Annotated in this window: 48 protein-coding genes and 5 pseudogenes (1 of these 53 running past the window's edge); 28 read left to right on the top strand and 25 right to left on the bottom strand. The window is 70.6% G+C overall.

Features of this window, described 5'->3' with window-relative positions; all coding sequences use genetic code 11:
- Positions 1-223 precede the first annotated feature (223 nt).
- The 3 genes from mqnE to I8N67_RS17240 all read right to left on the bottom strand — a co-directional run bounded on the left by mqnE (position 224) and on the right by I8N67_RS17240 (position 2661).
- The gene (mqnE, locus tag I8N67_RS17250) at positions 224-1387 is read right to left on the bottom strand and encodes an aminofutalosine synthase MqnE (protein WP_200304003.1); all 1164 of its coding nucleotides are present in this window, start codon (positions 1385-1387) and stop codon (positions 224-226) included.
- 57 nt (positions 1388-1444) lie between these two features.
- Positions 1445-1900: an Lrp/AsnC family transcriptional regulator gene (locus tag I8N67_RS17245; protein WP_200303977.1), complete on the bottom strand. Its 456-nt coding sequence runs from the start codon at positions 1898-1900 to the stop codon at positions 1445-1447.
- A gap of 68 nt (positions 1901-1968) precedes the next feature.
- Complete coding sequence (locus tag I8N67_RS17240) at positions 1969-2661, bottom strand: UbiX family flavin prenyltransferase (protein WP_200303976.1); 693 nt, start codon at positions 2659-2661, stop codon at positions 1969-1971.
- A gap of 91 nt (positions 2662-2752) precedes the next feature.
- Here I8N67_RS17240 and I8N67_RS17235 point away from each other — a divergent pair, with 91 nt between their 5' ends.
- On the top strand, positions 2753-3358 hold the full coding sequence (locus I8N67_RS17235; RefSeq protein WP_200303975.1) for a rhomboid family intramembrane serine protease: 606 nt from the start codon (positions 2753-2755) through the stop codon (positions 3356-3358).
- A 358-nt stretch (positions 3359-3716) separates the two neighbouring features.
- Here I8N67_RS17235 and mqnP read toward each other — a convergent pair whose 3' ends face one another.
- Together mqnP and I8N67_RS17225 are read right to left on the bottom strand one after the other, a co-directional pair.
- Positions 3717-4619 carry a menaquinone biosynthesis prenyltransferase MqnP gene (gene mqnP, locus I8N67_RS17230; protein WP_200303974.1) on the bottom strand — a complete coding sequence of 301 codons (903 nt, stop codon included), beginning with the start codon at positions 4617-4619 and terminating at the stop codon, positions 3717-3719.
- Positions 4616-6073 (bottom strand): menaquinone biosynthesis decarboxylase, encoded by a 1458-nt coding sequence (locus tag I8N67_RS17225; protein WP_200303973.1) that lies wholly within the window; start codon positions 6071-6073, stop codon positions 4616-4618. The genes mqnP and I8N67_RS17225 overlap by 4 nt, the downstream gene beginning before the upstream one ends.
- 117 nt (positions 6074-6190) lie before the next feature.
- Between I8N67_RS17225 and I8N67_RS17220 the strand changes: the two genes are divergently transcribed.
- Complete coding sequence (locus I8N67_RS17220; RefSeq protein ID WP_200303972.1) at positions 6191-6637, top strand: PLD nuclease N-terminal domain-containing protein; 447 nt, start codon at positions 6191-6193, stop codon at positions 6635-6637.
- 59 nt (positions 6638-6696) lie between these two features.
- Here the strand turns inward: I8N67_RS17220 and I8N67_RS17215 are convergent.
- Positions 6697-6864 (bottom strand): annotated as a pseudogene (locus I8N67_RS17215) (ArsR/SmtB family transcription factor); the annotation flags it as partial.
- Here I8N67_RS17215 and I8N67_RS17210 point away from each other — a divergent pair.
- Positions 6790-7416, top strand: a pseudogene (locus I8N67_RS17210) (zinc-binding dehydrogenase); the annotation flags it as partial. The pseudogenes I8N67_RS17215 and I8N67_RS17210 sit on opposite strands and share 75 nt — an antisense overlap.
- A 3-nt stretch (positions 7417-7419) precedes the next feature.
- Here the strand turns inward: I8N67_RS17210 and I8N67_RS17205 are convergent.
- A complete protein-coding gene (locus I8N67_RS17205) occupies positions 7420-9297 on the bottom strand; it encodes a hypothetical protein (RefSeq protein WP_200303971.1) in 1878 nt (625 codons plus the stop codon).
- Positions 9298-9461: 164 nt separating this feature from the next.
- Between I8N67_RS17205 and I8N67_RS17200 the strand changes: the two genes are divergently transcribed.
- Both I8N67_RS17200 and I8N67_RS17195 read left to right on the top strand, forming a co-directional pair.
- The gene (locus I8N67_RS17200) at positions 9462-9635 is read left to right on the top strand and encodes a hypothetical protein (protein ID WP_200303970.1); all 174 of its coding nucleotides are present in this window, start codon (positions 9462-9464) and stop codon (positions 9633-9635) included.
- A 212-nt stretch (positions 9636-9847) separates the two neighbouring features.
- Entirely contained in the window at positions 9848-10591 is a 744-nt protein-coding gene (locus I8N67_RS17195) for a MerR family transcriptional regulator (RefSeq protein WP_200303969.1), read from the top strand.
- 7 nt (positions 10592-10598) lie between these two features.
- Here I8N67_RS17195 and I8N67_RS17190 read toward each other — a convergent pair whose 3' ends face one another.
- Positions 10599-11354 carry a hypothetical protein gene (locus I8N67_RS17190; protein WP_200303968.1) on the bottom strand — a complete coding sequence of 252 codons (756 nt, stop codon included), beginning with the start codon at positions 11352-11354 and terminating at the stop codon, positions 10599-10601.
- Between the two features lie 137 nt (positions 11355-11491).
- Between I8N67_RS17190 and I8N67_RS17185 the strand changes: the two genes are divergently transcribed.
- The 15 genes from I8N67_RS17185 (at position 11492) to I8N67_RS17115 (ending at position 22871) form a co-directional block, all read left to right on the top strand.
- The gene (locus I8N67_RS17185; RefSeq protein WP_200304001.1) at positions 11492-11821 is read left to right on the top strand and encodes a gas vesicle protein GvpO; all 330 of its coding nucleotides are present in this window, start codon (positions 11492-11494) and stop codon (positions 11819-11821) included.
- A gap of 45 nt (positions 11822-11866) precedes the next feature.
- Positions 11867-12337, top strand: a complete 471-nt coding sequence (locus I8N67_RS17180; RefSeq protein ID WP_200304000.1) for a gas vesicle structural protein GvpA — start codon at positions 11867-11869, stop codon at positions 12335-12337.
- A complete protein-coding gene (locus I8N67_RS17175; protein WP_307835259.1) occupies positions 12334-13059 on the top strand; it encodes a GvpL/GvpF family gas vesicle protein in 726 nt (241 codons plus the stop codon). Before I8N67_RS17180 ends, I8N67_RS17175 begins: the two co-directional genes overlap by 4 nt.
- A gap of 68 nt (positions 13060-13127) precedes the next feature.
- Positions 13128-13391, top strand: coding sequence for a gas vesicle protein GvpG (locus tag I8N67_RS17170; RefSeq protein WP_200303967.1), 264 nt, complete (start codon positions 13128-13130; stop codon positions 13389-13391).
- 67 nt (positions 13392-13458) lie between these two features.
- Positions 13459-14019, top strand: a complete 561-nt coding sequence (locus I8N67_RS17165) for an ABC transporter substrate-binding protein (protein WP_200303966.1) — start codon at positions 13459-13461, stop codon at positions 14017-14019.
- Entirely contained in the window at positions 14012-15163 is a 1152-nt protein-coding gene (locus tag I8N67_RS17160) for an SRPBCC family protein (protein ID WP_200303965.1), read from the top strand. The genes I8N67_RS17165 and I8N67_RS17160 overlap by 8 nt, the downstream gene beginning before the upstream one ends.
- Positions 15160-15711, top strand: a complete 552-nt coding sequence (locus I8N67_RS17155) for a gas vesicle protein (protein WP_200303964.1) — start codon at positions 15160-15162, stop codon at positions 15709-15711. The genes I8N67_RS17160 and I8N67_RS17155 overlap by 4 nt, the downstream gene beginning before the upstream one ends.
- A complete protein-coding gene (locus tag I8N67_RS42655) occupies positions 15708-16043 on the top strand; it encodes a gas vesicle protein (RefSeq protein WP_234045832.1) in 336 nt (111 codons plus the stop codon). The genes I8N67_RS17155 and I8N67_RS42655 overlap by 4 nt, the downstream gene beginning before the upstream one ends.
- On the top strand, positions 16024-16431 hold the full coding sequence (locus I8N67_RS17145; protein WP_200303963.1) for a gas vesicle protein K: 408 nt from the start codon (positions 16024-16026) through the stop codon (positions 16429-16431). Before I8N67_RS42655 ends, I8N67_RS17145 begins: the two co-directional genes overlap by 20 nt.
- A 159-nt stretch (positions 16432-16590) precedes the next feature.
- Entirely contained in the window at positions 16591-17034 is a 444-nt protein-coding gene (locus I8N67_RS17140) for a nucleoside deaminase (protein WP_200303998.1), read from the top strand.
- Between the two features lie 70 nt (positions 17035-17104).
- Positions 17105-18055: an isopenicillin N synthase family dioxygenase gene (locus I8N67_RS17135; RefSeq protein ID WP_200303997.1), complete on the top strand. Its 951-nt coding sequence runs from the start codon at positions 17105-17107 to the stop codon at positions 18053-18055.
- 108 nt (positions 18056-18163) lie between these two features.
- Entirely contained in the window at positions 18164-18946 is a 783-nt protein-coding gene (locus I8N67_RS17130) for a hypothetical protein (protein WP_200303962.1), read from the top strand.
- Positions 18939-19328, top strand: coding sequence for a GntR family transcriptional regulator (locus I8N67_RS17125; RefSeq protein WP_200303961.1), 390 nt, complete (start codon positions 18939-18941; stop codon positions 19326-19328). The genes I8N67_RS17130 and I8N67_RS17125 overlap by 8 nt, the downstream gene beginning before the upstream one ends.
- 214 nt (positions 19329-19542) lie before the next feature.
- Entirely contained in the window at positions 19543-20673 is a 1131-nt protein-coding gene (locus tag I8N67_RS17120) for an alpha/beta hydrolase (RefSeq protein WP_200303960.1), read from the top strand.
- The gene (locus I8N67_RS17115) at positions 20670-22871 is read left to right on the top strand and encodes a hypothetical protein (RefSeq protein WP_200303959.1); all 2202 of its coding nucleotides are present in this window, start codon (positions 20670-20672) and stop codon (positions 22869-22871) included. The genes I8N67_RS17120 and I8N67_RS17115 overlap by 4 nt, the downstream gene beginning before the upstream one ends.
- Here the strand turns inward: I8N67_RS17115 and I8N67_RS17110 are convergent.
- On the bottom strand, positions 22841-23260 hold the full coding sequence (locus I8N67_RS17110; protein WP_200303958.1) for a DUF7848 domain-containing protein: 420 nt from the start codon (positions 23258-23260) through the stop codon (positions 22841-22843). The two genes, I8N67_RS17115 and I8N67_RS17110, sit on opposite strands and share 31 nt — an antisense overlap.
- Positions 23260-23469, bottom strand: coding sequence for a hypothetical protein (locus I8N67_RS17105; protein ID WP_200303957.1), 210 nt, complete (start codon positions 23467-23469; stop codon positions 23260-23262). The genes I8N67_RS17110 and I8N67_RS17105 overlap by 1 nt, the downstream gene beginning before the upstream one ends.
- Positions 23470-23591: 122 nt before the next feature.
- Here I8N67_RS17105 and I8N67_RS17100 point away from each other — a divergent pair, with 122 nt between their 5' ends.
- The 3 genes from I8N67_RS17100 (at position 23592) to I8N67_RS17095 (ending at position 26641) form a co-directional block, all read left to right on the top strand.
- Positions 23592-24554, top strand: coding sequence for a helix-turn-helix domain-containing protein (locus tag I8N67_RS17100; RefSeq protein WP_200303996.1), 963 nt, complete (start codon positions 23592-23594; stop codon positions 24552-24554).
- The gene (locus tag I8N67_RS42650) at positions 24496-24624 is read left to right on the top strand and encodes a DUF397 domain-containing protein (protein ID WP_307835260.1); all 129 of its coding nucleotides are present in this window, start codon (positions 24496-24498) and stop codon (positions 24622-24624) included. The genes I8N67_RS17100 and I8N67_RS42650 overlap by 59 nt, the downstream gene beginning before the upstream one ends.
- Positions 24625-24697: 73 nt before the next feature.
- Positions 24698-26641, top strand: coding sequence for a hypothetical protein (locus I8N67_RS17095; protein ID WP_234045831.1), 1944 nt, complete (start codon positions 24698-24700; stop codon positions 26639-26641).
- 149 nt (positions 26642-26790) lie between these two features.
- On the opposite strand, the pseudogene I8N67_RS17090 reads toward I8N67_RS17095, so the two are convergent.
- Positions 26791-26991, bottom strand: a pseudogene (locus I8N67_RS17090) (alpha/beta hydrolase); the annotation flags it as partial.
- Between the two features lie 26 nt (positions 26992-27017).
- Positions 27018-27776 carry a TetR/AcrR family transcriptional regulator gene (locus I8N67_RS17085; protein ID WP_307835258.1) on the bottom strand — a complete coding sequence of 253 codons (759 nt, stop codon included), beginning with the start codon at positions 27774-27776 and terminating at the stop codon, positions 27018-27020.
- A gap of 158 nt (positions 27777-27934) precedes the next feature.
- On the opposite strand from I8N67_RS17085, the gene I8N67_RS17080 reads away from it, so the two are divergent.
- A complete protein-coding gene (locus tag I8N67_RS17080; RefSeq protein ID WP_200303956.1) occupies positions 27935-28912 on the top strand; it encodes an ATP-binding cassette domain-containing protein in 978 nt (325 codons plus the stop codon).
- A complete protein-coding gene (locus I8N67_RS17075; RefSeq protein WP_234045830.1) occupies positions 28905-29648 on the top strand; it encodes an ABC transporter permease in 744 nt (247 codons plus the stop codon). The genes I8N67_RS17080 and I8N67_RS17075 overlap by 8 nt, the downstream gene beginning before the upstream one ends.
- Positions 29649-29735: 87 nt before the next feature.
- On the opposite strand, the gene I8N67_RS17070 is transcribed toward I8N67_RS17075, so the two are convergent.
- Positions 29736-30128 carry a hypothetical protein gene (locus tag I8N67_RS17070; RefSeq protein ID WP_200303955.1) on the bottom strand — a complete coding sequence of 131 codons (393 nt, stop codon included), beginning with the start codon at positions 30126-30128 and terminating at the stop codon, positions 29736-29738.
- Between the two features lie 210 nt (positions 30129-30338).
- Between I8N67_RS17070 and I8N67_RS17065 the strand changes: the two genes are divergently transcribed.
- Both I8N67_RS17065 and I8N67_RS17060 read left to right on the top strand, forming a co-directional pair.
- Positions 30339-30848 carry a SigE family RNA polymerase sigma factor gene (locus I8N67_RS17065; RefSeq protein WP_200303954.1) on the top strand — a complete coding sequence of 170 codons (510 nt, stop codon included), beginning with the start codon at positions 30339-30341 and terminating at the stop codon, positions 30846-30848.
- Positions 30849-30856: 8 nt separating this feature from the next.
- Positions 30857-31258, top strand: coding sequence for a hypothetical protein (locus tag I8N67_RS17060; RefSeq protein ID WP_200303953.1), 402 nt, complete (start codon positions 30857-30859; stop codon positions 31256-31258).
- Positions 31259-31298: 40 nt separating this feature from the next.
- On the opposite strand, the gene ccsB is transcribed toward I8N67_RS17060, so the two are convergent.
- The 8 genes from ccsB to I8N67_RS44225 form a co-directional block, all read right to left on the bottom strand.
- A complete protein-coding gene (gene ccsB, locus I8N67_RS17055; protein ID WP_200303952.1) occupies positions 31299-32420 on the bottom strand; it encodes a c-type cytochrome biogenesis protein CcsB in 1122 nt (373 codons plus the stop codon).
- Positions 32417-34318, bottom strand: a complete 1902-nt coding sequence (resB, locus tag I8N67_RS17050; RefSeq protein WP_234045829.1) for a cytochrome c biogenesis protein ResB — start codon at positions 34316-34318, stop codon at positions 32417-32419. Before resB ends, ccsB begins: the two co-directional genes overlap by 4 nt.
- A 3-nt stretch (positions 34319-34321) precedes the next feature.
- The gene (locus tag I8N67_RS17045) at positions 34322-35089 is read right to left on the bottom strand and encodes a cytochrome c biogenesis CcdA family protein (RefSeq protein ID WP_200303991.1); all 768 of its coding nucleotides are present in this window, start codon (positions 35087-35089) and stop codon (positions 34322-34324) included.
- A gap of 25 nt (positions 35090-35114) precedes the next feature.
- Positions 35115-35717, bottom strand: a complete 603-nt coding sequence (locus I8N67_RS17040; RefSeq protein ID WP_234045828.1) for a TlpA family protein disulfide reductase — start codon at positions 35715-35717, stop codon at positions 35115-35117.
- 65 nt (positions 35718-35782) lie between these two features.
- A complete protein-coding gene (locus I8N67_RS17035; protein ID WP_200303951.1) occupies positions 35783-37066 on the bottom strand; it encodes a polysaccharide deacetylase family protein in 1284 nt (427 codons plus the stop codon).
- A 362-nt stretch (positions 37067-37428) separates the two neighbouring features.
- Positions 37429-38103 carry a histidine phosphatase family protein gene (locus tag I8N67_RS17030; protein WP_200303950.1) on the bottom strand — a complete coding sequence of 225 codons (675 nt, stop codon included), beginning with the start codon at positions 38101-38103 and terminating at the stop codon, positions 37429-37431.
- Complete coding sequence (hemL, locus tag I8N67_RS17025; RefSeq protein ID WP_200303949.1) at positions 38100-39419, bottom strand: glutamate-1-semialdehyde 2,1-aminomutase; 1320 nt, start codon at positions 39417-39419, stop codon at positions 38100-38102. The genes I8N67_RS17030 and hemL overlap by 4 nt, the downstream gene beginning before the upstream one ends.
- A 741-nt stretch (positions 39420-40160) precedes the next feature.
- Positions 40161-40559, bottom strand: coding sequence for a hypothetical protein (locus I8N67_RS44225; RefSeq protein ID WP_200304004.1), 399 nt, complete (start codon positions 40557-40559; stop codon positions 40161-40163).
- Between the two features lie 42 nt (positions 40560-40601).
- Between I8N67_RS44225 and I8N67_RS17015 the strand changes: the two genes are divergently transcribed.
- Positions 40602-41039: a hypothetical protein gene (locus I8N67_RS17015; protein ID WP_003974483.1), complete on the top strand. Its 438-nt coding sequence runs from the start codon at positions 40602-40604 to the stop codon at positions 41037-41039.
- A gap of 147 nt (positions 41040-41186) precedes the next feature.
- On the opposite strand, the gene I8N67_RS17010 is transcribed toward I8N67_RS17015, so the two are convergent.
- The 4 genes and pseudogenes from I8N67_RS17010 to I8N67_RS16995 all read right to left on the bottom strand — a co-directional run.
- Positions 41187-42311: a hypothetical protein gene (locus I8N67_RS17010; RefSeq protein WP_200303948.1), complete on the bottom strand. Its 1125-nt coding sequence runs from the start codon at positions 42309-42311 to the stop codon at positions 41187-41189.
- An 87-nt stretch (positions 42312-42398) separates the two neighbouring features.
- Positions 42399-43760, bottom strand: a pseudogene (gene fxlM, locus I8N67_RS17005) (methyltransferase, FxLD system); the annotation flags it as partial.
- Positions 43738-44295, bottom strand: a pseudogene (locus I8N67_RS17000) (lanthionine synthetase LanC family protein); the annotation flags it as partial. The pseudogenes I8N67_RS17000 and fxlM, both read right to left, overlap by 23 nt.
- On the bottom strand, positions 44292-44968 hold the 3' portion of the coding sequence (locus tag I8N67_RS16995) for a lantibiotic dehydratase (RefSeq protein WP_200303947.1). Its footprint extends 2290 nt past the window's final position; only the last 677 of its 2967 coding nucleotides appear in the window; its start codon lies beyond the right edge, outside the window; its stop codon occupies positions 44292-44294. The pseudogene I8N67_RS17000 and the gene I8N67_RS16995, both read right to left, overlap by 4 nt.

The raw sequence follows: 44968 nt of genomic DNA, 5'->3' as shown, positions 1-44968 counted from the left end.
CCCCCGGGGGGGGGGGGGGGGGGGGGGGGGGGGGGGGGGGGGGGGGGGGGGGGGGGGGGGGGGGGTGGGTGGGGGCTGGTCGCGCAGTTCCCCGCGCCCCTTAAGGGCATGGGGCGCGCCCGGGGGTATTTAGGGGCGCGGGGAACTGCGCGAGCAACCACGAACCACCCGCACCCGCCGACGCACCCCCGCCCTCCGAGCTGTCAGGCGCCCGGCCGCGGAGTCAGACTCGCATCGGCTGCGGCGACTCCCGACGCCCCGCGTCCGGACCCTCGTACTCCCGGATCACCTCGTACCGCGTGTTCCGCTCCACCGGGCGGAAGCCCGCGTCGCGGATCAGGTCGAGCAGGTCCTCGCGGGTCAGCTTGTTCGGCGTGCCGTAGTTGTCCGCGTCGTGGGTGATCTTGTACTCGACCACCGAGCCGTCCATGTCGTCGGCGCCGTGCTGGAGGGCCAGCTGCGCGGTCTGGACGCCGTGCATGACCCAGAAGACCTTGACGTGGGGGACGTTGTCGAACAACAGCCGCGACACCGCGAAGGTCTTCAGCGCCTCGGCGCCGGTCGCCATCTGGGTGCGGGCCTGCAGCCGGTTACGGACCTTGCCGTCCTTCACGTCGACGAAGTCGTGCTGGTAGCGCAGGGGGATGAAGACCTGGAAGCCGTTCGTCTCGTCCTGGAGCTCACGCAGGCGCAGGACGTGGTCGACGCGGTGCCGGGGCTCCTCGATGTGGCCGTAGAGCATGGTGCAGGGGGTCTTGAGACCCTTCTCGTGCGCCAGACGGTGGATCCGCGACCAGTCCTCCCAGTGGGTGCGGTGGTCGACGATGTGCTGCCGGACCTCCCAGTCGAAGATCTCCGCCCCGCCGCCCGTCAGCGACTCCAGACCCGCGTCGATGAGCTCGTCGAGGATCTCGGACGCCGACAGGCCGCTGATCGTCTCGAAGTGGTGGATCTCCGTGGCCGTGAAGGCCTTCAACGACACGTCCGGAAGGGCGGCCTTCAACTCCTTGAGGGAGCGCGGGTAGTACCGCCACGGCAGGTTCGGGTGCAGGCCGTTGACGATGTGCAGCTCGGTGAGGCTGTCGCCCTCCATCGCCTTGGCGAGCCGGACGGCCTCCTCGATGCGCATCGTGTACGCGTCCTTCTCCCCCGGCTTGCGCTGGAAGGAGCAGTACGCGCAGGAGGCCGTGCACACGTTGGTCATGTTGAGGTGGCGGTTGACGTTGAAGTGGACGACGTCGCCGTTCTTCCGCGTCCGCACCTCGTGCGCCAACCCGCCCAGCCAGGCCAGGTCGTCCGACTCGTACAGCGCGATGCCGTCCTCCCGGGTCAGCCGCTCACCGGACCTGACCTTCTCCTCCAGCTCGCGCTTGAGCCCGACATCCATGCTGCTCATCCTTTTCTCCGACTCCCGGTGGACCTTCCCAACCGTACGCCCAGCGCTCTACTCCTCCTCCGGCAGCTCACCCACCCGGTTCTCCCACTTCGTGGAGAGCACGATGGTCGTACGGGTCCGGGAGACGCCCTTCGTGCCGGAGAGCCGGCGGATGGTCTTCTCCAGACCGTCGACGTCGGGGGCGCGCACCTTGAGCATGAACGAGTCGTCGCCCGCGATGAACCAGCAGTCCTCGATCTCGCCCAGGTCCCGCAGCCGGGTCGCCACGTCGTCATGGTCGGCGGCGTCGGAGAGGGAGATGCCGATGAGCGCGGTCACGCCGAGGCCGAGGGAGGTCGCGTCGACGGTGGCCCGATAGCCGATGATGACTCCGGCCGCCTCCAGCCGGTTGATGCGGTCGGTGACACTGGGTCCCGACAGGCCGACGAGGCGTCCCAGCTCCGCGTAGGAGGCCCGGCCGTTCTCCCTCAGGGCCTGGATGAGCTGCCTGTCCACCGCGTCCATGCGATCGGTTGCCTTCCGCTGAAGAGTTGCGTTGTGGGTGAGATGAAGGTGGTACGGAGTGGTGGGAGTCACCGGTGGGAGGAGCGCGCCCCGCCGACGTCACCCTCCCAGCGCCGGTACAGGGTGTGCGGGACGCCCGCCGCGTCCAGCACTCGTCCGGCGACGAAGTCCACCAGGTCCTGGATGTGCGTGGCCCCCGCGTAGAAGGCCGGGGAGGCGGGCAGTACGGTCGCGCCCGCGTCGTCCAGGGTCACCAGATGGCGCAGGGTCTGCCCGTTCAACGGCGTCTCGCGTACGGCGACGACGAGGCGCCGCCGCTCCTTGAGGGTCACGCTCGCCGCCCGCTGGAGCAGGTCCTTCGACAGCCCGAGCGCGACACCGGCCACGCACGCCGTCGACGCGGGGACGATCAGCATCCCCTTGACGGGGTACGAGCCCGAGGACGGTCCGGCGGCCAGGTCGCCGGCGCTCCAGTGCCGTACGCGGTCGCTCTCGATGTCCACCGGGAAGGTGTGCGGCTTGCCGTCGGCGCCGCGGGACAGCCATTCCCGCAGGTCGTCACGCCAGTGCGCGTCCCGGAAGGAGATTCCCGTCTCGTCGAGCAGGGTGAGCCGTGCGGCCCGGGACACCACGAGGTCGACGCTCTCGCCGGCGGCGAGGAGCGCGCGCAGCACAGCCGCGGCGTATGGGGTGCCGGATGCGCCGGACACCCCTACGATCCAAGGCGTACGCGGCGTCTCTCCTGGCTTGACTGGGTTCACGACCCCGAGCCTATCCGGCGCCGCGGGACGGGAACCGGCCAAGGGGGCACGGCCGTTTCCTTGAGGGGACGAGTTGAGTCGGGGGTTCGACATGCCAGGTGGAGTGCGTGGGACGCTGAGTCCGCAGCGGGAGTGGTCGCGCGGGGACCGCGCGAAGGCCGCCGCCAAGCTGATGGTGGGCTGGGTGGCCCTGCTGTGGCTGCTCGAAGTGATCGACGTGGCGAGCGGCCACGCGCTGGACGACTTCGGCATCATGCCGCGTTCGGTTCCCGAGCTGCTCGACATCGTGCCCGCCGCCTTCCTGCACTTCGGCTTCGCCCATGTCGCCGCGAACAGCGTGCCGTTGCTCGTCCTCGGCTTCCTCTCCGCCCTCGGCGGGCTGCGCCGCTTCGCCGCCGTCTGCGCGCTGATCATCGTCGCGGACGGGCTGGGGGTGTGGCTGATATCCCCGGACAACAGCAATACGGCGGGCGCCTCCGGCCTGATCTTCGGCCTCTTCGGCTTCCTCGTCGTCAGCGGCTTCGTGGAGCGCCGCCTCGCCGGTGTCGCGGTGGGCGTCCTGATCGCGGCGGTGTGGGGCGGCTCGATCCTCGGGGGCCTCGCCCCCACCCAGACGGGGATCAGCTGGCAGGGGCACCTGATCGGCTTGGTGACGGGCGTGGTGGCGGCCTTCTTGTTCCGACGCCGCGACGTCTGACGCCGCCGGTTCGGGGGACGTCGGTACGTCGGCGAGCGCGGGCCGTTCATGGTTGCTCGCGCAGTTCCCCGCGCCCCTCAAAAACCCCGGGGCACGCCCCACGCCCTCAAGGGGCGCGGGGAACTGCGCGACCATCCCCCACCGAACCCGCACCCGGCAACGAAACTCGTCAGCCTCCGCCCGGACGCCGCCGGTTCGGGGGACGTCGGTACGTCGGCGAGCGCGGGCCGTTCATGGCTGCTCGCGCAGTTCCCCGCGCCCCTCAAAAACCCCGGGGCACGCCCCACGCCCTCAAGGGGCGCGGGGAACTGCGCGACCATCCCCCACCGAACCCGCACCCGGCAACGAACCGGACGTACTAGACGCTCAACCCCCGCACCAGCAGATCCAGCAGCGCGCACACGAACAACGCGATGCCGATGAAGCCGTTGACGCTGAAGAACGCCCTGTTCAGGCGGGAGAGGTCGTGCGGGCGGACGATCGTGTGTTCGTACACGAACGCGCCCGCGACGATCAGCAGGCCCAGCCAGAGGAAGGCGCCCGCGTCCGTCGCCAGGGCGTACCAGACGAAGAGCGCGGTGGTGAGGAAGTGGCAGACGCGCGCCGACCGGACCGCCGCCGGGATGCCGAAGCGGGCGGGGACGGAGAGGACGCCGGATTCGCGGTCGGAGTCGACGTCCTGGCAGGCGTAGATGAGGTCGAAGCCGCCGATCCAGATGCCGACGGCGAGGCCGAGGATCACCGCGTCCCAGGACCACTCCCCCGTGATCGCGAGCCAGCCGCCGACCGGGCCCATGGCCTGGGCGAGGCCCAGGATGGACTGGGGGTAGTTCGTGAAGCGTTTGCCGTAGGGGTAGACGACCATCGGGATCACGGCGATGGGGGCCAGGGCCAGGCAGAGGGGGTTCAGCAGGGCCGCCGCGCCCAGGAAGACGACGAGCGCGATCAGGGCGCCCGTCCAGGCGTGCTTCACCGACATCGCGCCCGTCACCAGCTCGCGTTGCGCGGTGCGCGGGTTACGGGCGTCGATCTCGCGGTCGATGATCCTGTTGACCGCCATCGCGAAGGTGCGCAGGCCGACCATGCAGATGGTGACCAGGAGGAGGCGGGCCCAGTGGATGTTCCCGTCCAGCTGGAACATGGCGGTCAGCGCGGCGATGTACGCGAAGGGCAGCGCGAAGACCGAGTGCTCGATCATCACCAGACGGAGGAAGGCTTTCGTGCGGCCCGGCTGAGGGAGGGCCGCGGAAGCGCTGCTCACAGGCCGTACTCCTTCCAGCGGCTGTCCACCAGGGCCGCCGTGTCCGGGTCCGACTCGACCATGTCCGGCCAGCCCCCGTCCCGTGTGTAGCCCTCCTCGATCCACTTCTTCGTGGCGTCGATGCCGGCCTTGCCGCCCCAGAACTGCTGGTAGGAGGCATGGTCGAGGTGGTCGACCGGGCCCTCGACCAACGAGAGGTCGCGGGCGTAGTCCGTGTTGCCGAGGGCGCGCCAGGCGACCTCGTGGAGGTCGTGGACGTCGCAGTCGGCGTCGACGACGACGATCAGCTTGGTCAGGGACATCATGTGGGCGCCCCAGATCGCGTGCATGACCTTCTGCGCGTGCTTCGGGTACTTCTTTTCGATCGAGATGATCGCGCAGTTGTGGAAGCCGCCCGCCTCGGGGAGGTGGTAGTCCACGATGTCCGGGACGATGATCTTGAGGAGCGGGAGGAAGAAGCGTTCCGTCGCTCGGCCGAGCGGGCCGTCCTCCGTCGGGGGCCTGCCCACCACGATCGACTGGAGCAGCGGCCGCTTCCGCATCGTCACGCAGTCGATCTTCAGCGCGGGGAAGGGTTCCTGCGGGGTGTAGAAGCCGGTGTGGTCGCCGAAGGGGCCCTCGGGGAGCATCTCGCCGGGCTCCAGCCAGCCCTCGATCACGACCTCGGCGTTCGCCGGCACCTGCAGCGGCACCGTCTTGCAGTCGACCATCTCGATCCGCTTGCCCGCGACGAACCCGGCGAACAGGTACTCGTCGATGTCACCGGGGAGCGGAGCGGTGGAGGCGTAGGTCACGGCGGGCGGGCAGCCGAAGGCGATGGCGACCGGGAGTCGCTCGCCGCGCTTGGCGGCCACCTGGTAGTGGTTGCGGCTGTCCTTGTGGATCTGCCAGTGCATGCCGATGGTGCGCTGGTCGTGGCGCTGGAGGCGGTAGAGGCCGAGGTTGCGTACGCCGGTCTCGGGGTGCCTGGTGTGGGTCAGGCCGAGGTTGAAGAAGGAGCCGCCGTCCTTGGGCCAGGTGAACAACGCCGGCAGCTGGTCCAGGTCCACGTCGTCGCCCTGGAGGACCACCTCCTGTACGGGGGCGTTGTCCGCCTTCACCTTCTTCGGCGGGACGTGCGCCATCGCGCCCAGCTTGCCGAAGGCCTCGCGCACGCCCACGAAGCCGTGCGGCAGCTCGGGCTTGAGCAGGCCGCCGATCTTCTCGCTGATCTCGGCGTACGACTTGAGGCCGAGGGCTTTGAGGAGGCGGCGGTCGGTGCCGAAGACGTTCATCGCGAGGGGCATCGCGGTGCCCTTCACGTTCTCGAAGAGCAGGGCGGGGCCGCCGGCCTTGTTGACCCGGTCGACGATCTCCCCGACCTCCAGATACGGGTCGACTTCGGCCTTGATGCGCTTGAGATCGCCCTCGCGCTCCAGTGCGCGGAGCAGGGAGCGAAGATCGTCGTAAGCCATGGGGTCAAGTATCCCCGAGGGGCTACCCTGACCCCGTCACGGGGCCCGGCGCACGGCCCCGCCGTCGTTCCGGGGGCCGGTCGCCCGGCCCCGCCACCGCTTCCAGGGGGCTGTTCCATGCTCAGGGTGTTGATGTTCCTCGTGCCGCTGGCGCTGACGATCTACGCGTTCATCGACTGCCTCAACACCCCCGAGGACGAGGCGAAGCACCTGCCGAAGATCGCCTGGGTCTTCATCATCCTGCTCTTCTGGATCGTCGGCCCGGTCGCCTGGCTCGCCGCCGGCAAGGTGCGCAACGCCCCCACGGGCGGCCGCACCCCCTCCGAGTGGCACCGCAACCAGCGCACGGAGTACATCGCCCCGGACGACAACCCCGAGTTCCTGAAGTCCCTCAACGAGGACAACAAGAAGGACGAGTCCCTGCTCAAGAGCTGGGAGGCCGACCTTCGCCGCCGCGAGGAGGAGCTGAAGCGGCAGGAGGAGGAGAAGGGGAACAAGGGGAATATGGGCAATAAGGGGGACAGGAAGAACGAAGGGGACGGGAAGAAGGACGGCAAGGAGTAACAGGAGGACGAGGACTCGTCCGCCTCAGCCGTCACGCAGGACCGAGGGCTCCGTCCGCCTCAGCCGTCGCGCAGGACAAGGGCGAGCAGCCCCGGGAAGCGTGCCTCGAACTCCTCGCGCCGCAGCCGGTTGACGCGCTTGGCGCCCTCGTCGCGCTGCTCGACGAGCCCGGCGCCCCGCAGGACGGAGAAGTGGTGGCTGAGGGCGGCCTTGCCGACCGGCACGTCGTGGGGCAGCTGGCGAAGGCGGCGGGCGCGGCGGCGGTGTACGGGGTGGTGTCGGACGCGGCCAAGGCGAAGCACGCGCTGGAGCACGGCTACGACGAGGTCTTCGTCGGCGGCTCCGCCACCGGGTTCTTCACGGACGAGGTGCGCGCCGCGACCGGCGGCCGTGGCGCCGACCTGGTCCTCGACCCCGTCGGCGGCGACACCCTCCGCGCCGGCCTCGCCTCCCTCGCCCCCTTCGGCCGCCTCGTCTCCTTCGGCAACGCGGGCGGGGAGCGGCCGTGGACCGTCGGCCGGCCCGACCTGTACGCCCTCGGCCTCACCGTCTCCGGCTTCTCGATCCTCGCCCTCGCCCAGTCGGCCCCCACCGAGCTGCGGGCCCTCGCCGAGCGCGCCTTCGCCACGGTGGCCGACGGCGTGGTGTCGCTCCCGGTGACCGCGGAGTTCCCCCTCGCCCAGGCGGCGGAGGCACACCGGCTGATGGGGACCCGGAAGAGCGTGGGCAAGCTGCTGCTGCGGGTGGGCGGCGACGGGATTCGGCACGCCGAGGCGTAGGAATCACGCGCCCCGAGCCGGGCCGTCGTTCTCGGCGGGGGGCAGCGGCGTGCGCAACACCATGGGTGGTTGGGGCCGGGAGCCCGGGATGTTGATGCGAACACGGGTGGTGAGTACGGGAGTCGTACGAGGGGGCTCGGGCTCGTACGGCGGTGGGGTCCGTGGGCTCGGCGCGCTGCCGAACCAGGAGGCGCGTCCCGAGCCGCGGAGGATTCCGGCGACGGTGACGCTCAGGAAGTGCGCCTCCCGCTGCTGTCCGGTCCACTCCAGCTCCTGCATGACGGCTTCGACCTGCTCCTTCGGCCTGAGGCCCACGCCCCTGAGCATCAGGACGGAGTCCGCGGAGCCCGTCGGCAGCGGCGCCAGCAGAGACGGCAGCAGATCGACGCCGCGCAGCCGGCCCGCCTCCATCAGCGCCATGGCGGCCATCGCCGACAGACCGGCCGCGCGCAGCCGCCCCACCAGCCTGCGGAAGGGCTCGATCCAGCGCTCGGCCCCGATGCCCGCGACGACCACGTGTACGTCGTCCATCCAGAGGCGGCGCAGAAGTCGGACGATGAACTCCTCGGAACCGTCCGCACCGGCCCGGAACAGAAGATGGCTGGCTCTGACGGAATCTCCCGCTTGGCGCAGCGAGTGGATCGCCTGGAGGAAGTCGGTCGTCTCGGCCTCCGGGTCGTACCAGGGGGTGCCCGGAAGGAGGAATGCGGAGCCGTCGTCCGGGCTGTTGTCCGGGCCGTCGTCCAGACACTCGTCCGGGCTGTTGTCCGGGCTGTTGTCCGCTTCGGCGGCCGAGTTGTCCGCCGAGTCGTCCGAACCGGCCTCGCTGGTCATCGGGTTGTCCGGCCCGGACAAGCCGTCCGGCTCGTCCCGCAGTTCCTCCTGGAGCTGTTCCAGGCGCTCGGCGCGGTTGTCCAGGAATCGCGCGGCCTTCATCAGGGCGAGGTCGATGTCGTCCGCCTCGATGTCCGGTGCGGCCGTCGACACCTCGGCCACGGCCGTCTCCGGCGCGTCGTCCTCGGCGGCGGGATGCGCGTGGACGCGACGCAGCAGCGCGAGTTCCTCGGTGAGTCTGTGCACCTGTTCGGCCGATTGTTCCGCCAGCCGGTCCGTCTTCTCCCGTTCGGCGCGGGCACGCGCCAGTTCGGTCTCGGCCTGGGTGCGTTGCGCCTCGCTGTGCCGCAGTTTGTCGCGCAGGTTGTCGTGCAGCATCCTGTGCGCCTCGTCGAGGGCGTCCCGTCCAGGGGTACGGACGGCCCCCTCTCGGGCCCGTTGCGCGGTCAGGGTGTTGATGTCCCGTTGCAGTTTGTCGACGAGCGTGAGGAGGATCAGCACCATGTGGTTCGCGTCGTTGCGCGCCTTCTCCAACTCGGCGTTGCGCTGCACCGCCCTGAGCAGTTCGTTGGACAGTTCCAGTGACTGCCGCTGGGTACCGATCAGTTGGGCCGCCATCGCGGCGTCGGTGGCGGCCCGGGAGGAGGCCGTGGTTCTCGTACGGGTCCGGGGCGCGGTCCCGGTCCGCTTGACCCGGTCGGCCGCCTCGAACAGCGGACGCGCCCCCTTCGTGAGCCGCTCCCGGTGGGCCCGGTCCCTGGAGCAGACGTCGGCGACCGCCTCGACGAAGTCCCAGCCCAGGTTCACCCCGGCCAGGCGGTCGGCGACCGTGGTCCGCGCCGGGACGGTCTTGCCCTTGAAGTGCTCGGGCGTCAACTTGCCCCGCAAATCGTCCAGTCGCAGCCCGGCGTCGTCCAGCCATGTTCGCAGCAGTACCGCGAGCTCGTCGGCCTCGGCGGAAGGGCCCCGCAGCTCTGCCCAGGGGCGGGTCTTGCGGCCCTTGCCCGCTCCACCGCCCGTTCCCTCGTCACTGGTTTGTCGGTTCAACGCGCTGACAGCCCCGTACTTGTCCGGACTTGTACGCGGGATCTCCTGGACAAATTGAGCCGAGAGCGGTCCGGCCGCGACGCTGATCTCGTCAGCTCGACAGACCGCCCGCCTCCGCCCCGGCTCGCCCGACGGCGGTACCGGCGACACCTTGGAGTCCCCCCTTGAAGGACCAACTCAATCACGTACTGTCGCACCTCGCACACGGCCTGCTCACAGAGCTGCCGGCGGAAATCGCGGCCGCGGCGATCGTCGCCGGGGCGGTCGGCGTCTGGCGGTACGTCAAGCGGCGGCGCGCCGCGCGGAGCGGGGACGGCAAGGACATCGGAAGCGCCTGACGGGCAGCCGGGGACGGACCGGGGGCCGACGGCGGAGGGGACGAGGGGCCGACGAGACGAGGGGCCGACGGGACGAGGGCCGCCCCGACGCGGGCGGGGAGCAGCCGTGGACCGTCGTCCGGCCCTGCCGGACGGGAGACGTCGGCCGACCGGCATCCGCACCGCCCGCCCGCCCGCCGAACCACCCGCGAACCGCCCTACCCTTCACCCCGATGCCCCGACTCGAACCAACCTCCGCCGACCTCCGCCTCCGCCTCCGCCCCGTCGACCTCGCCCGGCTCGCCGGGGTCTCCACCCAGCAGATCCGCAACTACGAGGAGGCCGGTGTCCTGCCGCCCGTCCCGCGCAGCGCCTCCGGGTACCGGGTCTTCGGGGACGCGCACCGGCGGGCGCTGCTGACGTACCGGGTGCTGTCGCGGGGGTACGGGGCGGTGGTGGCGACGCGGGTCATGCGGACCGTGCACGACGGCGACGTGCCCGGCGCGCTGGCTCTCGTGGACGAGGCGCACGCGGCGCTGCACGCGGAACGGGTCTCGCTGCGGGCGGCGAGCGAGGCGCTGGAGACGCTGGCCGGGGAGCGGCCCGAGGACGACGTACCCGGCACCGACCTGCTGATCGGCGAGGTCGCGGCGCTGCTCGGCGTGCGCACGTCCACGCTGCGTGTCTGGGAGGCCGCCGGGCTGCTCTCCCCCCGCCGCGAGCGCGGCACCGGCTACCGCCACTACGCCCCCGACGAGGTACGCGACGCCCGCTTCATCCTCTCCCTGCGCCGCAACCACTACCTCCTCGACCAGATCCGCCCGGTCCTCGACGACCTCCGCCTCGAAGGCGGCACGAGCGCGCTCCGCTCGGCCATCGGGACCCGCCACGCCGCCCTGACCACCCTTACGACGGCGATGCTGGAGGGGGCGGGTCACTTGCACACCTACCTGGCGGCCGGTTCCACGGGAAGCTGAGGGCCGGTCAAGCCCGCAGCGCTTCGTCCCAGGCGAGGGGAGTGCGGTAGTGGTTGGTGTGGCCCGCGTCGAATAGGGACCGGAGTGCCGCGAGAGGCCGGGGGTCCGCGTCCGCCGGGAGCCGCAGGCGCGCGAGGAGAGGGAGCGCGGCCGCCGGGTCCAGGTCGCCGTAGACGTCGTGGTAGCCGGCCAGCAGGCCCTTGAGGAGCGGCTCGTGCAGGGCGGGGAGGCGGGCGGCGGTGTCGTACGCCCGGTGCTTCACGGACCAGGGGACGGGGCCCGAGCATGCCAGCACCCGGCCGGCCCGGCGGACCTGGGCGGGCGATCCTGCGGCCACGATGTGGTCGATGTCGTCGCCGAGCACTGCGGCGAAGGCCGTCGCGGCCGTGGCCGGGTCCTCGAACCAGTCGACCCAGAGCGAGTAGGTGACGGGCTCGGCGTCCCGTTCCGCCTCCAGTCGCCGGCGATAGCCGTCCCACAGCTCGTCGGCGGGCAGCGGCCCCTGAGAACCCCGGTCCGCGAGGCCGAGCTCGGACGTCACCCAGTACTCGTCGAGGAGGTCCAGCAGCCCGAAGGCCAGCCGCACCCGCTCGGCCGGGCCCAGGTCCTCGTCGGTGAACACCTCCCCCGCCCAGGAGTGCGCGATCTCATTGGCGGTGAGCACCCCCTCCGGCGCTCCCGCGTCGGCCCACCCGCCCCCGGCCTCGACAACACCCCGCTCGGCGAGCCATCGCCGCGCTTCCTCCATGGCCTGTGTGTCCATACGGAAAGTATGGGGAAAGCGCCGGCGCGGGCGTACGGCCGCCGGGCCGCGCGCTGAGGGAAAGCGGGTGGAGCACAGCCACGAGTGGCACGTGTGGTGGGGGACGTCGATGATGGAAGCGTAGTGAGAGGGTGATGATGACTGACGGCCGCGAGTCCGAGAAGCGCCGTTCCTCGTCGCGGCAGTCGGCCGCCGAGGAGCGGGTCTCCGCGCCCGAGGCCATGCGGAGCGCGATCGCGCAGCTCACCGAGTTGCTGGGACGCGCTCCCGAGTCCGTTTCCGCGCTGAAGCCGACCGATGAGGGCTGGGAGGCCCAGGTCGAGGTCCTGGAGCTGGAGCGCGTCCCGCAGACGACCAGTGTGATGGCCGCCTACCGGGTCGTTCTGGATCCCGCGGGCAAGCTGCTGGCGTACGAGCGCGGTCGCCGGTACACGCGCGCGCAGGTCGACCGGGGCAACATTCGATAGGCCCCTGACATACGGCTTCCCCACCGGAGGGAAGAGATCGTGACTGTGGTGCCGCAGGGCGAGGGCGGCGCCGTAGCCGCCCGTGGCGGCGGCTCGGGGAACCTCTACGACGTGCTGGAACTCGTCCTCGACCGGGGCCTGGTCATCGACGCGTTCGTGCGGGTCTCCCTGGTCGGCATCGAGATCTTGAAGATCGATGCCCGGGTGGTCGTGGCCAGCGTCGACACGTATCTGCGCTTCGCGGAGGCGTGCAACCGGCTGGACCTGGAATCGGGGCGCAAGGCCCCCTCCCAGCTGACGGACATCGTGGGGGACACCACCGAGGCGGGCGCCCGGGGCAAGAGCAAGGGCGCGCTCACGGGCGCGGTCCAGGCCGTCACCGACTCGCTTCAGAAGGGGAAGGGGCGCGGGGACGACGACGACCGCGAAGCCGACCGTGAGTCCGGGCGCGAGAAGCAGCGCGTGCACTCCGAGCGGGGCGCGAGCCGCCGTTCCGCCAGGGACCGTGAGGAGTGAGCGAGCCGATGTCGGTGTACGTCTACGCGATCACCAAGGCGGCGCATCCGCTGGGCCTCGACGACGTCAAGGGCGTCGGGGAGGAGCCCGCCGAACTGCACGCGGTCAGCAGCGGCGACCTGAGCGCCGTCGTCAGCGAGAGCCCCGAGGACCTGTCGGTCAGCCGCCGGGACGTGGAGGCGCACCACGAGGTCCAGGAACATCTGTGGGCCGACGGTGCCATCCTGCCGCTGAGCTTCGGGTTCGTCGCCCAGGACGAGGCCGCCGTGGAAGCCCTGCTCCAGGAGCGGGCCGCCGCGTTCGCCGCGCGGCTCGACGAGCTGACGGGGCGCGCGGAGTTCAACGTCAAGGGCGTACAGGACGAGGAGACGCTCCTGCGCGCCATCCTGACGGACTCCCCGCAGGCCCGCGACCTCAACGAGGCGATCCGCGAGGGCGGCGGGACGTACGAGGACCGGCTCGCCCTCGGTGAGCTGGTGGCCCAGGAGGTGCAGAGCCGGCAGGCGGTGCTGGGCGAGGAGGTCCTCGCCGCGCTGCGGCCGTACGCGCTGGCCGAGCAGGTCTCCGCGCCGTCCCAGCAGTACTTCGTGAACGCCTCCTTCCTGGTGGACGGCGAGCGGACCGAGGAGTTCACCAGCGTCGGCGGGGAGCTGGCCGAGGCACTGGGAGACGGGGTGGAGCTGCGGCTGCGCGGCCCGCTGCCGCCGTACAGCTTCGTATGACCGTACGACTGTGTGAGGCGTTGTGAGGCGTGAGGCGTGAGGCGTGAGGTGTGAGGAGGCGGTGCGGGATGGGACTGGTCGGGACCATTCTGACGTTGCCGATCGCTCCCGTGCGGGGCGTCGGGTGGGTGGTCGACAAGGTGCGGCAGGCCGCGGAGGACCAGTACTACGACCCGGGCCCCGTCCAGGAGGAGTTGGTGAACCTGGAGCGGGCGCGGACCGAGGGACGCGTCGACGAGGAGGAGTTCGCGCGGCGCGAGGAGGAGTTGCTGCACCGGCTGGAGGAGATCAGCGCCTACCGGCTCCAGCAGGGCGCGCGGCCCGGCCCTTGACGCTCGTGGGCACGGAAACCGTGACGCCCGTGGGCCCGGAAACGTGGACACGGAAAGAGACAGGATCATGAACAACGCCACGATCGGCGCGGCCGTCCTGGGCGGTTATCTGCTGGGACGGACGAAGAAGGCCAAGCTCGCCATCGGCCTCGGCGCGGCACTGGCCGGATCCCGGGTCCGGCCCGGACAGCTCGGCAAGGCGCTCGACTCCCCGTTCCTCAGCGATGTCACCCGGCAGGTGCGCACCGAGCTGACGGACGCGAGCAAGGCGGCGGCGACCTCCGTACTGACGGCGAAGGCCGACAGCCTGGCCGGGGCCCTGCACGAGCGCACCGCCGGACTGCGGGAGCGGGCCGAGGGGAACGGCGACGACGCCAGCGCCAGCGCCAGTGACCGCGACCGCGACCGCGACCGCGACCGCGAGCAGGAGGAACCCGACGAGGACGAAGGCCGGGCCGAGGACGAGAAGGGTTCGGGTCGGAAGAGCGCGCCTCGCGCGAGGACCACGAGGACTTCGAGGACTTCGAGGACTTCGAGGACTTCGAAGAAGAAGACCGCCGCCGCGAGCCGTTCCAAGAGCGGCAGCGGCAGCGGCACCGCACGGTCGAGGAGGCAGGACGATGGCTGAGGGCAGGACGGCGAAAGGCGGCTCGGCGGGTGCCGGCACCCTCAGCAAGGCACGCGAGGAAGTCGGCCAGAACCCCGGCACGACCCGGCTGAAGGAAGAGCTGGAGAACTACATCGAGGCCCGCCTCGCACTGATGCTCCAGGGCGTGGGCCATGGACTGGGCGAGGGTGCGCGCCGGCTGGGCGACATGCACGCGGGGGCGCTGACATCGACCGCGTCCCATGCCAAGGACGCCCTGGTGGACAAGGCGAAGGGCGCGACGGAGAAGGCGAAGGACGTCGTCACCGAGAAGGCCAAGGACGCCACCGGCAAGGCGGGGCACGGCAAGGACCCCGAGGGCGGCAGCGGACGCGGGCTCACCATCATCGAGGACATCGACGTGGGTGTCCCGGTGCGCGAGGCGTACGACCAGTGGACGCAGTTCCAGGACTTCGAACGGTTCGCCAAGGGGGTCGTCGACGTCGAGCAGGAGGACGAGGTCACCACCCGGTGGCACGTCAAGATCGCCAAGGCGAGCCGTCACTGGCGCGGCACCATAATCGAACAGGTGCCCGATGAGCGCATCGTCTGGACGTCCGAGGGCGACAAGGCCACCACCAGGGGCGTCGTCACGTTCCACCCGCTCGCGGAGAACCTCACCAAGGTGCTGCTCGTCCTTGAGTACTTCCCCAAGGGAGTCGTCGAGAAGGTCGGCGGCCTGCTACGGGCCCAGGGCCGCCGTACCCGCCTCGATCTGAAGCTCTACCGCACGTTCGTGATGATGCGCGGCGAGGCCACCGGCGGCTGGCGCGGGGAGGTCCACGGCGGAGAGGTGCAGGAGGGGGAGGACGAGGACGAAGCGGACGAGGACGAGCCCGAGGGCCGGCACGAGGACGAGCAGGACGACCAGGACGACGAGGGCGACCAGGGCGACGAGGGCGACGAGGGCGCGAAGGATCAGTACGACGAGGAGGAGGACGAAGACGAGGACGAGGCCCCGGAGGCCGCGGCGGATGCCGAGGACGATGACGAGGACGATGAGGAAGGCGAATGGGAGGAGGACGCGGAGGACGCCGACGAGGACGAGGACGAGGACGAGGACGAGGACGAGGACGAGGACGAAGGGCGGGAAGGGCGGAAGGAAACGAGGTCGAGTGAGCCGTGACCCAGCCCGACTCCCACTCCTCCCCCGTTCCCTCGCAGTCCTCGTCGCGAGGCCTCTACTCGTACGACCAGGGCTCCGGCGCCAACCTCGCCGACATCCTTGAGCGCGTGCTCGACAAGGGCATCGTCATCGTCGGCGACATCAAGATCAACCTGCTGGACATCGAGCTGCTCACGATCAAGCTGCGCCTCCTGGTCGCCTCGGTCGACAAGGCCAAGGAGATCGGCATCGACTGGTGGGAGCACGACCCCGCCCTCTCGTCCCACGCGTCCCGCCCCGACGGCCGACGCTCCCTCGCCGAAGAGAACGAGCGCCTGCGCGCCGAGGTGAAAGAGCTGCGCGAACGCGTCGAGGATTCCCCGCCGGAGCTGTCCGCGAGCGCATCGCCCGAACGCCGCCGCCCTCGCGACCCCGAACGGAAGCCCCGCGCGGAGGGCCGTACGGAGGGCCGTACGGAGGGCCGTACGGAGGGCCGTACGGAGGGCCGTACGGAGGAGCCACGACGCAAGCGGCGCAAGGTCGCGGAGCCCGGGGACGACGAGGAATGAGCGCGTACGGCGGCTCCGGTGCTTACGGCGGCCACGGCGACGACGACTACGACCGCCCGATCAGCGGGCGCCAGGTGGCGCTGATCGACCTGCTCGACCGGCTGCTCAGCGGTGGCGTCGTACTCACCGGAGATCTCGTGCTGAGCATCGCCGACATCGACCTGGTGAGGGTCTCGCTGCGCGCGGTGATCGTCGCCGTACGCGAGCAACTGGACGAGGAATGGGCGCTCGCTCTCCCCGAACGGCCGGGTCCGGAGCCGGAGCAGGGCCCGAAGCCGTACCCGGAGCCATACCCGGAAGGGGGCGGCGGCCATGGCGACGCCCCTGCCTGACGGCCCGCATTCCGACCGGCTCCGCGAGGTGGCCGACGCGGCGACGCGCGCGTTCTCGCTGCTGCCCGCACGCCCGGACGACCTCGCCCCGCCGCCCACCGGCCGGGACGGAGGCGTCGCGCGCCGGCTGCGCACCGACCCGGACACGGTGGAGCGGGATCTCGTCCGGCTGGTCCTCACCATCGTCGAACTGCTGCGCCAGCTGATGGAACGGCAGGCCCTGCACCGGGTCGACCAGGGCAATCTCACCGAGGAGCAGGAGGAACGGCTCGGCATGACCCTGATGGTCCTCCACGACCGCATGACCGAACTCTGCGACCGCTACGGCCTGACCCTGGACGACCTCAACCTCGACCTCGGCCCCCTGGGGACCCTGCTCCCACCGTGAACCCCCTTGCTTTCAAGGCCGGGCGGGCAGAGTGAGGCCATGAACCGACCGTCACGGACACCGCCCCCGCCCCCGTCACCGTCACCACAGTCACAGTCACAGTCACAGTCACAGTCACAGTCACAGTCACAGTCACAGTCACAGTCACAGTCACAGTCACTGTCACAAGCACGCACCTGGCTCGCCACCGCCCTCGAAGAGGCCCGTGCCGGGCTCGCCGAGGGTGGCATCCCCATCGGTGCCGCGCTCTACGGCCCCGACGGCACCGTCCTCGGGCGTGGCCACAATCGCCGGGTCCAGGACGGCGATCCCTCCACGCACGCGGAGACGGCCGCGTTCCGCGCGGCGGGCCGGCAGCGGACGTATCGCGGTACGACGATGGTGACGACGCTGTCGCCGTGCTGGTACTGCTCCGGGCTGGTACGGCAGTTCGGCATCTCCCGGGTGGTCGTCGGGGAGGCGACCACGTTCCACGGCGGGCACGACTGGCTCGCCGAGCACGGTGTGGAGATCGTGCTGCTGGACGACCCGGAGTGCGTGTCCCTGATGCGCGACTTCATCAAGCAGAACCCGGCCCTATGGAACGAGGACATCGGTGAGTGAGCCCCGTACCCCCCGGAACCCCCGTACCCCCCAGCCCACCGGTAGCCCCGGTAACCCCAGCAGCCCCCGCATCCCCACCATCGACCTGCGCCCCTGGCACGACGGCGACCCCGAGACCCGCGCCCGCATCGCCCGTACGGTCGACGAGGCCCTCCAGAGCGCCGGATTCCTGCTGGTCACCGGCCACGGCGTGGACCCGGCGCTGCGGGCCCGTATCCGGGAGGCCGCGCGCGGGTTCTTCGCACTCCCCGCCGAGGCCAAGCAGGCGTACGAGGTGAAGGTCGGCGGGCGGGGCTGGCTGGGCCCGGGGGCCGAGGCGAACGGGTACTCGGAGGGTACGCGGACCCCGCCGGACCTCAAGGAGTCCCTGTCCTTCGCCACGCACGAGCCCTTCGACGACCCGGTCGTGAACGCGGAGTGGTACGCGCCGAACGTCTGGCCGGCGGAGGTACCCGAGCTGCGGGCGCTCTGCGAGGAGTACCTGGCGCGGATGGGCGAGCTGGAGAACGACCTGCTGACCCTGCTCGGTGACGCGCTCGGCCTGGAGCCGGACTTCTTCGCCCGCCACATGAGCCACCCCACCTACGGCTTCAACATCAACTGGTATCCGGGTACGGAGGTGATCGGCGACCCCGAGCCCGGCCAGTTCCGCATCGGCCCGCACACCGACTTCGGCACCGTCACGATCCTCGACCGGCAGGCCGGCAAGGGCGGGCTCCAGGTGTACACGGACGAGGGCGGCTGGGAGGACGCCCCGTACGACCCGGCCGCGTTCACCATCAACATCGGTGACCTGATGGCCCGTTGGACCGGCGACCGCTGGCGCTCGGGCCGCCACCGCGTGCTGCCTCCGCCGGCCGACGAGCCGACCGAGGAGCTGATGTCCCTCGTCTACTTCGGCGAGTGCACCCCGGGCACGATCGTCGAGTCCCTGCCGACGCCGATCGGAAGGGTCGCGTACCCGCCGGTGGACTCGCACGTGCATCTGCGGGCGCAGCTGGACTCGATCACCGTCGACTGAGTCCGCCCCTCACAGCACAGCACCGGCTTGTATCGAGCGATTGACACAAGATCCCGCCTCAGGGCATTTTGTACTCACCGCTTGATACAAGTCCCGGGGGATCTCCACATGCTCGACACCGCCTCGCCGGCGTCCCGGCTCCTCGACCACGCCGACCACTACGCCCGCTGGTCCGGCCTGGCCATCGGCCTCATCGCCGCACAGGCGCTGTCCACACTGGGGGACGTCGAGTTCGAGCAGCGCGTCGTGTTCTGCATCACGGCCTTCGGCCTGTGCGCGGTGGCCGGTGTGCTGCTCGCCGACGCCCTGACCCTGCGCCCCCAGGAGGCGGTACGCACCGCGAGTCTCGCCCCGCGCCTGGTCAGAGACCATGTGCCACCGCGCATGGGCCCCCTGATCGCCCTCCAGGGCGTCTTCCTCGTCGTCCTGCTGGTGATCACGGCCACCACGGCCTCCGTCGACCCCGACCGAATCTTCGGTACGGGCAAGGCACTCACCCTCACCTGCAACGGGATGCGCGCGACCGCCGGCCCCTGGCCCGGCCTGTACTACACCCTCCCGATGTTCGGCGCGCTCGCCATAGCCACCCCCACCTGCATCTGGGCCCTGCGCCGCATCGCCCACGGACCTGGCGCGGAACAGCAGCGCCGGGACCGCGCGTGGGCGGTCACCGGGGCCTGGGGCCTGCTGGTGTCGAGCCAGCAGCTGTACGCCGTACTGATGGTCTCTTTCGCGCTGACGGAGACGGGCTGCGCCGGTGTGCTGGGCGTGCTCACCTTCTGGGTGTTCTACCCGCTGGCCCTGCTGAACCTGTTCACCGTCGTCTGGTCCCTGGTCACCGTGGTGGCCCCCCGCGCGGTCGAGAACGAGGCGGACGACGACGATGAGTGATCCAGCCGTCCGTGTCGACACCGCCAGCCAGGTACCGCCGTACGAGCAGATCCGCGCGCAGCTCGCCGCGCTGATCGTCACCGGCCGGCTGACCGAGGGCGAGCGGCTGCCGACCGTGCGCCAGCTGGCCACGGACCTCGGCCTGGCGCCGGGTACGGTCGCCCGCGCCTACCGCGAGCTGGAGGCGGCCGAGCTGATCCGCACCCGGCGCGGCGCGGGCACCCGGGTGGCGGCGCCCCCGACCGGCCCCACCCGCCCGTACGCCGCCCAACTCTCCACCCTCACCCGCGACTTCACCTCCGCCGCCCGCGCGCTCGGCGCCGACACGGACGCCATCCTGACCGCCGTACGCGACGCCCTGGGCCCGGACCGCCCCTCCTGAGCGCCCGCCCCCCACCCCGCCCCTCCCCTGCGCACCACACCCTCACCAAACCTCAACGCCCTTGCCACGCAGGGACGTTGACACCGATATTCACCCACCTCACCATCTGAGTCCCGGCTTACACCAAGCCACCGCAGTGCCGTCGACACCGCAGAGCACCGCACACCCCAGCCGGTGTCTCCAGGGCGCACAACGCCGATGATGGAGAGGTCAGTTGAAGAATCGGTCCAGGAACGACGCCGGAGGCGGGTACGGAGGAAGGTCCAGAGGCGGGCTACGCGCCGTCACCGCCGCACTCGTCAGTCTCGTCGCCCTCTGGGGGCTGTTGGGACCGGCCGCTCCCGCCGCGTACGCCGCGAGCGCGCCACCGCGCCTCGCGGACGGCTTCGGTCTCACCGTGGTACGCCAGCCGCAGTGGGCGGACGACGACGAGCGCACGTTCTTCTTCAGCGTGAAGTCCCGGCAGGTCCCGGTCTACGCCGCGATGGAGGGCCAGACCTCGGACGAGCACGTGGTCCTGGTCACCCTGCCGACCGGTTACGGCGACGACGCCACCCGCTACCCGGTGCTCTACAACCTGCACGGCGCCGGGGACCGGCCGGACATCCTGCGGAACAAGGTCATCCCCGAGCGGGCGACCGAGGGCGTTCCGCTGATCACGGTGACGCCGAACGGCGGCGGCAAGGGCTGGTACACGAACTGGCTGAACCCCGGCGAACTCGGCCCCCAGAACTGGCGGTCGTTCCACCTCGACGAACTGATCCCGTTCGTCGACACCAACCTGAGGACCGTGGCGACCAGGGAGGGCCGGTCGATCGCCGGCCACTCGATGGGCGGCTTCGGCGCGTTCCACTACGCCGAGACCCGGCCGGAGCTGTTCAGTCACGTCGGCAGCTTCTCCGGCACCCTCGACTGGCACGACTCGGCCCTGCGCGCCGCCGTCGTCGGCAGCGGCGTGATCGAGGCGTACGGTACGCCGCTCAACGGGCCCGACGCGGTCTTCGGCCCACCCGTGTGGCCCTTCGACGGCGGCTGGGACGCGGCGAGCGCCGCGCAGAACGTCGCACCGTTGCGCGGCATGGGCGTCGCGATGTACGCCGGCGACGGCGGCGACCTGACGGTCGACCCGGTCCTGGCCGTGGCGGAGAAGATCGACCGGCAGTCGGCCGTGACGGCCGCGGCCCACCTGCGGGCGGCGGGCATCCCGTACCGCTTCGCCGACTACGGCGACGGCACCGGGTGGGGCGAGGGCTGCAACGGCAAGCACAACCAGGATCCCTGCCTGCAGGCGGACATGGACGACTTCGTGAAGCTGATCTCGAAGCGGCCGGTCACGGGGCGATGAACCCGCACGAGGGACAGGTGTCCAACAGGGCCGACGGGAACAGCGTGGGCGGTTCGCTGGTCCAGTTCAACAACGCGCAGACCGTGCGCATCGAGACCACCCGGCCCTCGTCTCCCCGAACCCCCCTGGACGAGGCGGCCGACAAACTCGCGACCGCGCTGCGCAAGCAGTGGCAGCACGAGGAGTACCGGCGGAAGGTGCCGAACCCGAGGCCGTTGACGACCCGCTGGGAGCCGGCCCCCGACGGCCTCACGGATCACTCGCAGAACATCTGGGGCTCGGCGGCAGGAGCCGTCCCCAACCCGCTGCCGCTGACCGGTGAGCTGAGCCAGATCGTCGCCGTCCACCGGGGGATACCGTCCGAGCGGCTGGTGGTGCTGGGTCCTTCGGGTTCGGGAAAGTCGGTCCTGGCCATGCGGTTCGCGCTGGACATGCTGGGACCGCCCGGCACCTCCGTCGGCGTCGTTCCGGTCATCTTCGGCCTCGGCTCATGGGACCCCGCGACGCCCCTGCGCGACTGGCTCGTCGGCACACTGGAGCGCGACCACTCCGGCCTGCGGGCACCCGCCCCGGACGGGCCGACCCTCGCAGCGGCGCTGGTCGACGACCGGCGCGTCCTGCCCGTCGTTGACGGGTTCGACGAGATCGCCGACCACCTGCACGGTCAGGCACTGAAGGCACTCAGCGACGATCTCAGGCCCCTGCTGCTGACCAGCCGTCCGGACGAATACGGCGCGGCCGTGACGAAGGTCGGCGCCCTGACCTCCGCCGCGGGCATCCGGCTGACCAGCCTCTCCCTGGAGGATCTTGAAAAATACCTGCCGCTCACCGCCCGCAAGACACCCACACCCCCCGAGGACGAGCCCGACGGCGACCCCCTGGGCACGATCGCCCCCACTCCCTGGACCCCCGTCCTGCGGACCCTGCACAACCACCCCGGCGACCCGGCCGCCGCCCGGCTCACCGCCGTACTGACGACGCCGTTGATGGTCATGCTCGCCCGCACCGTCTACGGCAAGGAGACGAACCGCGATCCGCAGGAGCTGCTGAAAGCCACATCGCTCAGCACGCCCCAGGCGATCGAGGACCACCTCCTGGACGAGTTCGTCCCCACGGTCTACCAGGATGTGTCCGCCGTCCGCCGGGAACGTGTCCGGCACTGGCTCGGCCACCTCGCCCGGCTCGGCACCGACGACCTCGCCTGGTGGAAGCTGAGCGGTTCCGTCGGCCGCTCGACCCGCGCGTGGGTGATCGGACTCGTGGCCGGACTGGTCGTCGGGCTCACGGACGCCCTGGCCATGTGGATCACCATCCTCACGATCTGGCGCACAGGGCACGGCGCCCTGGAGGCACTCTGGATCGGGCTGCTGAACGGAACGGCCTTCGGGTCCGCGTCCGGGCTGGTCTTCGGGCTCGCGTACCGGATCAGACACGGGAACCACGCGTGTGAGCCGTCACGCCAGAGCATACGAATCCCCCGTCGCACGAGGGACGGCCGAGCGAAAAGGCCCTGGCGGACGCTCGCCGACAAGCCGTTGACGGGCCTGGTGGGCGGGTTCGTCTTCGGTCTCCTGTCATGGCTCGTGTCCACTCTTCTGCTCGGGGCCGATGAGGAGTTCACGCTCGGCTTCATGTTCTATCTGGAGTACGGACTGCGGTGGGGCCTCAACGCCGGGATCCTGTACGGCGTCTCGGCCGGGCTGGTGTTCACGCTCATGACCTGGTTCGAGGCCCTCGTCGACATCGAGACCGCGGTCAGCCCCCATGCCCTGCTGAGCATCAACCGCGCGAACGTGCTCTTCCAGTTGCTGGGGTGCCTGCTCGTCTGCGGCACCGCGGGCGGCGTCCTGTACGGGCTCGGGTGGTTCCGGACCGTCGACTGGCTCCTGTACGCGGTGGTGGGCGGCCTGGGAGCCGGGCTCGCCTACGGTCTCGGGCTGACCGCCTGGGGGCACTGGATCGTCCTGTGCCGTGTCTGGCTGCCGCTGACCGGACGCCTGCCCTGGCGGCCCAGCGCCTTCCTGCGCGACGCCCACGACCGAGGCGTACTGCGCCAGTCCGGCGCGTACTACCAGTTCCGCCACGCCCGGCTCCGGGACCGTCTCGCCCGTCCAGGACCCTCCGAAGGGCACGGAGCCGGTGCGCGGCCGTCCGAGGATTCCGAGGATCACGGCACGGCCGGTTCCATCACCGCGTAGTCCGCGAAGCCGCGGCGGTACCGGGAGTGCCGCGTCTCCTGCGTGTGCCTGCGCTGCCACTCCTCCACGGCCGCCGGATCACTCCGTACGCCCGACTCCGCCCCGCACTCCACCTCGTCACCGGACACGCACCGCGCCTCGTACTCCGGCTCCGCCGTCGCGTCCTGCGCGATGACGTACGGCACGTACCGCAAGACGCGGCGCGTACGGGCCGCCGCGTGGTCGCGCCGCTGGTGGTGCCGGAGCAGCACGTTCGCGTCCGTCTCCGCGCTCCCGTCGTAACGGGCCCGCGCCTCGTCCCGCCGTACGGCCAACTCCGCGCACGTCGCGCAGCCGGGCACCGGAACGGGCGGTCGGCCGAGCTCACCCTCGTCTCGCCGGCGCACCATCATGTCCTCCTCTTCGTACGGTGGTTCGCCGCCTTCACGCGCGCCCCGATCCGCTCCGCCGCCGTCGCCGGCCGCAACGTCGCCGGGTCCGCCTCCCACTCCCGGCCGCCACCCACCGGGCGCAGCATCGCGTACGGCCCGACCTTGTCCCGGTACTCGCCCACGCGCCGCGTCCGCGGGTCGTAGACAAGTTGTCCCTCTGGTTCCACGTGCACTCCACAGCCCTGTCCGTAACTCTGGGTGTGCCCAGCGTCGCCCACGGGAACGGTCCCTATCAACGCGAAACGTGTGGCACTGGGCCTTTGCCACGGAGGAGCACGAGGGGGACGTTGTGACGAGGCGGAACGCGGAGGGGGCCGGTGGCGCCGGCAGTTCGGTCCTCTTCGGCGAGGTCCTGCGGCACTACCGCGAGGCGGCACTGCTGACGCAGGACGCACTGGCGAGGGAGATCCCCTGCGACCGGTCACAGGTGGCGAAGATCGAGGCGGGGACGCGGGTCCCGAGCGAGCAGTTCGCGAAGCGGTGCGATGAGGTGTTGGGGACGGGTGGGGTGTTGGCCCGGATCTGGGCCAAGGTGGATTGGTATCCGCAGGTTGTGCACCCGGACTGGTTCGAGCGCCGAGTGCAAATGGACGCCGAGGCCACCGCTGTCATGCAGTACCTGAACAACGTCGTGCCGGGCCTGATGCAAACCGAGGAGTACATGCATGAGTTGCTCTCTCGTCACATCGGGGACTCCAAGTCAGTGGAGGAACGCGTCAGGGCGCGACTCAGCCGACAACAGCGCTTCCTGACCTCGGAGGGCCCGCTCTACGTCGCCGTCTTGGACGAGAGCTGCCTGCGCCGCGTGGTGGGAGGCCCCCGGATCATGCGGGACCAGTTCGCCCACCTGCTGGAGGCAAATCAGCGCCCCAACATCCGCATCCAGGTCGTTCCCTTCGACGCCACCGAGACCGACCGCCCCAACGCCCCGATGACGCTGATCAGGCTGCCCGACGGACGCGAGTGGGTGTACTCCGAATCTCTGGACCTCGGCCACTTCAACGACGATCCGGCCGTCCTCTCTCGGCACCGCCAAACCTATGATGTGCTCAGGGCGGACGCGCTGTCGGCTCGCGAATCAGCCGTTCTGATCAGCGACTTGATGGAAAGGTGTGAGCACCGTGAGCAGTCTGGACCTGAGCGCGGCGGTCTGGGTCAAGAGCAGCCACAGCGGAACCAACGGCGGCGACTGCATCGAAGTAGCCCCCGGTTTCCCCGGCCTCGTCCCCGTCCGCGACAGCAAGAACCCTGACGGCCCCGTACTGGTCATCAACCGCTCCGCCTGGCTCTCCTTCATAGGCGCCGTGCGGTCGGAGTCGTAAGCGAACGGGCGGACTTCGCCGCACTCCGAAACAACCGCCCCTCCCTCCACAGCTGTTGATAACCACAGCAGCTATGACAACGGCAACGGCGACGACGCAGACCCACGCCCTCTTCGACATACCCACGGCGTACGGGCACTCCGAGGAACTCCCCTTCATCGTGCTGGCGGGAGCCCGGGGCCTCGGCAAGAGCACGGCGCTGCGGGAGCTGCGGGAGGCGTACCGGGGTCGTATGCCCGTCGCGTTGATCGACGCGGAGAAGTCACCGTTCGACCAACCCCCGCCGGGCCGGCCCCCGGCGTCCTGGTCGCCCGCGTACGAGGCGCTGTCGGCGATCGCGGAGCAGCTCGGCGAGCCCGTGGCCGGGGCCGGGCGGATCACGTTCCCCCGGCTGGCGTGCGGGCTGCTCGCCGTCGCGGCCGGGGGCTGGGGTGATCGCGGACTGTCGAGGATCTGTGCGGAGGCCGAGCGGGTCCTGCTGCTGAGCGACACAGGCGGCTGGCTGGCCGGGCGGTGGGTGGGCAAGACCGTGGCCCGGCTGGTGTCGTCGATGTCGGACCAGGGCCCGGTGGTCGAGGCGATCATCGAGACGGCGCTGGAGGCGTTCAGCGAGGGGATGTCGTCCTCGCACCGGCGGCTGCGCCGGGGCGCCGTCTGGTACCGCGACCACCCGAACGCGGCCGGGAACCCGAAGCGCGGCCTGGTCCTCCTCTCCCGGCACTTCAGGGCGGGCGGCGACGCCCGGACCCACGCCGAGCATCATCTCGTACGGGCGCTGCTCGCGGACCTGGACGACGCGTACGCGGGGGTCGTACCGCGTACGCAGCGAACCGGACGGCCGGTGATCCTGCTGGACAACGTGCAGGAGGCGGCGGGGCGGCGGCTGCTGGAATCGGTGTTGCGGGGCCGGGCCGACGGCAGGGCCGACCAGGTGACGTTCTTCGCCGGGCTGCGGGGGCAGGGCCACCCGGCGCTGCGGAACGCGGCCCGCCGCACCCTGCCGGAGGTGACACGGACCAGCGGCTGGGCGCCGGGCGGGACGCCGTCGTCGCACGCCCTGCTGGTGTCGTTGCCGCCACTCTCCCCCGACGAGACGCGGCAGGTCATGGCTGCGGCCTGCGGCCCCGGACAGCCGATCCCACCCCGACTCCCCTCCTCCGCACACCGGTTGACCGGAGGCAACCCCCTCGGCACGTCGCTCATGGCCGAATCGGCGCGCCAGAATTTCCCCCGAGGGCTCACCGGGCCGGCCGACCTGCTGCTCGCCGACCACGCCGGACGCCCCGCCTACGAGATGATGCTGGACCGACTCCTCCCGGACGAGGCCCACCTCGACGAGCTGACCGTCCTCGCCATCGCCCACGACCACGACTCGGCCGTCACCCTCGCCGAGTCCCAGCTCCCGGTCGGCTTCGGCGCGTCGGGCATACTGGCCCTGGAAGACCGCCTGGCGGCGGAAGGCCACGCCCCCGCCCCCGACCACTTTGTGGGCGACCCGTTCCTCCGGACCCTGCTGTCGCTGCGACTCCGCCACGGGAACGGCGACCGCCCGGACCGCACGGCTTGGCGGGACGCCCACCGCGCGCTCGCCACCCACTACGGCAGCGCCCTCCCCCTCCACCGCGCCCACCACGAACTCGCCCTGGGCGACGCGGACTTCGCGGTGGCTCACCTCAGCGCCACATTCCACGAGGCGGACCCCCGCACCTGGCTGACGTCCCTGGTCTTCATCGCGTCGGCCCCGTACACGGACGGTCCGGACGGCCCGGACGACCGGGGCGCGGTGGCACTCGGCCGCCCGGACCCGGCCCTTCACCCGCGCGTACGCCGTCTGCTGCACGCGGTGTGGCAGCTGACGGATCCCCTCGTCCTACCGGACCCGGAAGTCGCCGAAGGCATGCGCCGGGAGCTGGAACAGCTCTCCGCCACCCGCCCGGCCGACGACATACTCCTGTGGCGGGCGTCGAAGGACTGGCCGGACGACGCGGTCGGGGGCCGCCCACTGCGCGTGGGATGACCGGAGGTCTCGACTCCTGCGACGGCGACGGCGACGCGCGATGGGGCGGACCTCGCCAGGAGGTTCCGCCCCATCTTCCATGGGTCATGCGGGTCAACGGGTCGTGCGGGTCAATGGGCCATGCGGGTCAACGGGTCATGCCACCGGGCTCAGAAACGGTCCGGGGCACGCTCCGGGAGCGGAGAACCGGGGAGCGCGTCCCGCTTCTGGTTCTTCCGTGCTTCCGCGTTCGAGTCGGCCGTCGCCTCGCAGGTCACGTCCTTCGCCGGAAGTTTGCCGGTGAACAGGTAGTCGGTGACCGTGCCGTCCGAGCAGGCGTTGCCGTTCGGGTAGACGCCGTGGCCCTCGCCCGCCGAGGACGGTGGGGAGAGCGGCATCAGCGTCGCGACTCGACCAGGACCTCGATGCCGTCGAGCACCCGGTCGAGCCCGAAGTCGAAGTCGAAGTCGGTGTCGCCCTCGTCCCCGTGCTCGAACACGCCCGAGCCGAGGAGCCGCGCGATGGCGGGGTGCCGCTCGGCGTCGGTGAGCGCCCCGAGCGCCGCCGCGTAGCGCCGTAGCGACCCGTCGGGCCCGACCCCGCTCGCCCGCATCCCGGCCTCCAGGTCGGACGTCAGCACGGATTCGTTCCGTACGTAGCCGCCCACCAGCATCAGCACGGAGAGCTTCTCCTCCTCGCGCAGGCCGGTGCCGTCCAGCCCCGCGAGCGCCGCCTCCATCCAGGCCAGGGAGTTGGGGCCGATGGGCGGTCCCGACGTCGGGATGCGCAGCACCCACAGGTTCCGGCGGAAGACCGCCCGCTGCGCCCGCGCCCACCACGCGAGGCACTCACGCCACCCCGACCCGGACGGCGGCCCCTCGGGCGGCACACCCACGGCCGCCTCCAGCATCAGCACATAGAGCTCGTCCTTGGCGCCGACATAGCGGTAGAGCGACATGGGCGAGACGCCGAGTTCCTTGGCGATCCGCCCCATGGACACCGCGCCGAGCCCCTCGGCGGCCGCGATCCACACGGCCGTGTCCACGATCCGGTCGAGGCTCAGCCCGGGCCGCGGCCCCTTCGCGGGGCGTTCGCGCAGGCCCCAGGCCACTTCGAGGCTCACGGGCAACCCCGTCCCGCTCTCCGTGTCCGCCACGTACGCCTCCCTCGTCGCCCCGATCGCCAACCGGTCCCCGCCCCCGGCTTGACGCACATCCTATTTCTGCGTAACCCTTACACAGTAACGCGTAAGGGTTACGCAGTTGAATGGCGACAGAGACACAGAAGCCGACAGAGACACAGAGATGAGGGGCGATGCCAGAGCACCCGTCCGACCCGCACCCGTCCGACGCATATGCGCGCCCGGCCATCGAGGCCACCGGCCTGACCAAGTCCTACGGTGACCTCCAGGTCCTGCGCGGCGTGGACTTCACCGTCCCGCGTGGCGCCGTACACGCCCTGCTCGGCCCCAACGGGGCGGGCAAGACCACCGCCGTACGCATCCTGGCCACGCTCTCGACCGCCGACGCGGGCACGGCCCGGGTGGCCGGCCACGACATCCGCACCGCACGCTCCCAGGTCCGCCGGGCGATCAGCCTGACCGGTCAGTTCGCGGCGGTCGACGAGATGCAGACGGGTACCGAGAACCTGCGCATGATGACCCGCCTGGCGGGCCGCGGCCGTCCGGCCGCGCGCGCCAGGGCGGCGGAACTCCTCGACCGCTTCGACCTCACCGGCGCGGCCGACCGCCTCGTGAAGACGTACTCCGGAGGCATGCGCCGCCGCCTGGACCTGGCCGCGTCCCTGGTCGGCGACCCCGAGGTGATCTTCCTCGACGAGCCGACCACGGGCCTGGACCCACACGGCCGCGCCGCCCTCTGGGACGTCGTACGCGAACTGTCCGCCCAGGGCACCACGGTCTTCCTGACCACCCAGTACCTGGAAGAAGCCGACCAGTTGGCGGACCGCATCGCGGTACTCGACAAGGGCGTCCTGGCCGCCGAGGGCACCTCGGCCGAGCTGAAGCGACGCGTCGCGGGCCACCGCCTCGACCTGGTCCTCGCCGACTCGGCGAGCTATCTGCGCCTGGCCTCGCGCGCCACCCACACCGACCCCGACACCCGCACCCTGGGCCTCCCCACCGACGGCTCGGCCGCCCACATCCGCGCCCTGCTGGACGAGTTGGACCCCACCCGCACCACCGTCTCGCGCTTCTCCGTCCACACGGCGACCCTCGACGACGTCTTCCTCGCACTCACCCGATCCCCCGCCGCGGAGCCGGCCCATGTCTGACGCCCTGATCATGACCGGCCGCTCACTGCGCCTGAGCCGCCGCAACATCGACGCCCTCATCACCTCGATGGCCCTGCCGGTGATGATGCTGCTGATCTTCGTCTACTTCTTCGGCGGCGCGATCGACACCGGCACGCGGTACGTCACCTACGTCGTCCCCGGTGTCCTCCTCCTCTGCGCGGGCTTCGGCTCGGCCAACACGGCGATGGCGGTGACGGAGGACCTCAAGAGCGGCATCATCGACCGCTTCCGCTCCCTGGACATCGGCGGCATCCCGATCCTCACCGGCCACGTCCTGGCATCGGCGGCCCGCAACTCACTGGCCACCGCCCTGGTTCTCTGCCTGGCCTTCGCCATCGGCTTCCGCCCCTCGGCCACCCTCGCGGGCTGGCTGGCGGCGACGGCCGTCCTCCTCGTCTACATCCTCGCCCTGTCCTGGCTGTCGGCCGCGATCGGCCTCTTCGTCAAGTCCTCCGAAGCGGCGGGCGGCTTCACCTTCTTCGTCAGCTTCCTCCCCTACCCCAGCAGCGCCTTCGTCCCGACCGACACGATGCCCGGCTGGCTCCAGGGCTTCGCGGCCCATCAGCCGGTGACCAAGGTGATCGAGACCCTTCGGGGGCTGCTGCTCGGGCAGCCGGTGGGGACCACTCCGTGGGTGGCGCTGGCTTGGTGTGCGGGAATCCTGGCGGTCTCGGCGGGGGCTTCGGGGCTGCTGTTCAGGAGGCGCACGGCGTGAGCCACGACGCCCACGCCCGTACGCCGACCGGCCTCCGGGGGCCGCTCACGTGCCCGGCCCCGGGAGGTGTGGGTGATCCTCGGCGGATCAGCCCACCGCGCTCGCCCGCTCCTCCGGGGTCAACTCCGAGTAGGGGCGGCTGTCCCTGGCGTTGGGCGTAGCCGGTTCCGCCGCGCCACCGGCCTCCTCAGCGCCGTTGGCCTCCTCCGCGCCGCCAGCCTCCTCAGCGCCACCGGCCTCCTCAGCGCCACCGGCCTCCTCCGCGCCGTACGCCTCCTCCGCGCCGTACGCCTCCTCCGCGCCGTTGGCCTCCTCCGCGCCGCTACCGGCTGGGGTGGCGGAGTGGGAATCCTGGGTCACGGCGACGGTGTCGTGGGCCGAGGCCGAGGCGATGCCGGCCGTGCCCGCGGCGGCCAGGACGGTTCCGGCGGCGATGCTGTACAGCCGACGGCGATTCTGCGAGATCTTGCGGTGCTTCAACGAACTTCCTCTGTTCGGGTGTCAGTTGTCTCGGACCGCGGGCCGCCGCATGGCAACGCGGAAGCCCTCGTGTGACAGAAGTACGGGGGTGGGCAGAAACGGGTTGCATGCGGCTGCGAAGGAAATTTTCTTGCCGCGCCATGCAACCCCGCAGGCCGGATCCCCGTATGTACGACCGGCAGGATGACGCGCAAGCGGAGGTCAGCAAGAGTGAGGGAAGCAGTCCGGGAACGGGAGTTCCGGGAATTCGCCGAGGCGCGGCAGGCGCAACTCCGGCGCAGCGCGTACCTGCTGTGCGGGGACTGGTACCAGGCGCAGGACCTGACCCAGACCGTCCTGATGAAGCTCTACGCGGCCTGGGGACGGGTCCGCCGGGACGGCAACGTGGACGCCTACTCACGCACCATCCTCACCCGCACCTTCATCGACCAGCAGCGCAAGGGAGGCTGGCGCGAGGAGCCGATGAGCGAGCCGCCCCACCAGTCCACTACCGTGCCGGCCGCACCGGAGTTGCACATGATGATGCGAGAGGCACTCATGGAGTTGTCGCCCCGCTATCGGGCCGTGCTGGTCCTGCGATTCTGGGAGGACTGGACCGTCGAACAGACGGCACACGCGTTACGGGTGACTCCGGGGACGGTGAAGAGCCAGAGCGCCCGGGGGCTCACCCGCCTGCGTGCCATCGTCGAGAACATGAACAGTGAAGGGACGACCAGGTGAGGCCGGAAATGGACGAGCGCGACGACGACGCCCTGCACGCCGCCTTCCAGGAACTCCTCGGCTCGCGGCCGGAACCGCCCCTGCCCAGCGTCGTCGACGCGGCCGTGACCGGTGGCCGCCGCATCCGGCGCCGTCGCGTGGTGCTCGCCGCGGCGAGCACGCTCGCGGTCGTGGCCTGCACGGTCGCCGTGGCCACCACCCTGTCCGGGCCGGACGCCGGACACAGCCCGCGCCCCGTCGCCCCGGCCGCCACCCCCCCTGCGAGGCCCGGCCCGACCACAGCCGCACCGGAGGACGGCCGCGCACAGCCCGCGGAGGGCACGGCTACCGGCGGAGGGGCGGCTCAGCAGGACTCGACCGGTGGGGCCGAACCCGCTCACACGGGGGCACAGCGCTCCGGCGACGGATAGACAAACCCCGCGTGAGACAACCCCCGCGTTCTTCGGGTGGTCAGGCTCCCACGGACCGGAGCGCCGCCAGGCCCACGTCCGCGTACGAGTGCTTGCCGCTCACGAAGATGTTGACGCCGTAGTAGTTGAACAGCCAGCAGCCGAAGGCGACGAGCGCGATGTACGCGGCCTTGCGGCCCTTCCACCCGGCGGTGGCGCGGGCGTGCAGGTAGCAGGCGTAGGCGACCCAGGTGATGAACGCCCAGGTCTCCTTCGGGTCCCAGCCCCAGTAACGGCCCCACGCGTCGCCCGCCCAGATCGCGCCCGCGATGATCGTGAACGTCCACAGCGGGAAGACGGCGGCGTTGACGCGGTACGAGAACTTGTCGAGGGACGCCGAGGCGGGCAGCCGCTCCATGACGGAGGTCGCGAACCGGCCGGGCGTGCCGCCGCTCACGAGCTTGCTCTCGTAGGAGTCCTTGAAGAGGTACAGGATCGTGCCGACCGCGCCCACGTAGAAGACGGCGCCGCAGAGGATCGCGGTGGAGACGTGGATGTACAGCCAGTACGAGTGGAGAGCGGGAACCAACTGGTCGCTGGCGGTGTACAAGACAGTGATGGCGATGCCGAGATCGAGGAGGACCGTCGTGATCAGGAACAGCCCGAGCCAGCGCACGTTCTTCCGCAGCGCCAGCAGCGTGAGATACACACCGACGGCCACGGTGGAGAAGGTGATGTTGAACTCGTACATGTTGCCCCACGGCGCCCGCTGCACCGAGAGCGCCCGCGTGAGCACCCCGCCGAATGCGACGAGGAAGGCGAGCACGGTGAGGGACACGGCGATACGGCCGTAGAGGTCGCCCTGCTCGTCCCCGCCATGGGCACCGGGCCCGTCCGGCACGTCCCGCGCACCGGCGGCGGCCCGCACGACCACCTGCGGCCGCTCCAGCACACTCGTCCCGCCGGCCTTCGTCACGGTCACGGCGGGCGCGTCCGCCTTCTTGGCCGCGCCCTTCGTGTCGGCGGTCAGCGCGGCGGCCGTCCGGCCGACCTTGCTGCGGCTGCCGAAGAGCCATTCGGCGATGTACGCGAAGAAGGCCAGGGTGTAGACGGCCATCGCGGAGTAGATCAGCGTGTTACTGAGATTCGCGAGGTTCTCGTTGGTCGCGGCGGCCAGAGTCACTTCTTAGCCCCTTCGGCAGGTACGGCTGGGGGTTCGGGGGTGGGGTCGGGGTTCTTGGGCTCCGGCTCGGCGGCGGTCGGGGCCTCGGTGTGGATCAGGGCGGCCAGGTCGCCGAGCTCCTGCGGCACCTTCGCCGACTCGCTCCGTCCCAGGCCCGCCATCTCGACGACGGTGACGCCGTCGGGGCCGGTGGTGGCGCGGACCCAGACGCGGCGGCGCTGGATGAACAGGGAACCGGCGAGTCCGGCGATCGCGGTCATGGCCCCGCCGAGGGCCCAGCCGCTGCCGGGCTGCTGGGTGATCTGGAAGCCGGCCCACTCCTTGACGCCGTCGAAGGTGATCGAGCCGGCGCCGTTCGGCAGCTTCATGGTCTCGCCGATCTCCAGGTTCTCCCGCACCTGCTCGCCCTCGGAGTCCTTGAACCCCTTCAGCTTCGACTTGTCGAGCTGGTACACGCTCTGCGGGATGCCCCCGTTGACCCGCAGATCACCGTGGTACGGCGTCAGGTTCAGCCGGGGGTTCGACAGCGCGGGGAACTGCGAGACCACGGCGGTGCCCTCACCGCCGTACGTCGGAAGGAAGAAGGCCTGGATACCGAGCTGGTCCCACTTGCCCCGGCCGTCGAGGTAGCCGTCCATGACCTTGATCGCGCCGGTGGAGGTGACATTGGAGTCGAGCGGCAGCAGCGGGACGGCGTCGTCGAAGACGACGTTGCCCCTGCCGTCCTTGATCGTGATGACGGGAGCGTAACCGTGGCTGACCAGGTAGACCTTGGAGTCGTCGATCTCCAGCGGCTTGTTGACCTCGATCTTGGCCGACCGCTCCCTGCCGTCCGCGCCGACCGCGTAGTCGACGGAGGCCTCGTAGACGCGCGGGGTGCCCTTGTTGGGGCCGCTGGTCTCGTAGGTGCCCCGGAAGTTCTTGAGGTCGAAGCTGAACGGGTTGAGGTCGTCGGCGGTGAAGAGATTGCCGGACTTGAAGTCGTCGTACTGCGTGAGGGTGTTGGCGAAGCCGTCGCCCTCGACGATCAGCTTGTTGCCCTCGGACCGGAAGAGCTGGCCCCAGGCGAAGGCGACGAGCATCACGATCAGCGCGATGTGGAAGGCGAGGTTGCCCGCCTCCCGCAGATAGCCCTTCTCCGCCGCGACCGCGTCCCCGGCGACATGCGCCCGGAAGCGGCGCCGCTTCAGCGCCTTCAGCGCGACCTCGCGCACCAGCTCCGGCTCGGCCTCCGTCCGCCAGGTCGCGTACGCGGGCAGCCGGGTCAGCCGCTTCGGCGCGCCCGGCGGACGGCTGCGCAGCTGCCCCACGAACTGCCAGGTGCGGGGCACGATGCAGCCGATGAGCGAGACGAAGAGAAGGATGTAGATCGCCGAGAACCACGGCGAGCTGTAGACGTGGAACAGCCCGACCTTCTCGAAGACCGGCCCCCAGAACTCGTGCCGCTCCATGAAGTCGACGACCTGCGACTCGTCCTGCCCCGACTGCGGGATCAGCGAGCCGGGGATGGCCGCGAGCGACAGCATGAAGAGGAGCAGCAGCGCGACCCGCATCGAGGTCAGCTGCCGCCAGAACCAGCGGACCCAGCCGATCACGCCCAGGGAGGGCAGATTGGGGGCGTCCTCCTGGGGGGCGGTGGACAGCTGCGAGCCGGCGGCACCGAGGTCGTTGTCGTCGGTGGCGGCGGAGGTGGAGGCGCTGTCGGCGGCGGAGGCGCGGTGGGGACCGGAGTCTGGACCGGAGTCGCGGTCGGGATCGGAGGTTCCGCTTTTGCCGGTCGCCCGGCCCTTGCCCGCGGCCCGGGCCCCGTCAGCCGGGCGGCCCTTGCCACTGCCGGTGCGCTCGGCGGCGTTCTCTCGCTCGCCGGAGGCCTCGCGGTCGGAGTCGGTCGTCGTCATGGCTCAGATCCCAGGAGTGAAGCCGGTGGACCAGACCTGCATCTCCTGCACGATGCGGTCCCAGGCGCCGGTCAGCATCAGCAGTCCGATCGTGATCATCATGCCGCCGCCGATCCGCAGCACCCACGCGTAGTGCCGCTTGACCCAGGCGAAGGCGCCGAGCGCCTTGCGGAAGGCCACCGCGGCGAGCACGAAGGGCAGGCCCAGCCCCAGACAGTACGCCACCATCAAAAGGGCCCCGCGACCGGCGCTGGCCTGTTCGAGAGCGAGGGCGTTGACCGAGGTGAGCGTCGGTCCGATGCAGGGCACCCAGCCGATGCCGAAGAGCGCGCCGAGGACCGGAGCGCCCACGAGCCCGGTCGCCGGCCTGGTGTGGAAGCGGAACTCCCGCTGGGTGAACCAGGGCATCAGGCCCATGAAGAACAGGCCCATGGCGATCATGAGCCCGCCGAGCACCTTGTTCAGCACGTCCTGGTGCTCCAGCAGGGTCCGCCCGAAGTACCCGAAGAGCGCACCGCCGGAGACGAACACGAAGGTGAACCCGAGCACGAACAGCCCGGCCCCGGCCACCATCCGCCCTTTGCGGGCCTCGATCAGGTCGGTGCCGCCGACTCCGGTGACGTACGACAGATAGCCGGGCACGAGCGGCAGTACGCACGGGGAGAAGAAGGAGACGAGCCCGCCGAGGACGGCGATCGGCAGGGCGAGCAGCAGCGCCCCGTTGAAAACGGTCTCGTTCGCGGCGGCGGTCGTGGTCAGCGCGGTGGCCATGGTCGGCACGGACGTCCCTGTCACGTCACTTCTCCGCGAGGATCGGCTTGAGCATCTTGCGCAGCTTGGCCTCGCTGAGCGCCTGCTGGGTGCGCGCCGCGAGCTTCCCGTCCCGGTCGATGACGAGCGTGGAGGGGATCAACTGCGGGTTGAGCGAGCCCTTCTCGAAGCGCAGCAGCAGCTTGCCCGTGGGGTCGTACAGGCTCGGGTAGTCGACCTTGTACTGCTTCTCGAAGGCGATCGCGGGCCGCGTACTGGTGTCACGCGTGTTGATGCCGACGAACTGCACGTCCTGGTCGGCGAGGTCCGTGGCCACCTTCGCCAGGTTGGGCGCCTCCGCGCGACAGGGAGCGCACCAGGAGCCCCACACATTGAGGACGATGATCTTGCCCTTGTAGGCGGACGAGACATCGAGCTGGTCGCCGTCGATGGTCTTCCCCGAGAGGTCGGGCGCGTCGCCCCGATCCGCCTTCTTCACCGTCGCGATCCCGTCGGAGCCGGCGATGAACCCGGTCCCGCCGCCCCCGCCCTCGATGCCCCCGCCCGCACAGGCGGACAGCACCAGCGCCAGGGCAACGCCTCCGGCGGAGAGCAAAACGGCACGACTACGGCTCGTACGGACACTCATGTGAAAAGTTTCGCATGCCCGTTTCGCGGCCCTACGGCGGGGTCGAATGCCCTCATACAGGCTGGTCAGGTGGTCGATCCGGCCCCCAGGAACTCCTTCCAGCCGCCCGTCGGCTGCTGCCCGACCCCGAGGCTCCGGAGCTTGGCGAGGACATCCGGCTTCTGCGCGTCCATCCAGTCCACGAACTGCCGGAAGGAGACGATCCGGACGTCCCCGTCCTTGGCCTTCTCCTTCGCTCGGGCGATGTGCTTGAGGGCCTCCTCGACGGCGTCCATGTAGACCCCGCCGTTCCACTCCTCGAAGTGGTTGCCTATGAAGAGCGGCGCCCGGTTCGTCTCGTAGGCGCGCTGGAACCCGGCGACGTACGCGCCTGTCGCCTGGGTGCGGTAGGCCGGGTAGTTGGCGGGCGGCGCCTGGGTGGAGTTCTGGGACTGGTTGAACATGATGTTGTAGTCCATCGAGAGGACCTCGTAGCTGTGGCCCGGGAAGGGCACGGACTGCAACGGCAGATCCCATACGCCCTCCTTCTTGGCGGGCCAGACCTGGAGGCCGCCGGGCGAGGAGGAGTCGTAGCGCCAGCCGAGTTCGCGCGCGGTGGGCAGCAGGTTCTCCTGGCCCAGCAGACAGGGCGTCCGGCCGCCGATGAGTTCCTTGTCGTAGTCGAAGGGCAGCGCTTCGACGTCGGTCCAGCCGCTGTTGGTCTTCCACTCCTTGACGAACGCCTTCGCCTGGTCGATCTCGCTGCGCCACTGCTTCGGCGTCCACTTGCCGACCGAGCCGTAGCTGTCGCCGCAGAAGTGGCCGTTGAAGTGGGTGCCTATCTCGTGGCCGTCGAGCCAGGCCGTCCGCAGATGTCCCAGTGTCGACTTGATGTGCTCGTCCGTCAGATAACCGATGTCGGACGCGCCCGGCGCGTTGTTGGGCGGCAGGTACACGCGCTTTTTCGACTCGGGGAGGAGATAGATCCCGGAGAGGAAGAACGTCATATGGGCGCCGTGGTCCCGCCCGGCCTTCAGGAACCGCTCGAAAAGGCCGTTCCCGACATCCCCGGCGCCGTCCCAGGAGAACACCACGAACTGCGGCGGCGTCTCGCCCGCCGCCAACGGGCGCGGCTTGTCCGGCTGTTTCGGCTGCTTGCCCGTGTCCGAGGTGGACCCGTCACCCAGCGGCTTCGCCGTCTTCCCCGGCTTCCCGGACTTCCCCGGGCCCTTGCCGCCGCCCCCGGAGCCACCGTTCCCACCGGCCTCGCCGGGCTCGCCCCCGAGCCCCGTACCGCAGCCGGTCAGTCCCAGGCCGGCGGCAGCACCCACACCGAGCCCGAGCATTCCCCTTCGCGATATCTCGCTCATTGCGTCCCCTTTGGTCATTTCACGCATCGGTTCACGTGAAGCACACCGTTTTAGAGGCGCTGGGAAACGTGGGGGTTCCGCCGAACTAGCATATGTTTAAGACTCTTTGACTGAATACGCTCGCATGAGGTGACTCATACGCTTTGTGACGGGGCGCACGCGGGCGGGGCACGCGTAGCGAGAGAGCACGCGAGGGCAGAGGAAAGGGCCGTACGTCTGTGAGAGAGACGTACGGCCCTTGGGGTTCCGCTTGATCTGGTCGATCTGGTCGATCTGGTCGATCTGGTCGATCTGGTCGATCTGGTCGATCTGGTCGATCTGGTCGATCTGGTTGATCTGGTTGATCTGGCTCGATCAGGGGTTCAGGCGCCGAAAGCCTTGTCCTGGCCCTTGACCGGCCTGGCGCCCGCGAGGAGATGGGCCGGCACGAGGTCCCGGGCCGGCTCGCTGTAGCCGACCGAGACGATCTTGTCGCCCTGGTACGTGAACGTCGTCAGGGAGGCGAGGGTGCACTGCCGCCGTCGCGGATCGTGCCAGAGCCGGCGCCGCTCGACGTACGACCGGACGATCCAGATCGGCAGCTGATGGCTGACGAGCACCGCCTCGTGTCCCCGGGCCGCGTCCTTGGCCGCGTCGAGGGCGCCCATCATCCGGACGACCTGGTCGACGTACGGCTCGCCCCAGGACGGCTTGAAGGGGTTGACCAGGTGCTTCCAGTTCTCCGGCCGCTTCAGCGCGCCGTCGCCGACGCCGAAGGTCTTGCCCTGGAAGACGTTGCCGGCCTCCAGGAGCCGCGCGTCGGTGGCGAGGTCCAGCCCGTGCGCCTTGGCGATCGGCGTCGCCGTCTCCTGCGCCCGCTCCAGCGGGGAGGCGACGACGTGCGTGATGTCGCGGGGGGCGAGATGCTCGGCGACCCGGTCGGCCATGCGCCGCCCGAGGTCGGAGAGGTGATAGCCGGCGAGACGCCCGTACAGAATCCCGTCCGGGTTGGCGACCTCGCCGTGCCGCATCAGATGGACGACCGTGATGTCACTCATGCCGCTGTAGCCTCCGCCGCTGCCCGCGCCGCCGCCGGAAGGGCGTCGGCGATCCGCTGTACCGCCTGATCGTCGTGTGCGGTCGACACGAACCACGACTCGAACGACGACGGCGGCAGATAGACGCCCTGCGCCAGCATCGAGTGGAAGAAGGCGTTGAAGCGGTACGACTCCTGCGCCTTGGCGTCCTCGTAGTTCCGCACGGGGGTGTCCGTGAAGAACACGGAGAACATGTTGGAGGCGTTCTGCACGGTGTGCGCGACGCCTTCCTTGGTGAGCGCGTCCGTGACGAGCCCCTGGATCCGAGCGGAGACGGCGTCGACCGTCTCGTACGCCGCGTCGTCCAGCAGCCGCAGCTGCGCGAGCCCGGCGGCGGTCGCGACCGGGTTCCCGGAGAGCGTGCCGGCCTGGTAGACGGGCCCGGCGGGCGCGAGGTACGCCATCACGTCGGCACGTCCCCCGAAGGCGGCGGCGGGGAAGCCGCCGCCCATGACCTTGCCGAAGGTCATGAGGTCCGGGACGACGCCGTCGATCCCGTACCAGCCGGCCCGGCTGGTACGGAACCCGGTCATGACCTCGTCGGAGACGAACAGCGCGCCGTGCTCGGCGGTGATGTCCTTGAGCCCCTGGTTGAAACCGGGCAGCGGCGGTACGACGCCCATGTTGCCCGGCGAGGCCTCGGTGATGACGCAGGCGATCTCGCCGGGGTGGGCGGCGAAGGCGGTGCGTACGGCGTCGAGGTCGTTGTAGGGCAGCACGATGGTGTCGCCGGCCTGGGCGCCGGTGACGCCCGGGGTGTCGGGCAGCGCGAAGGTGGCCAGGCCCGAACCGGCGGCGGCGAGCAGCGAGTCGACATGCCCGTGATAACACCCGGCGAACTTGACCACCTTGGCGCGGCCGGTGAACCCGCGGGCGAGCCTGATCGCCGACATGGTCGCCTCGGTCCCACTGGACACGAGCCGCACCTGCTCCAGCGGCCCGACCCGCGCGACCATCTCCTCGGCGAGCGCGACCTCGCCCTCACCGGGCGTACCGAAGGAGGTGCCGCGCGAGACGGCCTCCTGGACGGCGGCGATGACCTCGGGACGGGAGTGCCCGAGGATCATGGGCCCCCAGGAACAGACGAGGTCGACGTATTCGCGCCCGTCCGCGTCCGTCAGATATGGACCGGTACCGGACACCATGAACCGGGGCGTACCGCCCACGGCACGGAAGGCGCGCACGGGAGAGTTCACGCCGCCGGGCGTGACGGCCGCCGCGCGCTCGAAAAGAGTCTGCGAAACTGGGGCTTCATATGAATAGGGTCGTTGGGGCATGACCTGCGCTTTCTCCAACTTCTCCGACTCCGTCGCTCGTGACGCCTTCAGCGTAGGCCAGCACTCTCAGGCCATCGCGCGACAGATCTGAGCCACAGAGCCTCCGGCGGATCGACCGCCGCCACGATGCCCGCGCCTCGTCCTTCAACGGTCTGAGAGACTGGGGCTTCGTACGGATAGCTCACACAGGCCATGGTGTCAGAGGCTCCGAAGATCCTGCGGACTGGTGTTTCAACGCACGTTTCGGCGGGCGGCCGCGGGGGAGGTCACTGACACGATGATCGGGTTGCGTGGCGGGGGTCGCGCGTCCCAGAAATGCGTTCGGGTGGAGATATGCATCGCGGTGGCGGACTGGGCGAAGGGACCGGTGACCTCGGTCCTCGTCGTGCCCGGCGGGGCAGGCACCGGCGCGAAGCGGAGGAAGCGGCGGAGACACGGCAGGAGCGGGATCGCGACCGCGACCGCGACCGGAGTGGGCCGGGATCGAAGTCCGGGCCAGGGCCGATGCCGGGTGAGGTGAGCGGGCCGGCGGGGCCGGGCCCGCAGGGTTCGCTGCCGGCACCGCCGCCGGGACCACCGGCACCTCCTCCCCCGCCCCCACCGGTACCGCCTACATCACAGCCCCCGCACGCTCCGCAGGGACGGCCGGGCGTGTACGGTCCGCAGGGTGCACACGGCACACACGCTTCGCACGATCAGCAGACCCCGCAGACCTCTCCGCAGGAGGACGGTTCGCCCCGCTCACGTCGCCGACGCGGCGCGCAGGGCGACGCCGACCGTACCGGGTCCGAGACGGGGACCGAGACGGGAACGGGGACCGGGACCGACCGGATCCAGAGCGGTTCCGACCGCGCGGAAAGCGGTCCCGACCGGATCCAGAGCGGCGGCCCTGAGCGGATCGGGCGGCGCAGCCGTATGGACGGTATGGACCGTATGGATCGTGCCGATCATGTGGATCGTGTCAATCGTGTGGACGGAATGGATCAGACGGACCGGATGGACCGGCCTGACCTCGTGGATCGCAGGAGTCGCGCGGAGCGCAGGAGCCGCGCGGACCGCAAGGACCGTACCGAACACCCGGACCGCGTCGAGAGTGCGGACCGCGTGCCCGGAGCGGACCATGCGGACGGCCTCGACCACGTGGTCAACCGGCTCCGGGCGGGGAGCAGGAATGGTGGTCGGGTGGGGGTGACATACAAATACTTCGGCGCGCCCGACGGCGCGACCGCGGCCCGCGTCCCGATCTCGATGCGCCCCGAGGAACTCGGCGGCGACGAGCTCGGCATGAACGGCATGTTCACCAAGATCAAGCCGGAGACGATGGCCGCGATGGTGCTGACCGGCATCGAAGGCGTCCCCCTCCACAAGGTCCCCCCGCTCGAACTCGTCGTCCTCCACCCCGACTACGCCGTCGTCAAGCTCCCCATGACCGTCGTCGACCCCCTCCGCGGCATCGGCGAGGAAGCCGTCGGCGCCGCCGCCTTCATCTGGTCGACGGTCCCGGACCGCGGCGGGCCCCGCGACGCGTTCAACGTGTACCAACTGCTGCACGAGTGGCAGGACTTCAGCCATCGGCTGCATGAGGCTGGGCATCAGCCTTATTGCTTGGTATGGCCCTGATCCGAGGTTTTGCTGGTGGCGGGCGAGGTCTTCGGGCCTCGCCCTTTTTAGTGCCGGGTGCCGGAGAGGCGGCGTCGGGCGGCCAGGGCGCATTGAGGGCACATCGGTCGCGCCCGACCAGGGCCACAACAAGATCCTCTTGCGAATTCATTGGGGTTTACGTTCGGGATCGAAGGGGCGCGCGAGACTCTCCCGGATCACGGTGTCTCCGGCGCGTAGAGCAGCCGTCAGTTGTCCTAGCAAATCATCGGGGACCATCCCTGCCCCGAGGGCGCAGGAACGCACCAGAGCGCGGCACTCCTGTGCTTGCCGATCCGTGGCGAGCGCGATGAACAGTGGGTGCGCCAGGTTCTCGCGGGCCGCGTAGCCGTCTTCGGTGTCCGTCGTCCTGCGGTGCAGTTCCTCGACGATGTGGCGCGCGCCGGGCGCCTCGGCGGATCCGATCGCGTCAAGGACGGTAAGTCCGAGCCGGATGTCGAAGACGGTCATCCCAGGTTCGGCCTTCCGCTCGGAGTAGGTCGTCACCAGGTCCGCCAGGTGGCCGTCGATCGGCTGCCCGGCGGCGCGGCGGCACAGGACGGTCAGGCAGGCCGTGACGGCTTGCTCCCATGGATCGCCAGGCATCGTGTCGGCGAGGAGGGCAGCGGCCGATGCCGTGTCACCCACAACGAGGGCGGCGAGTACGGCGACTTGGCGCCCGTCGAGCATCCGTTTGCCTACGCCGCGGTGAGCTTCGATGTGTGCTTTGGCCTCGGCCCACCGTCCCCTGGTGGTGAGAGTGCGCGTGCCGTCGGCGAGGAGCACACGCCACAGCCACGCGCGGACCTCGTGGCGGTCTTCGTCGGTCGCGGTGAGGTCCGCCGGTACCGCGACACCGTCGAACCGAGCAGCCGCGCCCGCCTCGACGGCCTCATACAGGTCGAGCAGTCGCTGACGTCCCTCATCGGCGCGGCCGGCACGAATCCGGAGGCGGGCGAGGTTGACGACCGGTTCCAGTCCTCGGATCGCGCTCATGCCGGGCAGGGGGCAGGCATGAAGGTAGGCGTCGGCGTGCTGGTGGCACAGCTCGCGTGCGAGGTCGGGAAGGTCGAGATCGGAGGCGATGAGCGCGGCCTGGTTGTAGACGGCCGATGCGCGCCCCTGGTCGGTCGTCTTCAGCGCGGTGTCGGCCAGGTCGACGAGCGCGCGCACGCGCTCGGGCAGGGGCAGGCAGGCGGGCCGGAATCGGGCGACGAGCGGGTAGCGCTGGGCTACGGGTCCGTGCGGGTCCATGGATCCCCCGGGGCGTGAGTGAGAACTGCTGGGCGACGGTGCCCGTCGGCCGTACGCCGATGGGCACCGTCCGCTACGCCTGGGGCGTCACCGCCAGTCGACGACGATGCGGTTCAGTGGGGTGTCGAGAGCAAAGAGGCCGGGGCGCTGCTCGATGGCAGGCGCGTCGAGGGGCTGGATTTCGAACGTGGCTTCGCGGTCGCGGTATTCGCGGTCCCAGGTGCGGATGGCGTCGGCGACCCTCGCGGCCTGTTCGTCGCTGCCGGGGCCGTGGCCGATGACCCCGAACTCCCAGAGTTTGCCGCCCTCGGGGGTCTTTTCCTGCGACAGGCGTCGCGCCAGGTAGGTGACGGCGCCCTTTTCGACGGCTGCGGTTGAGGAGGGGTAGGGGTCCTCGGTGAGCAGACCGCCCTTGGCGCTCTGGGGGAACAGCATCCGGATCAGGCCGGAGGGAAGGGAACAGGTGAGGAACAGTTCCATCCATTCCGGTGACTCCATGGCGCGGACCGTCATGCCGGTCCATTCCTCGGTGCGCGGCTGGCCCAGGACACCGGCGAGGTCGTCGGCGTCGATGTTCTGCCCGGCGGGCGCCTGGAGCCGGACGGTGCCGTCGGCGCTGAGCGGGATGACTCGGCGGTCGTCGTCGGCGATGCCGCGCCGGAGCGGCATGAAGGTGTTCATCTCGCTGCCGAGGGACACCCATCGGCCGTCGCGCTGCTCATAGGCGATGGAGCGGGAGACGCTGCCCTTGAGTCGCTGGGGGACGAGGAGCCGTCCACCGGGGGCGAGCTGCTGCAGCCAGGGGTGCGGCACGCCGTGCGCGCCCACGGTGGCGATGATCCGGCCGTACGGCGCTCCCTCGGCGTATCCGAGGGCCCCGTCGCGGGTCACGGCCTCGACGTTGGTGATCCCGGCGGCGACGAGGTGCGCGCGAGCACCCTCCACGAGGTCGACATCGACGTCCAGAGTGGTCACGTGCCCGCTCTCGCCGACCAGGTGGGCCAACAGAGCGGCGTTGTAGCCGGTGCCGGCGCCGAGTTCGAGAACGCGCTCACCGGGCCGAGCGTCGAGCTGGTCCAGCATGAGAGCGACGACGCCCGGCTGGGAGGCGCACGAGATGGACGTGCCGTCGGTGTCGTACTTGATGTGCACCGGTGCGTTGGCGTAGGCGTCTTCGAGTGACGCGTCGGGCACGAACACGTGGCGGGGCACAGTGCGCAACGCGGTCTCGACGGCGGTCGTGTGGGCGTGCCCGTCCGCGCGGAGCTGGTCGACCAGGGCGTTGCGGAGGCGCTCGGCGTCCGACGTGGGGGTGACGATCGTGTCGGTGTTCACCGCGCTGACGCTATCGGCGGCGGTCGGTGCCTCGTTGGGCAACGCGGTCTCGTCATTTGTTCCCATGATTACCTCTCGTGCGATGTTGGACAGGGCGCTCTGGTCGTCCCTGAGTGATCGGTTCGGTGAGGCGCACGCAGTAGTCGAGGATGGCGCGCATCGTGGAGCTGCCGGGGTCACGGCGCAGGAGATAGGCCCCGTATCCGGTGAGGCCACGGATAGCGTCGAACTCGGCGAGCTCAGGCAGGCGTCCGGCATCGATGCGGCGATGTGCGGCGTCGAGGCGGCGTACGGCGTCGATCTCGATCTGCCGGTCCATCGTGTTCAGGGCGCGCTGGTAGGAATTGGGGAGTTGGTCGGCGGCGCAGGCCAGGGCGTGGGCGAAGGCGGACGCCCCGTAGAAGGGATGACTGTCGGGGCCACTGGTGAACGGCTCCCGCGAGGCGGCGGCGAGCCAGTCGTGGACCCGCTGCCACGGGCCCAGGCCCTTCGAGGCCCGCTCGATGTGCAGGAGCGCGATGCCCGGAGGGCCGTACGCGAGGTGCTGCCAGTCCGAGGAGGTCGCCCGGGCCCCGAGGTACGCAGTTTCGGGGTCGGCGAGCTGGGACGCGACGGCGTCGACCAGGTCGAGCGCGGGGTGGGCGGTCATGAGGTCCTCCCGGTGGTACGGGCGGTCCAGGCCAGGGCGGCGGCGCGCGCCAGGTAGAGGCACACCTCTTCTTCCGGGAAGTTCACGGCGATGTGCCGCACGAAGTGGACGTGCAGCAGGGAGGTCAGGACGTCGTCGACGGCGATGCCCTGGGTGTCCGGGCCCGGCAGGTGCGGTCGGTACGCGGCGAGTGCCGTATCCCGGTCTGCCCATCCCGACACGATGGCGTCTCCGCCTGGGACACGGCGCAGCGCCGCCCAGTCGTCGCACGGATTGGCGAGCCGTACAGCCTCGGTGAACTGCGGGCGCGGAACCGGCGGGGGGGCTGTCGCCGGGATGTGGTCGATCAGCCACCGCATCCCGGCTCCGGTGCTGCCGAGGAACGCGGAGGCGACGGCGACGGTATGGGCGGCCACCAGCGTGCGCGCGCCGGGGCGCTGCGGCTGCGCGAGCTGGGTCAGGACGGCGCGTGAGTCCGCCCGGAACACCGCCTCGGCCGCCTCCCATGCGGCGCCGGAGCCCCAGCGGCCCATCTCGCGGTACGAGGTTGAGTACCGCAGATCGGTCAGCAGGCCGGCGTCGCGCAGCTCGTCGGCCCAGGCGCTCACCACATGGGCCGTCTCGGCGAATGCTTCCGGGGCAGGGAGTGCGATACGTACGCGAAGGTGTTGGT

The sequence above is a fragment of the Streptomyces adelaidensis genome, from assembly GCF_016598475.1.
GTDB lineage: Bacteria > Actinomycetota > Actinomycetes > Streptomycetales > Streptomycetaceae > Streptomyces > Streptomyces adelaidensis.
The sequence above is the reverse complement of the archived record's forward strand: the minus strand, read 5'-3'. Positions and strand labels throughout refer to the sequence as shown.

Bases quoted from the DNA above. Each gene is read 5' to 3' on its own strand.
- I8N67_RS17125 (WP_200303961.1), top strand. From the start codon at position 18,939: ATGAGTGATCCAGCCGTCCGTGTCGACACCGCCAGCCAGGTACCGCCG.
- I8N67_RS17075 (WP_234045830.1), top strand. From the start codon at position 28,905: ATGTCTGACGCCCTGATCATGACCGGCCGCTCACTGCGCCTGAGCCGC.
- I8N67_RS17040 (WP_234045828.1), bottom strand. From the start codon at position 35,717: ATGAGTGTCCGTACGAGCCGTAGTCGTGCCGTTTTGCTCTCCGCCGGA.
- I8N67_RS17195 (WP_200303969.1), top strand. From the start codon at position 9,848: ATGCCCCGACTCGAACCAACCTCCGCCGACCTCCGCCTCCGCCTCCGC.
- I8N67_RS17130 (WP_200303962.1), top strand. From the start codon at position 18,164: ATGCTCGACACCGCCTCGCCGGCGTCCCGGCTCCTCGACCACGCCGAC.
- I8N67_RS17145 (WP_200303963.1), top strand. From the start codon at position 16,024: ATGGCGACGCCCCTGCCTGACGGCCCGCATTCCGACCGGCTCCGCGAG.
- I8N67_RS17235 (WP_200303975.1), top strand. From the start codon at position 2,753: ATGCCAGGTGGAGTGCGTGGGACGCTGAGTCCGCAGCGGGAGTGGTCG.
- I8N67_RS17165 (WP_200303966.1), top strand. From the start codon at position 13,459: ATGAACAACGCCACGATCGGCGCGGCCGTCCTGGGCGGTTATCTGCTG.
- I8N67_RS17010 (WP_200303948.1), bottom strand. From the start codon at position 42,311: ATGGACCCGCACGGACCCGTAGCCCAGCGCTACCCGCTCGTCGCCCGA.
- I8N67_RS17245 (WP_200303977.1), bottom strand. From the start codon at position 1,900: ATGGACGCGGTGGACAGGCAGCTCATCCAGGCCCTGAGGGAGAACGGC.
- I8N67_RS17110 (WP_200303958.1), bottom strand. From the start codon at position 23,260: ATGGTGCGCCGGCGAGACGAGGGTGAGCTCGGCCGACCGCCCGTTCCG.
- I8N67_RS17095 (WP_234045831.1), top strand. From the start codon at position 24,698: ATGACAACGGCAACGGCGACGACGCAGACCCACGCCCTCTTCGACATA.
- I8N67_RS17160 (WP_200303965.1), top strand. From the start codon at position 14,012: ATGGCTGAGGGCAGGACGGCGAAAGGCGGCTCGGCGGGTGCCGGCACC.
- I8N67_RS17115 (WP_200303959.1), top strand. From the start codon at position 20,670: ATGAACCCGCACGAGGGACAGGTGTCCAACAGGGCCGACGGGAACAGC.
- resB (WP_234045829.1), bottom strand. From the start codon at position 34,318: ATGACGACGACCGACTCCGACCGCGAGGCCTCCGGCGAGCGAGAGAAC.
- hemL (WP_200303949.1), bottom strand. From the start codon at position 39,419: ATGCCCCAACGACCCTATTCATATGAAGCCCCAGTTTCGCAGACTCTT.
- I8N67_RS17220 (WP_200303972.1), top strand. From the start codon at position 6,191: ATGCTCAGGGTGTTGATGTTCCTCGTGCCGCTGGCGCTGACGATCTAC.
- I8N67_RS17060 (WP_200303953.1), top strand. From the start codon at position 30,857: ATGGACGAGCGCGACGACGACGCCCTGCACGCCGCCTTCCAGGAACTC.
- I8N67_RS17030 (WP_200303950.1), bottom strand. From the start codon at position 38,103: ATGAGTGACATCACGGTCGTCCATCTGATGCGGCACGGCGAGGTCGCC.
- I8N67_RS17035 (WP_200303951.1), bottom strand. From the start codon at position 37,066: ATGAGCGAGATATCGCGAAGGGGAATGCTCGGGCTCGGTGTGGGTGCT.
- I8N67_RS17170 (WP_200303967.1), top strand. From the start codon at position 13,128: ATGGGACTGGTCGGGACCATTCTGACGTTGCCGATCGCTCCCGTGCGG.
- I8N67_RS17080 (WP_200303956.1), top strand. From the start codon at position 27,935: ATGCCAGAGCACCCGTCCGACCCGCACCCGTCCGACGCATATGCGCGC.
- I8N67_RS17185 (WP_200304001.1), top strand. From the start codon at position 11,492: ATGACTGACGGCCGCGAGTCCGAGAAGCGCCGTTCCTCGTCGCGGCAG.
- I8N67_RS42655 (WP_234045832.1), top strand. From the start codon at position 15,708: ATGAGCGCGTACGGCGGCTCCGGTGCTTACGGCGGCCACGGCGACGAC.
- I8N67_RS17045 (WP_200303991.1), bottom strand. From the start codon at position 35,089: ATGGCCACCGCGCTGACCACGACCGCCGCCGCGAACGAGACCGTTTTC.
- I8N67_RS17190 (WP_200303968.1), bottom strand. From the start codon at position 11,354: ATGGACACACAGGCCATGGAGGAAGCGCGGCGATGGCTCGCCGAGCGG.
- I8N67_RS17225 (WP_200303973.1), bottom strand. From the start codon at position 6,073: ATGGCTTACGACGATCTTCGCTCCCTGCTCCGCGCACTGGAGCGCGAG.
- mqnE (WP_200304003.1), bottom strand. From the start codon at position 1,387: ATGGATGTCGGGCTCAAGCGCGAGCTGGAGGAGAAGGTCAGGTCCGGT.